Below are 55,470 nucleotides of genomic sequence, written 5' to 3' on the forward strand. Positions count from 1 at the left end.
ATCACCAGCGTAAAACTGACCCTCAACGTTGTCGTCGGCGCCGTACTGGTATTGCTGGGCATCACCTTTGTCAGTGCCGAACAATGGGTTCGCCGTCGTTTGCGCAAAGCCCTTGGGCAACACTGAACGGGCCCATCAGCCCGGCCCGCCTTGGATGCGGCCATGGGCGGGAGGTGCAAATGCAGGTCACGCAGGTTGATTTGGATCAATTCGGTAACAGATCTTTGCGTACTGAGGCGAGCATTGCGTAGGACTTCGGACTACTATCTGTATGAAGCGTCTACAGAACCCGGTCGCTCGGCATTACCCTGAAGGGGGGCACCATGAAAGAGAAATTGCAAAACTGGCTCCATGACCTCGGTGTCGCGCTTGGTTTGATCGAACCACCTCTGCAACCCGTGCCTATTCGCACTGACGACGAACAACGTCGCCGCCAACCGCGCCGCCGGTAAAGCGGCTGTTGTAGCAGCCGCCGTAATCACTATGCCGCAGATCCCCCATCTGCGGCCCCTCTACCGCCGCTCGAAAACCGCCACTGCCCTCTCTTGCACTTTCTCCCAGACGAAAAAAAACGGATGCAGCAACCGACGCTGCACCCGCCGAAGAAAGGTGTAGGGCGTCTGACCTGAGGTCAGATCGCGTTGGCCAGGGTGGCCGGGCGACGGGACGCCAGGCTGACCACGATGAAGCTCACCAGGCCGACCGCCAGGCTGTAGTAGATCGGCGTGTTGGCATCCAGGCCATCCTTGAACATGAACACCAGGGCAGTGACGAAGCCCAGGCCCATGCTGGCGATGGCGCCGGCGGTGGTGGCGCGTTTCCAGAAGATCGCCCCGATCAGTGGGATCAGCATGCCGCCCACCAACAGGTTGTAGGCCAGGGTCAGGGCGCTGATCACGTCATTCACCACCAGGGCGATGCCCAGTACGGCAACCCCAGTCAGCGCGGTGAACAGGCGGTTGATCTTCAGGCTCGACGGTTTGCCGCCCCGCAGTTTCGGCAGCAGGTCTTCGGTCAGGGTGGTGGCGGCGGCCAGCAGGCCGGCGCTGGCGGTGGACATCATGGCGGCCAGGGCCGCGGCAATCACCAGGCCACGGATACCGTCAGGCAACGACAGTTTGACGATGGCGGCGAAGGCGTTGTTGACGTTGTCCAGGTCCGGAATCAGCACGTGTGCCGCCATGCCGATCAGGGCGCAGGCCAGGCCGTAGAGAACGCAGTAGAACCCGGCGAAGGTACCGGCGTACTGGGCCACTTTGGCGGTGCGCACGGTGAACACCCGTTGCCAGATATCCTGGCCGATCAGGATGCCGAAGAAGTAGATCATGAAGTAGGTGAGGATGGTGTCCCAACCGATGGTCGTGAAGCTGAAGTTCGACGCCGGCAGTTTCAACACCAGTTCGTCCCAGCCGCCAACACGGTACAGGCAGATCGGCAGCAGGATGAACATCAGGCCCACGGTCTTGATCACGAATTGGACGATGTCGGTCAGGGTCAGCGACCACATGCCACCGATGGTCGAGTAGATCACCACCACGCCACCGCCCAGCAGTACCGAGATCCAGAATGGCAGGCCGAACAGCACTTGCAGCACGGTGCCGATCGCCAGGATCGAGGTCACGCCGATCATCAGCGCATACGCCAGCATGATGATCGCACTCGCGGAGCGGGCCATCGGGTTGTAGCGTTTTTCCAGGACCTGGGTCACGGTGTAGATCTTCAGCTTGAGCAGCGGTTTGGCGAGGAACAGGTTCAGCGCCACGATCCCGCAGCCCAGTGCGGCGCACAGCCAGAAACCGGAGATGCCATGCACATAACCCAGGCGCACGGTGCCCACGGTGGACGCGCCGCCCAGGACGGTGGCGGCCATGGTGCCCATATACAGGCTCGGACCGAGGTTGCGCCCGGCGACCAGGAAGTCTTCGTTGGTCTTGGCTTTGCGCATGCCGTAGTAGCCGAGTATCAGCATCGCGGCGGCGTAGATGAGTACGACGAATAAATCTAAAGCCATGATGGCGTGTCTCCGATTGTCTTTTTTATGGTGAGGCAATAATCAATCTGTAGGCGCAAGGTAGTGCGTGAGTCAGGCGACTTGCCGCATGACCGGTGTAACCCGCAACGCCATGCCCTTGCGGCATAGCGGATAAATGTTCGTGGCAGGCCAGCCAATGGCCTTCTGGTTAATGCGTTGCTCCAGGTGCCCCTGTTCCACAGGGTCGAGTGATCGGTTCAGAAAAAGGCAGCCACCCAGTCGGCGGCAGCCTTGAAAACCTGATCCTGTGGGTTCTTGGTCCGACCCTCAGCGATGGGCCACGCCCGGCAGTACGCAGAGCATTTCGTACAGCAGGTTGGCACCCAGCAGCGAGGTGTTGCCGGTGGTGTCGTACGGCGGCGAGACTTCTACCAGATCGCAGCCAATCAGGTCGAGGCCCTGGCAGCCACGGACGATTTCAATCGCCTGGATGGTGGTCAGGCCACCGATTTCCGGGGTGCCGGTGCCAGGGGCCCAGGCCGGATCGATGCCGTCGATGTCGAAGCTCAGGTACACCGGACCACCGCCAACCTTTTCCCGGACTTCGGCCATCAGCGGCGCCAGGGATTGGTGCCAGCACTCTTCGGCCTGGACCACACGGAACCCTTGTTTGCGGCTCCAGTTGAAGTCTTCCGCGGTATAGCCCTGGGCGCGCAGGCCGATCTGCACCACACGGTCGCAATCCAGCAGGCCTTCTTCGACGGCGCGGCGGAAGGTGGTGCCGTGGGCGATTTTCTCGCCGAACATGTGATCGTTGACATCGGCGTGGGCGTCGATGTGCACCAGGCCGACCTTGCCGTGCTTCTTGTGGATGGCCCGCAGGATGGGCAGGGTGATGGTGTGGTCGCCACCGAGGGTCAGCGGGATCACGTCGTGTTCGAGGATCTCGTCGTAGGACTCTTCGATGATGCGTACGGCATCCAGCAGGTTGAAGGTGTTGATCGCCACGTCACCGATGTCGGCCACCGACAGCGAGTCGAACGGTGCGGCACCGGTGGCCATGTTGTACGGGCGGATCATCACCGATTCGGCGCGGATTTCCCGTGGCCCGAAGCGGGTGCCGGCGCGCAGCGAGGTGCCGATGTCCAGCGGGATGCCAATGAAGGCAGCGTCCAGGCCGGCAGCGGTTTGCAAGTGGGGGAGTCGCATCATGGTGGCGATGCCGCCGAAGCGCGGCATTTCGTTGCCGCCCAGTGGTTGGTGAAGAATTTTGTCCACGGGTAGGGCCTCATCGTCTTTGTTTTATTTATGGGGTTGCTCAGCACATCGGGAATGCGCGGGCACCTGTTGGGCGGATTCTGCGAAAGGTAGTGGCGCAGAAGAATCGCTGCCGACAAATACTTAGTTCAGATTTTTCTAAACTAATGCCGAACGTGGCGATAGACTTCGCACCTAATGCAAACCGGAATACGCCTGTAGCAGCTGCCGAGCCCGCAAGGCTGCGTTCGGCTGCGAAGCAGTCGCCCATGGGGTAATTCATTGTCCAGGATAAAACGGTTGCCCCGGATGGCGGCCGCTTCGCAGCCGAACGCAGGGTGCGCCAGCTGCTACAGAGACTGTGTCGCGATGTCATTCGGAGCTCCCTCATGGCCAACGCTTTACCCGACCTGAAACTACTGCGCATCTTCGTCAGCGTGGTCCGTCATCAGGGGTTCGCCAATGCCCAGCACGAACTCAACCTGTCGACCTCGGCCATCAGCACTTACATGAGCCAACTCGAGGCCGCGTTGGGCCTGGTGCTTTGCCATCGCGGCCGAGGCGGGTTCAGCCTGACCAGCAAGGGCGAGCTGTTTCATCAGGAGACCCTGCGCCTGCTCGGCGAGCTCGAAGGCTTCGAGCAATATGCCGCCGCGCTCAAGGGCGAATTGCGTGGCACGCTCAACCTGGGGGTGATCGACTCCACGGTCAGCGACAAGGCCTTGCCGTTCGCCGAAGCCATCGGCGCCTACACCCTGGAGCACCCGGCGGTGCATCTGCACCTGTCGGTGATGAGCCCCTACGAACTGCAACTCGGGGTGCAGGACAACCGCCTGGACCTGGCCATCGGCGCGTTCTCGACCCGCATGAGCGGCCTGGTCTACATGCCGCTCTATCGTGAGCAGCACTGGTTGTATTGCAGCAACCGCCACCCGTTGTTCACCGAGCGGCGCATCCCCGAGCAGTTGATTACCCAGCAACGCATGGTCGGACGTGGCTACTGGAGCCAGGCCGAGCTGGCCCGCCACGGCTTCAAGCACAGCGCCGCGACGGTGGACAGTATGGAAGCGCAGTTGATTCTGGTGCTGTCGGGGGCCTACATCGGCTACCTGCCGGAGCACTACGCCCAGGCTTGGGCAGACAAAGGCGATCTGCGGGTGCTGCTGCCGGCCACCTTCGGCTACCAGGCACCGTTTTCGATGATCGTGCGGCGTGGCCGCAGTCGAGAGCCCTTGATCCAGACCTTTCGTGACTTGCTCAAAGCCCAACTCAATCAGGCCTGATGGAGAGAATTTCATGTCCAGAAGCCAATGCCCGCGCTGCCTGCGGCCCGACAGCCACTGCCTGTGTCCGCTGATTCCCAGCCTCGACAGCCGCACCCGGGTGTTGCTGTTGCAGCACCCCAGCGAGGTCAACCACGCCTTGAACACCGCGCGTCTGGCGGCGTTGGGCTTGAACAACGCGCAGTTGGTGGTCGGCGAGGTGTTCGAGGATTTGCCCGGGTTACTCCATCAGCCGGGCTACCAGGCCTGCCTGTTGTTTCCCGGCGAGGGGGCGCCAACGCTGCAGGCCTACACGCCCGCCGGGCAACCCCTGCTGCTGGTGGTGCCCGACGGCACCTGGCGCAAGGCGCGCAAAATGCTCCACCTCAATCCGCTGCTGGCGGCCTTGCCGCGCGTGACCCTGGCCGAGTGTGGGGTGTCGCGCTATCGCTTGCGCAAAGCCCCGGGGCCGGGGGCCTTGTCGACGGTGGAGGCGATTGTCCAGGCGTTGCAGGTACTGGAGGCGCCAACCTCGTTCGAGCCATTGCTAAAACCCTTCGACGCGCTGATCGAGGGGCAGATTGCGGCGATGGGGGAGGCCGTTTACCAGAGGAATCATGGTTCGAGGTAGGGGAGTTTTTATGGTCGCGTTCGGTCAGGCGAGACGCGTTATCGTTGACGTCCATCGCGAGCAGGCTCGCTCCCACAGAAGATGTGCGGCCAGCGCAGCATTTAGCGTTCGCGCATGGCCTCGGTCCGCGCTTTCAAGACCGGTTTGAGCAAGTAGTCCAGCACGCTCTTCTCGCCGGTAATGATGTCCACGGTCGCCACCATCCCCGGGATGATCAGCAGCGGCTTGACGTCGCCCCCCAGGTGATTTTTGTCGGTGCGTACCTGGATCAGGTAGAAGCTGTTGCCCTTGTCATCGGTGATGGTGTCGGCGCCGATCAGTTCAAGCTTGGCGCTCAAGCCGCCGTAGATGGTGTAGTCATAGGCGCTGAACTTGACCATGGCTTTCTGTCCGGGATGCAGGAAGGCCACGTCCTGCGGGCGGACCTTGGCCTCGATCAGTAGGTTGTCTTCCAGGGGCACGATCTCCAGCATATCGCTGCCGGGCTGGACCACGCCGCCGATGGTGTTGATCTTGAGCACCTTGATGATCCCATGCACCGGCGAGACCACCGTGGTGCGGGTGACCCGATCGTCGATGGCGATGCTGGTGGCGGTGATTTTTGACAGCTCGGTGCGCTTCTCGTTGAGCTCCTTGGCCGCGTCCGAACGAAACCCCTGCACCGATTCGTCGAGCTTGCTCTTGATCTCGTCGATGGCTGACTCGGCGCGCGGAATGGCCAGGGTGGTCGCGTTCAGCGAGCCACGAACTTCCACCGCACTGCGTTTGAGCCGCAGGATTTCCACCGGCGACACCGCGCCGGTGCCCACCAGCGGCGCAGACATGTTCATTTCCTGGTTGAGCAGGGCCAGGCTTGAGCTGTATTGCCCCTGTTTCGAGCGAAACTCCGCCAGTTCCTGGGTTTTCTGCCGAAGTTGTTCGCTGAGGGTTCGCTGTTCGCTGGCCAGTCGACGCTGCCGTTGTTCAAACAGCGAGCGCTCGTCTTCGGCGACTTGCGGGGCCTTGGCGATCACCTCGGGGGAGAGTTTGAACGGCCGCCCCTCGGCTTCGGCGGACAGACGTTCGACCTGGGCGGTCAAGGCATACCGATCGGCCTCGCTCTCGCCCTTGTTTGACAGGAATCGCGTGTCATCGAGGCGCAGCAAGGTGTCGCCCTTGTTCACCATCTGTCCTTCGCGCACGAAGATCTCGGTAACGATCCCGCCTTCAAGGTTCTGGATCACCTGCACCTTGCTTGAAGGAATCGCCTTGCCTTCACCCATGGTGACTTCCTGCAGCACCGCAAACCTGGCCCAGACCACGGCGCTGATGATCAGCGCGGCGGCAAGCCACACGGTGACCCGCGACCAGCACGGCGAATCCTGCAGCGAGGCGCTGGCGGTTTCCGGCATGAACTCACTTTCGGCACTTTTGCCGAAACTGCCAAAGTAGCCGCGATCACCTGTAGGCCCGGACATGTGCCACTCCTAGACGGCCGCAGAGCCGACACGGCCCTTGCGCAGTGCATCGATAACCGCTTCTTTCGGACCGTCGGCGACGATGCGTCCGTTGTCCAGCACCAGCAGCCGGTCCACCAGGCTGAGCATCGAGGTGCGGTGGGTGATCAGCAGCAAGGTCTTGCCCAGGACCTGGGCCTGCAGTTTCTGGCGCAGGACGTCTTCGCTGCTGTTGTCCATGGCGCTGGTGGGTTCGTCGAGCACCAGGATCGGCGGGTCGAGCAGCAGGGCCCGGGCCAGCAGCACCGCCTGGCGCTGGCCGCCGGACAGCAGTTGGCCACGTTCGCCCACGGGGCGGTCAAAGCCCTGGGGATGCTGGCGGGCCAGTTCAGTAACGCCGGTCAGTTCGGCGACTTCGAGCATGCGCGCATCACTGATGTAGCGTGCGCCGAGGGTCAGGTTGTCGCGCAGGCTGCCGGCCAGCAGCGGCAGGTCGTGCGCGACGTAGCCGATCTGTTGGCGCAGGTCGGCGACATCCAGTTGCCGCAGGTCCAGGCCATCGAGCAGCAACTGGCCTTCGTCCGGGGCATAGAAGCCCATCACCAGGCGCGCCAGGGTGCTTTTGCCCGATCCGCTGCGGCCGATGATGCCGATCCGCTCACCAGGCTTGAGGCTGAAACTGACCGTGGCCAGCGCCGAGGCGCTTTGCCCCTGGTAGTGGAAGGTCACGCCGCTGACGTCCAGCGCCCCTTGCAGTTGCGTCCGTTCCAGGGGCCGCTGCCCGGCGTCGCGTTCCTGGGGCAGGGACATCAGCGCATCGGTGCTTTTCATGGTCAGTTGGGCTTGCTGGTAGCGGGTGATCAACCCGGCAATCTGCCCCAGCGGCGCGAGCACCCGGCTGCCGAGCATGTAGGTCGCCACCAGTGCGCCGACGCTGAGGTTGCCGGCGATGATGCTATAGACCCCGGCGACGATGGTCGCCATGCCGGAGAATTGCTGGATGAACAGGGTGCCGTTGGTGGCCAGCGCCGCGAGGTTGCGCGCGTGGCTGTCGAGGCGGGTCAGGGCGCCGTGGGTGCTTTCCCAACGGTGCTGGCGTTCGCTCTCGGCGCTGCAGGCCTTGAGGGTTTCCAGGCCGCCGAGGGTTTCGATCAGCAGCGCCTGGCGTTCGGCGCCCAGGGCCAGGCTCTTGTGCACGGTGTCGCGCAGGCGGGACTGGATCAGCAGGGCGAAGAGGATGGTGATGGGGAAGGCGAGCAGGGGGATCACCACCAGCCAACCACCGAGCAGGCCGATGACTACCAGCATCAGCACGGCAAACGGCAGGTCGATCAGGCTGGTCAGGGTCACCGCCGTGAGAAATTCACGCAGGCCCTGGAAGTCGTGGATGCTTTGGGCAAACCCGCCGATGGTCGCCGGCCGGGCTTTCATCGCCATGCCGGTGATGCGCTCGAACAGGGTCGCGGACAGGATCACGTCGGTCTTGCGCCCGGCGGTATCGAGCAAGTGCGCGCGCACCACCCGCAGCACCAGTTCGAAGCCGGTACCGATCAGCAGGCCGATGGACAGTACCCACAGGGTCGAGGTGGCCTGGTTCGGCACCACCCGGTCGTAGGTCTGCATGACGAACAACGGCACCATCAAGCCCAGCAGGTTGATCAGGAAACTCGCCAGGATCGCATCGCTGTACAGCCAGCGGGACAACTTGAGGGTGTCGCGAAACCAGGCGTCGACCCGCGGCACCAGGGGGGAGCGCAGCTCTTCGAGCTCATGCCGGGGGCGGGCGAACAGCGCCTGGCCACTGTAGGCTTCGGCCAATTCTTCGCGGCTGACCCATTGTTCGCCACCTTCGGCCTCGCTGGGCAGGATCAGCGCCTGGCCGTCCTCGCCCCAGCGGCGCAGGACCGCGCAGCGGCGGTCCTTGAGAATCAGCAGGACCGGCAGGTTGAGCGCCGACAGTGACCCCAGTTCACGGCGCAGCAAGCGCGCCTGCAGGCTGGCCCGGGCGGCGGCGCGAGGCAGCAGGTCGAGGCTCAGGCGTTGCTTGTCCAGCGGCAGTCCGGCGCTCAGGCTGGCCCGGCTGACATTGCAGCCGTGCAGCTTGCACAGGATCAGCAAGCCATCAAGCAACGGATCATCAAAGCTCAGGCGTGGGTCGGCGCCAGTGTTGCCGGGTTGCATGCTGGTCAATTCGGGTACCCCGGTTCGCTAGCGCATCTCTGGCAGACGGGCCTGGCTTTTCACGTCGCTTTGCGCAATCGCTTCGGCCGGCACCACCACCTTGGCTTTGCTCAGCAGCTCGCCCATGTTCGCCAGGATCCGGTACATGGAGAATTCCTCGGTGTAGCGCACTTCGGTGTAGCGGCGATTGGCGTTGTACAGCTCGTTTTCACTGTCCAGCAGGTCGAGCAGGGTGCGTTGGCCGAGGCCGAACTGATCCTGGTAGGCGGCGCGCACGCGCATCGTGGTGTCGGCGTACTCGCGTGCGGTGGGGGTTTGTTTCTTGGCGTTGACCATGGCGTTCCAGGCCAGGGTGATGTTCTCGTTGAGCATGCGCAGGGCGTTGTTGCGGATGTCCATGGCCTGGTTGATCTTGTGCGCATTCGATTGCAGGCGGGCCTTGTCGCTGCCGCCGCGCAACAAGTTGTAGTTCATGACCACGCCGACGCGCCACTGGTTGTCGTGGCCCTGGTCCCCCTGGATATTGTTGTTGGCGCCCACGGCCGCCTCCGCATCGAAGCGCGGGTAGAACGGCGACTTGGCGACTTCGTACTGGCTCTCGGCGGAGTTCACGTCGGCCTCGGCCGATTTCAGGTAGGGGTTGTTTTCCATCATTGCCTGGCGGGCATCCGGCAGGCTTTGCGGGACCTCGCCGCGAATCGAGGGCAGGCTTTCCAGCTCGTCGGGCATGCGCCCCACGGCGCTGAAGAAGTTGGCCTCGGCATCGGCAAGGTCGACCTGGGCGGTGTCCAGGTTGTTTTCCGCCAGGGCGCGACGGGCCCTGGACTGATCGAGGTCGGCATTGCTGCCCACGCCGCGCTCGGTGCGCAGGCCGATCTGGTCGTTGACCCGCAAGTGCGCCTGCAGGTTGTTGGTGGCCAGGGTCACCAGTTCGCGGCGCTTGAGCACTTCCAGATACACCTCGATGGTGCGCAGGGCCAGGCTCTCGGCGGTGCCGCGGGTGTAGTAGGCCCGGGAGTTGACGATGGCCTGGGTGCGCCCGACTTCATTGGCGGTGTTGAACCCGTCAAACAGCATTTGCCGCAGGCGCAGTTCCGACTGGGTGTACCAATTGGTTTCGGTGTGGTGATTACCCTGGGCGCGGGAGTTGGTGTTGTCGCTGTAACCACGGCCGTAGCCGGCGTTCAGGTCGAGGGAGGGATAAAAACCGCCCTTGGCGACTTTGACATCCTCATCCGCAGACAGGCGATTGTTCTCACTGGCGTGCAGCTCCGGGTGATTGTCCAGGGTGCTTTGAATCGCCTCGGTCAGCGACATGGCCTGGGCCTGTTGTGCGCAGGCCATGGCGATGAGAATCGCGCTGCAGAGCGGGGTGAATACGCGCATGGGGTGCCTCTCCCTGTGACTAATGGTGCTGGGATGTCGCCAATTATTTGGCGTTATTTGCGGCTGAAACCGTATCAAGCTTGTAACAACAGAGCTAAGAACATCCTAGGCAGAAGCTAAGAAGGATTTCTCATAACGCATATGCCGAAAAAAACTTATGCGCCTTGAAAAAACCGGCACATTGTTCCCTGCACAAGCCTTGTATTTATGAGCTCTAGGGAGCTTGGCGAGGCTGAGTAAGGTTCCAACACTTTTGCAACATAGGGTGGAGAAGCGCTGGAGGGGATGGAGGTTGAACGGTTTTCTGGCGACAAAATATTGTCACTTTCCCGGAAAATCACCGTCAGCCACCCTCGTAGAACGGCTAGGCGGCGCTGAGTGAATGATTTCACTCGGTTTTGTTCCGCAAACACCAGCCCGCCTGCGTAGGCACGCGAGGCCAGATCAACGTCAGGCAAGGGCTTGTACCTTGAAGTGCAAGTGCTGCCAGGCAGAAGGTCCGTCCCGCAACCCGGCAAGGCCCCGCATGCTTTCTCTGCATAACCCAGATGCCGATGGATGTCGGCAGCGGAGGAAGGCTCATGGCAACGCTCATCGCAATCGTCAGCAAGGTCGTAGGTCAGGTGTTCGCTGTGGCGGGTGATGGAACCCGACGCGCCCTGGTTGAAGGGGATCGACTGTTCGCCGGGGAGCAGTTGGTGACCGGGGCCGAGGGCGCCGTGGCGGCGCGTCTGCAAAACGGTCAGGAGCTGACATTGGGGCGCGGCAGCAGCCTGCCGATGAGTGCGCAACTGCTGGCCCATCAACCGGCGCATGTCGACGCCAGCGAAGCGGTGACGCCCAGCCAGGCGCAACTGAGCGATGTCGAGCAAGTGCAGCAGGCCATCGCTGCCGGTGCCGACCCGACCCAGGTCGCTGAAGCCACCGCCGCCGGGCCGGGCAGCACTGGGGCCCCCGGGGCGGCCGGTGGCGGTCACTCGTTTGTCTTGCTTGAAGAAGTGGCGGGGCGGGTCGATCCGGTGATCGGCTTCCCGACGGCCGGTTTCAACGGCATTCCCGAGTTTGTCCCGCAACGCCTGGCGGGTTCACCTGAGGATGGCGGTGACGACACGGGCACTGGGCCCTCGGTCAACCCTCTCGCCCCCGTCACGCCCGTCAACCCTGAATTACCGGTGACCCCGCAGTTGCCGGAGAACGAACCGGTGACCCTGTCCGGCCTGTCGGTGGTGGGCGGTGAGTTGACCCTCAATGAAGCCAATCTGACCCAGGGCTCGGCCAGCAATCCGGGGGCCTTGACCCAGAACGGTACCTTCAGTATTTCTGCGCCGGATGGCTTGCACAGCCTGAACATAGGCGGCATCAGCATCATCAGTGGCGGCGTGGCGGTGGGTTTGCCGCAGTCGATCACCTCGGCCCTGGGCAACACCCTGACCATTATCGGTTATGACCCGGCAACCGGCGTGGTCAGCTACAGCTACACCCTGGTGGGCAATGAAACCCACTCGGCAGGGGACGGCAGCAACAACCTCAGTGAGCATTTCACCGTGGTCGCCAGCGACGTCAATGGCGATACGGCCACCAACACCCTGGACATCAACATCACCGACGATGTGCCCCACGCGTTTGACGACGGCAATGGCGTTGCCGCCTCCGAAGCGCATTTGATCCTGACCGGCAACGTGCTGGACAACGATGTGCAAGGGGCCGACCGGGTCGTCACCGGGCCCATCACCCCCGGAACCTTCACCGGTACTTACGGCACCCTGGTGCTGGCCGCCGACGGCAGCTACCGCTACACCCTGCACAGCAGCGATCCAGCGTTTCTCGCGCTCGAGGGCGATGTCACCGAAACGTTCACCTACACCCTGACCGACGCTGACGGCGACAGCAGCAGCGCCAACCTGGTGCTCAACGTTCACAACAACGACGACCCGGTCCTGATCGACGGCCTCAAGGCCCAGGGCGGTGAACTGACGGTCTACGAAAGAGCCCTCAGCGACGGCTCGACCCCCGGCACGCCTGCGCTGACCCAAAGCGGCACCTTCACCGTCACTGCACTGGATGGTGTGCAAAGCCTGACTGTGGGCGGGATCAATGTGGTGACCGCAGGCGTCACCGCCGGCTTCCCACAAACCTTCACCACCGCGCTGGGCAACACCCTGACTATCACTGGCTATGACGCGGCGAGCGGGGTGGTGAGCTACAGCTACAGCCTCAACGACAACGAAAACCATCCCACCGCCAACGGCATCAACAGCCTCAGTGAGTCGTTCACGGTGACGGTCACCGACAGCAACGGCAGCACTGCCAGCGACTCGCTGGACGTGAACATCGTCGATGACGTGCCGCAGGCCGAGGACGACGGCAATGCCGTGAGCGCCACGGAACTGCACACGGTCCTCACGGGCAATGTGCTGGACAACGATGTGCAGGGCGCCGACCGGGTCATCAGCGGCCCGGTGACGGCCGGTACCCTGGCGGGCGCTTATGGCCAACTGGTACTGGCAGCGGGCGGCTCTTACACCTACACCGTCGACCCGACCAGCCCGGCCTTTCTGGCGCTCACGGCCGATGCCCAGGAAACCTTCACCTACACCCTGACAGACGCCGATGGCGACACCAGCACCGCGACCCTGACCCTGACCGTGCACAACAACGACGACCCGGTCCTGATCGACGGCCTCAAGGCCCAGGGCGGTGAACTGACGGTCTACGAAAGAGCCCTCAGCGACGGCTCGACCCCCGGCACGCCGGCACTGACCCAAAGCGCCACCTTCACCGTCACTGCACTGGATGGCGTGCAAAGCCTGACTGTGGGCGGGATCAATGTGGTGACCGCGGGTGTCACCGCCGGCTTCCCACAAACCTTCACCACCGCGCTGGGCAACACCCTGACTATCACCGGCTATGACGCGGCGAGCGGGGTGGTGAGCTACAGCTACACCCTCAACGACAATGAGGACCACCCGACGGCCAACGGTGCCAACAGCCTCAGCGAACACTTCACGGTCACCGTGACCGACAGCAATGGCAGCAACTCCAGCGATACGCTGGATGTGAATATCGTCGATGACCTGCCAACCGCCAGCCCCGATAGCGCCACGGTGGGCGAGGGCGCGACAGTGAACATTTCGGTGCTCGGCAACGACGTCAATGGCGCCGACGGGGCGGCCACGGGCGGTGCGGTGGTCGGCGTGCGGGCGGGTGGCAATACGGCGACCTCGGCCCTCGGTGGCCTGGGCGATCAGATCCAGGGCACCTACGGCTACCTGACGCTGGATGCCGCCGGCAATGCGGTCTACCACAGCACCGCCAACGGGGTCTGCCCACCCGGGGCAACGGACGTGTTCACCTACACCATCCGCGATGGCGATGGCGACGAAAGCACCACCACCCTCACGATCAATGTCACCGACAGCGGCCTGATCGCCTGCGTCGACGCCTGCCTGACGGTCTACGAAAAAGCCCTGGACCTGAGCCAGGATGGCCAGGACCTGGCCCCGGGCATGGTCATCGGCAGCGACCCGACATCCACCGGCGAAACAGCCCACGGTTCGTTGGTCGGCTCGGTCAGCGGTGGCAGCGGGGCGCTCACCTACACCCTGGTGGGCAGCGCCACCGGCACCTACGGGCAAATCCTGCTCAACCCCGACGGCACCTACACCTACACCCTGACCTCGGCACCGAAAACCGCAGGGGGCAACGACGGGCCGAACATCCTCACCGAGAGCTTCACCTACAAGGTCACCGACGCCCTGGGCAATACCGCCACCAGCAGCGTGGTGGTCAACATCGTCGATGACGTGCCCCGGGCCCAGCACTCCGAGCGTTCGGTAACGGCGGTGGGGATCGACTCCAACCTGCTGCTGGTGATTGATGTGTCCGGCAGCATGGCCGACCACTCCGGTGTCTCGGGGCTGTCGCGCATGGACTTGGCCAAACAGGCCATCAGCGCCTTGCTCGACAAGTACGATGCCTTGGGTGACGTGAAAGTGCAGATCGTCACCTTCAACAGCAGCGCCACCGAGCAGACCTCGATCTGGGTCGACGTGGCCACCGCCAAGTGGATCATTTCCACTCTCCACGCAGACGGTGGGACCAACTACGACGACGCCCTGGCGGCGGCCAAGTTGGCGTTCGTCACGGAAGGCAAGCTGGCGGGAGCACAAAACGTCGGCTACTTCTTCTCCGACGGCAAACCCAATGATGGCTGGGGAACCGGCCCGTCGGACGAGGTGGCCTGGAAGGCTTTCCTCGACGCCAACGGGATCAAGAACTATGCGATCGGCCTGGGCGACGGCGTCAGCAGTGGCAACCTCAACCCGCTGGCTTATGACGGCAGCAACCATGTCAACACCAATGCGCACGTGGTCACTGACCTCAACCAGCTCAACGCGGTGCTGTCCGGCACCGTCGGTGGCGCACCGATCAGCGGGTTGCTGATGGGCGAGGGCGGTTCATTCGGCGCCGATGGCGGCTTTATCAAGACCATCATCATCGAGGGCACCACCTACAGCTTTGATCCCGACGGCGACAACCACAAGGGCGCGCTGACGGTGCTCGAAGGCTTCAATCGGGGCACCTTCAACACCCTGGACAACAGCCTGACCATCGCCACCACCAAGGGCGGCACGTTGGTGATCAACCTCGACACGGGCGAGTTCACCTACACCTCGCAGACCACCACTTCGGTGGTGCTCACCGAGCAGATCGCCTTCACCGCCAGTGACTACGAAGGCGACCTGGCCAGCCGCACTCTGACCATCAACATCCTGCCGAACGCGGCACCGCTGGCGGTGGATGACCAGGTGATCACCAACGTGCTGTCGAAACACATTGCGGTGCCGGTCGAAGGCTTGCTGGGCAATGACACGGACGCCAATGGCGACCACCTGAGCGCCACGCCCACCACCTTCAACACTGGCTGGATTGCCAAGGGCGAGGACTTTACCGGCAGCGGCGCGATCAACTTCACTGGCACCCAGAACAACTTCGGCAACCGTAACCTGGCGGATGTGCGCAGTGCCTTTGCCGCGGACACCGCTGCCATGACCGCGCTGCTGGTGATCAGTGGTTACCTGGGCCAGGTCAGCAACGCCAATGCCAACGATGAGGACTTCATCACCGTCACCCTGAAAAAGGGCGAGACCCTCAATCTGGACCACAACCTGGCGGCGGGGCACATCAGCCTGGAGTACTCGCTCAACGGTGGCGGGTTCCTCGGCATCGACAATCACAGCACCCTCAGCGCCGCCGAGGACGGCACCTACCGTATTCACGTGAGCAACCTGAGCAATAGCAGCGGTAGCCACGTCAATGCCGCGCAGAACTACCAGTTGAACCTGACCGTCAACTACGCCGGCGCCCATGAAAGTTCGCCAGATTTTGTAGGCAGCTATACCGCCAGCGACCACCACGGCGGCAGCGACTCGGCTGCCGTGAGTATCAGCTACCAGGCCGGGCATACCCTGACCGGGACCGCGGGCGACGACGTGCTGTTGGCCGGTGGCGGTGACAATCTGCTCAATGCTGGCGACGGCAACGATGTGCTCAGCGCCGGCAACGGCAATAACCAGTTGCACGGCGGGGCCGGCAACGACCTGTTGTTCAGCGGCCTGGGCAACGATCTGCTGGACGGTGGCGACGGCATCGACACCGCCAGCTACGCCCATGCCAGCGCCGGGGTGGTGGTCAACCTTGGCTTGGCCGGTGCGCAGAATACGGGCGGGGCGGGGCTCGATACTCTGACGGGGATCGAGAACCTGATCGGTTCGACGTTCGACGACACGCTGATCGGTAATAACAACGCCAATACCCTGACCGGCGGTCTGGGCAATAACACCCTGACCGGCGGCGGTGGGGGCGATACCTTCCAGTGGTTGCACGGCAACAGCGGGCACGACCTGGTCACCGACTTCACCCCGAGCACCGACAAGCTCGACCTGTCGCAACTGTTGCAAGGTGAAGCCGCGACGGCGTCTTCGCTGGATGACTACCTGCACTTCAGTGTCACCGGCAGCGGTGCGTCTGTGGTCACCAGCATCGACGTCAAGGCCGCGCTCGGTGCGCCATCGACCCAGACCATCGACCTGGCGGGTGTCAACCTGGCCGACCACTATGGCGTCACGCCGGGGGCCGGCGGGGTGATCGCCAGCGGGCACGACACGGCGACCCTCATCAACGGCATGCTCAACGACCATTCGTTGAAGGTCGATACGGTCTGAGCGCAAACGAGGGCCCAGGAGCGAGGGCTCCGGGGCTCTCGCTCCCCCTCGATGGGTAGCCGTTGCGGCCGCCCGGTCGTGGTTTTTGTTTGTCCGCTAACCATTGAACCTTGCACGCCAGGCTGCCTCTACGGTCATCGGGGCTGGCAAGGCGTGGGGGGGCTGATCTCCGACGAACGGTAGCAAAACCTGTTATTTCTGACAGTAGCCAGGGGGGGGGGCGTGGGCATTAAATGACTGCAGCCGTTCAGGTCATGTCCAGGGTGGGCATGGTCAGCGACGGCCAGGTATTCACCTTCAGTGAGGAAGGTCAGTCATGTCCGCGCCCCTGACACCGAACGATTCGCAGTCACCCCAGAGCGCTCCTGATGCTGATCTGGAAGCGCCGAAAGTACCCATGGTCCTCGATCCGGATGACCCGGCCGGCTTGCTGCCAATCAGGGCCTTGGGGCGCGACCTGGATGTCACCTTCATGGGCTGGGCCTTCACCACAGTGCCTGGCCGGTGGGACCTCGTCGAGCTGGGATTCACCCCGTTCGGCTCGATCTTTGTCAGTGTCAACCAGCGGCTTTATCCCAGTCTGGTGCCGGTCGATTTACCTCAAACCCTCACGGTCCCCAGGGAATTGTTGAAAGAAGGGGTGTACGAAGTCTCGATACGGGTCTCTCCCAGCCTACAAAACCCCCTGGAGTCCCCCAGGACAAAGATCACCATCGACACCACCAAACCCGACTTTGGTAACACCCCCGACCCGGTGGTGTTCCCGGCTGAGTTGAACGGCATCATCACCGAGGCGGATTTGCTCCCGGACGGGCAAATCATCGTCGATGTGCCGTTTTACACAGACGTCCAAAGGGGAGATCGCGCGGTCTATTTCTGGACCGATAAACCGATACCCCCCGATAGCGAAACCGAAATTCGTGAGCAGGAATTCAGTCAGGAAGACATCGACAATGGGCGTTTGGTTATCACGGTGTATGCCGACGAGATCCGAGCCAAGGGCTCTGGTATACGCTACATGTACTACCGGCTCAGGGATCGAGCCGGCAACATCGGGCCAAACTCCAGGTTGGCCGATATCTTCGTCGACTTGACGCCGCTACCGGGTGCGCTGCCTGCACCCAAGGTCCCCCTGTCGCCAAGGGACCGGGTTGATCGCCAGCAGGCACGGGATGGAGTGTGGGTCGAGTTTGAACGGTACGACTCTGCCGATGCTGCGCACTTTGTCGCGGCTACGTGGGATGGAACGCCACTGGCCGAGTTCCCGGTCGACCCCGCGGGTTTTCCCTTGTCGACCCCCGTGCCCTGGACGGTTCTCCAGGCCCAGGGGGATGGGCCATTACGTGCACGGGTGCAATACCGGATTCGGCATAGCGCAGGTTACAGCCTGCCTTCCCCGGATATCTCGGTGGCCGTCAACCTGACGATTGCCGGGCAAGACCATGGGGCTGCCCCCGCACTGGTCAATGGGACGCTGGCCAAGGTGGAAGTTCGGGGGCGCAAGTCCGATTCACCCAATACCTTGCTCGGGATCGACTTTGGCCTGTCGGCGAAGGCAACACTGGCGCTGTATGACGATCCCAATCCCTTTGAGGTGATTGAGCTCTACTGGGGGAGCATCGCCACGCCGGTGGCTCGTTATGAGGTCAAAGGGGGCGACTTTGCCGGCAAGCTCATTGAGCTGGAAGTGCCTTGGAGTGCCATTGAGCCTGACCTGCAGAACCCGAAACTACCGGTCTACTACACCACCAGCAATGGGGTGAATGAACAGCAATCGCTGGTGACTGAGGTCAACGTGTCCATTGTGGTCATTACTGATCTCAAGGCGCCGACCTTTCCCCATGGTGGAAAGGAGGGCAGGCTCGATTGTTGTGCCAAGCCCAGGTTATGGGAAGGCGTTACCGTGCACGTGGCCGCTCATCCGGCTTTTTCCGCTATGGACGAGGTGGTGCTGTATTGGCAGGGCTGCTGGGGGCTCAATGGTACCGATCCGATTGCGGGCGCAGATGAGGCGTTTTCAAAGGTACTCAGTGACTCGGAGGCGGCTAACGGATTTGATTTTGTTGTAGATGATTATGAAAGGTTGATTGCGCCTATGGTGAATGACGGTTCAGGACTGGCGTACTACGTTCTTAATAAACGTTCTGGTGGAGCGGGGAGGTCCAAGTCGGACTTTGTCGTCATCAACAGAACCATGCCCAGTAGTGAAGTTTGTTCGCCAACTAATGATATCTGTCCTGAGTCGATAAGGCCCAAAGGTAAATAGCTAGGCGGGCGATGGCTGACATTTTATTGCATGCGTTTTTATAGTCTTGGAACTATGTGTTTATGGGGTGCGGCTGTCCGTTAGTGTTGTATGTCGAGGTTGTTTTAAATGAATTGCCACCTAATGAGGAGGTCAGTGAAATGACCAGCATGGAAAAAGTAGATGCAATAAAAAAAGTAGATGCCGGTCGGGCGGCGATGAGTGCCGTGCGTCAAGCCAGATCACTAAGTCGTACCAAGCGGCCGATATTGGAGGGGCTTTTGCCAGATGTTGCGGGCGACGATAACAATAAATTGTTGAAGGCGCGGCAGGGAGTGGATAACAATGTTGTGATTTCAGAGGTCCTGGAGATCATACCGCCTCCGGCACCTGGTCGCCCTTTGATAATCAGGCTCTTGTGGCAGAACTCTCCAACTGGCGATCCGTTATCACTTGTAACCCCTGTCGGGGGTTCGCAGACACTCGTATTGCCGGCAAGTGCAACAGTGGCAGAGGGTGTTTTTCTCCTGAGTTACCGCTTGGAGTATGCAGGGAATATTTACAATTATGATCCTCCTGTGCCGATTTTCATCGACAAAGAGGCGCCTAACAAACACCTGCCTGGTCAGCCGTTGGTTCTCCCGCCGGAATATGCCGATGGACGTATTACCAAGGAACGCCTGGAAGCCAATCCGGTCATTGTGCTGACCATTCCATTGCACCCTGATCGTAGAACCGGTGATATTTGCAGGGTATACATGGGGGCCAGTGCACCTGGGACCTTTATTAACTCCTACACTACACCTGACGATTCAAGTTCTACGATGACGGTGGAGTTGACCAAGGCCCAGGTGGAAAATGGGCTTGAGGGCAACAGGATCCTTTATTACACATGGGAGGATCGCGTGGGAAATCTGGGGCCCGACAGCAATGAACTTGACGTCATCGTCGAACTCACGCCAGCCCCGAGCAACCTGAAACCGCTGACGGTTCCCGAAGCGCTTGCGCCAGAGCACCTCATCACGCTCAAAGATGCCTTTCCAGATGTCGGGGTGGTGGTCGAGGCATACGACAATTCTGCGGCTACAGACCAGATCGAGGTGACGTGGGATGGGATTGCCCAGGATATAAAGTTTGCCGGGGCGGGCTTCCCACTGATTTTTGATGTTCCCTATGAACATGTGAAGCGCAACGGACTTGGGCCAAGGCCTGTCACCGTGACCTATCTCGTGCGGCGGCGCACAAGTGAATATCGCGAAACGACGGTAGTCCCGGTGAATGTGGACTTGCGACGTGCCGGTACTATGCCGCCCGATCCGGAAGATCCGGATGTTGGTAACCCTAACCTGAGCCCGGTTACCGTGCAGGCCGCCAAAACCCCTACGCCTAACCAATTTGAATTAGTGGACGCCGGGGAGGACGGTACCGCCACCACTACAATTGATGCTAAGCGCGATGTCGGCGATGTTTATCAGTTGTACTGGGGGGGCGTCCCTGTTCCGGGGGCGAACTACGAGGTAGTGGGTGGTGAGGCCGATGACTTTGTTGTTGAGATGAAGGTGGCGCATGGATTTATCACCGCGCATGGCAACGATCCCGACATACCCGTTCATTACACAATTAGCAATCCGGGCTTACCAGACGATAATGAAAATCCATCGTTGCGCCAATCAGTCAGTGTGTATGTGGTGCCAGTCACACTGCCGGCTCCAAAAATCAACCATCTGAAGCTTATCGACGGTGTTGGGTATTTGAACTGTTCCTCGTTAAGGAGTATTTCAAACGTGGGTTGGGCCGCCGTGGTCGATGTTCCAGGCGGAGATCCTTTAGAATCGGGCATGGTTCTGGCCTTTACTTGGTCAGGTATCACTTATGATGATGGTGGGGTACCTCTACCCGTTCCAGACTATACGTTTACAAAACCATTAACGGGTAATGAGCATGTCGACGGATTTAGCGTGTATATACCGCATGACGCTGCCTTGTTGCCGATCAAGGATGGCGATGGAAAAATCCTGTATCAGACGATGGTCGGTGGCCGAATAGAAAGTTCTGCTGCGCATGAGGTACCGGTCGTTGTGCGTGACGCTGTCGGCGGCAACTGTCCGTTGCCCTGATGTTGGATAGACGCTGGAAGCGTTAAATAAGGGGAGATACTTATCTTCCCTTTTTTATAGGTGCTCTATTGTTTAATCGTTTTGTGAGTTTTCTTGGGTTGTTTGACGTGTAGGTATGTGCCTGTTGGCTACGGTGGAAACAGAGGTCTAGGGAAAAGCCCCTCATCACTATAGGACTAGTCCTACATAGGAAAAATACGAAGCACACTAAGATGCGCGCCATTCTTTACGGCTGTTTCCATTGGAAATAGTTCGGCCTCTATGCTCATGGAGTCGTTATCATGAAAAAATCCAGTTCGTTTACCCGTCTGTTTGCACCTGTGCGTTTACTGCCACTGTTGACGTTGTCACCTGCGATGTTGATCAGTCCTTCGATCATGGCCCTGACGATCGTTGGTCCGGGTGAAACCCGCACCATCGATGCATCCACCCCGGTAGATAATTATGTGGTGAATGGCGGTGGGGTCCTGAATACCAACGGTGCACAGACCTCGGAAGTGTCCGTCATGGCCGGTTCAACCATTAACGCGGTCGGCGGTGCATTTACCGGGAGCAATGGCAATAGCGGCATTTCCGTGACCAACAGCCAAGCCACCCTCTCCGGTGTAACGGTCACCAGCACTGGCATCGGCATGCAGTTCAATCGAGAGGGGGCCACTACCACTGGCTCTAACGGCGTGGTCAGCAACAGCACCGTCAGCGGTGGGACGACAGGCCTGCAGATCACCGGGCTGAGCACCCTGGAACTCAATGGCAGTCAAGTCACCGGCAACCTGGCAAACAGTGTCGGTATCAATTTTTTTGGTGGCGATGTTCGCGCGACGGGCAGCACCATCAGTGGCGGTGAAAATGGCGCACGGATGCTTGCCGACGGGGCGGGGCTGGAGGGGCATCAGTTGCTGCTGGATAGCTCCACCCTGCAGGGACGGACGGGTTCGAGCATCCTTGTCGATGAAGGCATCGATGCGAACATCACGGTGCGTAACAACTCCAACCTGCTCGCCGGGAACAAGATTCTGCTCGACGTACAGGGCGCTTCCACCGCGGCCATGACCGTCGCTACGAGTACACTGACCGGCAACATCAACGTCGTCGGCAACAGCACCGCCAACCTGACGTTCGACCAAGGCAACATGACCGGTGACATGCTGATCGAAACCGGCTCCATCGCCAATCTCACCCTGCAGAACGGCTCCCAGTTCAGCGGCCGCCTGGACAAGGTCAATGGCCTGACGATCAATAGCGGCTCGACCGTGACCCTGACCGGCAACGACAGCATCGGCACCCTGGCCATGGGCGGCGGCAATCTGAAGTTTGGCCGTGATGATCAGCCAGACACCTTCTACCGACTGAATGTCGGAACGCTGGCCGGTGCCGGCAGCGACAACCTGATCGTCATGAAGGGCGACTTTGCCAACGGCCAGCATGATTTTCTCAATGTGACCGGGGTGGCCACGGGGGACTTTGGCCTGGCGGTTCGCGCCTCCGGCCTGGATGCAGCTTCACCGCAGGAACTGGCCCTGGTGCGCACCGGCAGTGGCCCGGCGCAGTTTTCCCTGGTGGGCGGTCCCGTGGCGCTGGGCGCCTGGTCTTATCAACTGGCGAGCCGTAATGAAGGCGAAGCCACCGAGTGGTACCTGGACCCGACCACCAAGACGGTCAGCCCCGGCGCACGCTCGGTGCTGGCCCTGTTCAATGCCCCGGCCACCATCCTGTATGGCGAAAGCGCGACCTTGCGCAGCCGCATGGGTGAGTTGCGTTTCAACGGTGGTGATACGGGCTTGTGGATGCGCACCTATGGCAATAAATACAACATTGCCGACGGTTCAGGCATGGCCTATAAGCAGACCCAGCAGGGCTTGTCCCTCGGTGCGGACATGCGCCTGGGCGACAGCCAGTGGCTGGCAGGGGTGATGACCGGCTACAGTCACTCCGACCTGAACATCGAGCAGGGCACCTCCGGCACGATCAAGAGCTACTACCTGGGACCCTATGTGACCTGGCTGGATGACCAGAGCGGTTACTACTTCGATGCGCTGCTCAAGTTCAACCGCTTTCATAACGACGCCAAGGTCGGCATGAGCGACGGCACGCGGTCCAAGGGCGATTACACCAGCAACGGCGTCAGTGCCTCGGCGGAGTTCGGACGCCATATCAAGCTGGAGCAAGACTACTTCATCGAACCCTACGGCAAGTTGACGACGGCCGTCATTGAGGGCAAAAGCTACGAGCTGGACAACGGCATGCAAGCCGACGGTGATCGCACCCGCTCGGTACTCGCCGAAGCCGGCATGACCGCCGGCCGTAACTTTGCCCTGGGCAATGGCCGCGTGGCCCAGCCTTATGTGCGCGCCGCGGTGCTGCATGAGTTCATCAATAACAACCGGGTCACGGTCAACCAGGACAACGTCTTCAACAATGACCTGTCCGGTAGCCGTGCCCAGCTCGGCCTGGGGGTGGCGCTGGCGCTGTCCAAGGAGTTCCAGGTGCATGCCGATTTCGACTATGCCAAGGGTGAGCATATCGAGCAGCCGTATGGGGTGAACCTGGGGTTGCGGTATTCCTTTTGAGGCATTGATGCCGGGCTGAAGAGACCTGAAAAAACGCCTCGTGGTTACGAGGCGTTTTTTTACATTGGGAGTTGGGCAAAGTAACTGTTTATGCCTTCCCCGCGAAAGCCCTGGAGAGAGCGCTCGCTTGTCGGCCCCCGCTTGTCGGCTTAACCACCTCTTATTCCAAAGCCGTTTGCCGTATCACCTCCGAACCCGAGATCTTTCAGTGCCTTTGCTTGTCCTGATGCGGGATGGATCGCCCAGCGTTTGGCGAACCCGGCCGAGTCGGCTGCCCAGCACCATGCTGACTCGGTTGGACCCCCGAGAGCGATCAACGACCGCCACTCGGCCAAAGATGGTATCCGTCCACCCTGGTTCACCGCCGCATTATGGCATTGAGTATAAGTACTGAATGCACCGGTTCCGAAGATACGGTGCACATTCGAAACGGAAACAGGGTAAGAGGCGCTCTGGTTCGCGTTGTCGTACACGGTGATCTGGGCGCTGCCATTGCCTTTGGAAATGACCCGTCCGGTGCTGCTGTTGACTTCGGCGATCGCTGGATTGCTGGATGCGTAGCGATAGGGCGGAACACCGCCACTGGCGTGTCTATCGATAAACGCCCCCGAGGGTGGGTTGGTTGGCGTGGCATCGCTTCTGAAGATCCAGGCTGACAAGGAAACATGGCCAGTGTTGATCGCCAGTGGTGGGATCGGTGAGCGGACAGTAAAGCCGCGGCTGTTGGATTCCCGTCCGGTGGCAAGCGCGATGGCCGTGATCCGGTGGCCGCCCACTCCCACTGCAAGGGTGGTGCTCCAGTCAGTACCATTGGCCCGCACGGTATGTTTAGCGTTGCCGTTATCACGGATCTGCACTTCATGATTGGGCGTTACCTGGCCGCGCAGGGCGACCGATGTTGCAATGGTGCTACCGCCCTCCGGCAGTTCCGCCCCTGCGGCGATGACCGAGTCCAGCGTCGGTCCGACATGGGCGGCCACCGTAAAGGTTCGGGCCGGACTCGATATCGGGGTGACGTCATACAGGGCGTGGGCGGTAATGCTGTAGGCCTTGGTGACAACATTCAGAGGCAGCGTCCAGTTGCCATTATCTTCGACAGGCAGGGGGCTGATTCTCTGGCTGCCATCATAGATCTCAACTTGTTCGCGAGGAGTGGCTCGGCCCCGCACGGTGACTCGCGTGGTGTAAGTGGTCGCGCCGGCGTCCACCGGTGTACCGTCGGCATCGTGGACACTGCTGATAGTCGGTGAGATATGCGCAGCCACCGTAAATATCCGAGGAGGGCTCGAAATCGGCTCACTGCCATACAACCCTTTGACCGTCAGGCTGTAGGTTTTTAAGGTCAGGCTGTTAAACGGATAGTCCCAGTTACCGTCAGCCCTGACATCGATGGTCTGGATGGGGGTGTTGCCGTCCCGTAGCTCGATCTGTTCGTTTGGGCTGGCCTTGCCTCCCAATGTCACGGATCGGTAATAGGTGGTGCCATTATTGTTGACCGTGCCCCGAATGTCGGTGACCGAGGAAATAGTCGGTGTAACCGCTTGAGCGACAATGAAGGAACGGGGTGGGCTGGTGGTGGGCTCTACGTCATACAAGGCCTCGACGCGCAATGTATAGGTTCTCACACCGAGGTTGTTGAGTCGGTGGTTCCACTTGCCGTCATTGCCGACGTTCAGCGTGATAATGGGTGTTGTACCGTCCAGTAGCCGGACTTGTTCGTCGGGCGTTGCATCACCCTGGACAAATACACTGTTGTCATAGGTGGTGCCTCCCGGTTCGACTTCACCCTTGGAGTCCGTGATCGAGGTGATATCGGGTGTCACGGCAAAATCGACGGTGAACGTGCGGGGGGCACTGGAGACCGGATCCGCGTCATACAATGCCTTGGCGGTGATGCGCCAGGTTTTTTCTGTCAGGTTCCTGATCTCGTGCTGCCACATCCAATCGATACCTACCGTCGCGATCCCGAGTGATTGGGACGTTTCGTCGAATAGTTCGACCTTCTGCTCACGTGTCGCCCGACCGTGCAGCGTAACCTCCTTGTCGCGGGTGATGCCGCCCTCGACCACTTCACCACGGCTATCGCGCACTGTTTCAATGACGGGGGTCAGGTAGTCGTAGCGGGTCCTGATGGTCAGGGGCAGCACGGGCAAATCGATCGCCATGTTTTCGTCGGTACTGCCATCGAACGTCACCTTGCACACCACGGTGGCGGGCGAAGTGTGACCGAGTTTCAACAGTTCGGTCCTGGGCAGTATTTCGTTCAGACCGTTAATAAGGTGGGTCTGCGTGATCTCTTCACCCTTGAGGGGCTCGATGCGGTAGTCGCCACCGGCACTGGTCTTGCCTTCCAGTCTCAGCCACGCGCGCTGCTTGAGTGCAATGTGCGGCCAGGCCTTGACGGTGACATCGGCGTTGCCGGTAAAGGTGGTCAGGTCCAGGACATTGTCCAGTGCCTGTGGCACCTCTGGTGTGGGTAGCTCGTTCTCCGGATCCTCGAATGCCAGGACTCGCACGCTCAGGGTCTCTGAGCTTGTGATGTAGCCATAACGTTGCACGCCATAATTGACGCTCACCATTTTGTTGATGTTGGCGCCGACGAACGGGGCCGGTAGATGAAACAGCACGGTTTTGCTCGCGTGCCCTGGCAGTTCCAGATCTTCGGACGTGCCTGCTCCCGGAACACCCAGCCATTTCAAGCCGATGATGTCGAGTTCTGGATCCATGCTGGCATAGCCGGCCTGGATGTCGACGCCACCCAGTGCTTGCATCGGGTCCAGAGTGACGCTTGGCGCGTCACCCTGCGCCTGGATGACTTCGGGCGGGGGCAACTCGCCGACCAGGTACCCCACCATCAGGTTCAAGGTGCCCGAATAGCTGTACAGACCGGTCGCCGCGTGTTTCAGGGTGTAGCGTACTTTGACGTACTGTCCGATATTGGCGCTGACGTAGTCGGCGCTCACGCGAAAACGTACCGGTTTACCCGCCGTTACGGAGGTGATCGGCAACCAGTCACTGGTGCTGGCGAAAGGATTGGCGCTGGTCCAGTAGTAAGTGAGGATGTCGTCCTTGACTGTCCCCAGGTATTTGATCAGCACGTGCGCATTGTCGAAGACCTTCGAAGGGTCCAGGACATCGTCGTCGGCCTCTTCAACCTCGGGCGCCGGCAGCGTGACTCGGATGGCCCGAACGTCGACCAGCAAGTGTTCGGACTCACTCACCCCGTAGAGCGCCGCTTGATCGTTGGACACCACGTAGTACAGGTCGAGCGTGCCGTTGACCAATACGCTGATGTGCTCGCTCATCACGTAGATCGTGATGGTCTTGCGTTCGGCATCCCCTTCGCTGACGAGGTAGTGCTGCTCATGTACATACGGCGTGCCGTCGGAGCGCTTACCCATCCAGATCAGATTGATAAAGTCGCCGTCGGCCATCCCCGGGTAGTGGATGTCAATGGTTGCCATGGGGCAGTCGGGTTCGAGTAGTTGACCCACCAGTTCTCGAATGGTTGGCGCCGGGTGTGCGTACACATCGCCGATCACGTGGGTGAAAGCGTGTTTGGAGGAGAGTGTCGGCCCGCCATCGGCTTTGGTCAGGACATAGGCGGCATCGGCCTTGCCCATGGCGATGGCGCGAACTTCGGCGTAGGGCACTTTGAACTCGTGGACACTGGGGATGCTGTAGATGTCAAAGGTAGCGTTATAAATCAACGGTTTGCCGATTGGCGGAGTGCCGATCCATGTCAATGTGATCCGATCATTTTCCTCGAAATCACCCGCCAGGATGATCACTTGCACCGTGACGTCTTGCTGATTCAACTGCTTGAGGTCGATTACCCCGTTGACCGCCTCCTTGATGATTGGTGCATCCAGCTTCCAGGCCCCGGCATCGACCTTCACCGTGGTCGGCAGCGACCATCTTACGGAGTAGTTCCAGACCTCGTCGTGCAACTCATAATCGATGTTCAGCGCATCGCTGTCGCCAGCGGCCAGGATCGCGGCCAGGTCGGCAATGATGACAATGGGCTCGGTGCCGTCGAGCTGCGCCTGGGTGACCAGGTGGGGGGGGAGCCAGACGCTGCCCCATGCCACTTGAATGGTGTCGCGCAGGGCAATGTTGGGGTAGTGCAGAATCGTCATCGGCACGCCTTTGGCCGCCCACTCTGCATCCACGCCCTGCCTGATCACCTCTTCGGGCAACTGGACAATCTTCAGTTCCGAATGCCCGGGCCCTGGCGGCCATTTGTCGATCCCTCCGGGGAGATCCAGCTTGGTCAGTAGGCGCAGGGGGGCTGAAGGGTCATCCGGTGCCGGTTCACTCTTGCGCTGTAGCTCGTAATAGCACTCTTCGACCCAGCCAGGTGTGAACAGCTCCGCCGGTATGTAGAAGTACAGGCGTTGGTTGACATCCTGGGCCTGCACCTCAAGTCCGACCGCCGGATTCTTGTCGAGGAACACGTTGATCTTGTCACCCTCTGCCATCTCGCCATACGGATTGATGGAGCACAGCGCACCCTCTGGGTATTCCGTGACCACGGTAATGTTGATGCCACCATCGCCGTCCACGATCGGCCGGCTCATGTTCGATATCGACAGGGGGCGTAGCGCGAGCGGGGAGACGATGTCGTCGAGGGGGGGGAACAGAAATGGACGGTGCCTGGACATGGCCTGAGCTCCTGGTTCAATACCTGATGGGATGCATGGAGAAATGATGAGTCGATTGAGCCCCCAGGACGGTGCAGTTGGCTACTGTCAGAACTTACAGGTAGGGGAGGTTTTACGATGAATGGTAGGGGGGCTGGTTTGAATTCAGCAGTTTCAGGCACGCAGCAAGACCTGGCCGGGGCTGCGGTTGAAGGGTGGGACGGGCACTCTCACAACGGTTGCGGGTGCCCGATCAATCGCCCCATCGCGCCAAACAGCCCCAGCTCTTTGAGTGCTTGCAGTTCGCCTTGGGTCTCGACTCGTTCGGCGATCAGAGGCAAATCGATGCTGTGGGTGGCGCGGTAGATCGCTTCGATGAACAGGCGCTTGTCGCTTTGCTCATCGATGGCGCGGATGTAGCTGCCGTCGATCTTCAGGTAGGCCAGGCCCAGTTGAGTCAGGTTGCCGATCTGGCTGAAGCTGCCTCCGAAGTGTTGCAGGCCGATGCGATAGCCGGTGTCGCGCAGGCTCAGGCACAACTGGCGCAGGGTGTCGGGCGGTGGCAGTTGGTGTTCGTCGATTTCCAGGGTCAGCAGCGGCGCCAGGTCCGGCAAAGCATTGAGGGTGTCCTGGATGATGCGCAGCTGCTTGGGGTCGCGCAGGGTACTGCCCGACAGGCTCAGGGCCAGCGGTTGGCGATGTTCGGCCAAGTGTTCGAGGGTGTGCTCAAGCATGGCCAGGTCAAACCGTGGCGCCCAGCCCAGACGCTCGATCCAGGGCAGGAATTGCCCGGCGGCAATGGCTTCGCCCTGCGGGTCGAGCAGGCGTGCGAGGACTTTGTGGTGCAGTACATGGGCGGTGTCGGCGCATTGCACCACCGGCTGAAAGTACAGCTGCAGTTTGTCGTGGTTCAGGGCGTCGTCGATCCAGCTGCGCCAGTCATGCGGGGTCTGGTTCTGCGGGGTTCTGGACTGTGCCAGGTACACCCACGGCCGCTCCGGTTGCAGCTGGGCCTGGGTCAGCGCCTGGTCAAGGCGCATCAGCACGCTGGTGGAGGGCTCGCCCGGGACATAGGGCACCACGCCCACGTGCGCGACGGGCATGCAGTCGCTGGCCGAGGTCAATCGCAGGTTTTCCAGGGTGGCGCTGATTTCCCCGGCCAGGCGTGTCGCTTCCTGGCTGTCCAGGCCCGGGGTCAGCAGGCTGAATTCGCCGCCACGGTTGCGCGCGGCCAGCCAGGCGTGTCGTTCGGGTGATTGGGTCAGGCGCTTGAGCAGTTGGCCGATGGTCGTGATCAGTGCATCGGTGTGCTGGCCGCCCAAGCGTTGGTTGAGACCGGCCAGGTCGTTGACCCGGAACATCAGCAGGTGGCCGGCGCTGCTTTGCTCGGTGACCAGCAGGCGATCGGCCAGTTGCTCATCGAGCAGGCGCCGGTTGGCCAACTCGGTGAGGTTGTCCTGATAAGACTCGGCGCGCAGCTTTTCGCTGCGGGCCGCTTCTTCGGCAAACAGGCCCTTGAGTTTCTCGACCATCTGGTTCATCGCCAGCATGACCCGCTTGAGCTCCGGGGTCCTGGGCAACCGGGCGCTGCTGAGGAACTCCCGGTTGCTGATGGCCTGCGCCTGTTGGGCCAGGGTGTCGAGCGGGCGCAGTTGGCGGCGCAGCATCCAGCCGCCGACCACCGCGCTGAGCAAGCCACACAGCAGCAGCCATATCAGGCTACCGAGGCTGCTGTCCCAGAGTTTGGCCAGGGCAAACTGCGGGTTACTCTGCACTTCGACCCGGGCGACCTGTTCCCAGCCGCGCATGATCAGCGCGTCACCACCCTGGGGGCGCAGGTCGACCAGCCTGACGAACCAGCGGGGCACCCCTTCGGCTGTGGCCGCCGTGGCGCGCTCGACAAGCAGTTGTTCGTCCTCGATGTTGACCACCCGGATGCTGGCGAAGTAGCCGCTGTCAAAAATCGAGCTGACCATCAGCTCGATCATCGCCGGGTCGTCCACCTGGCTGGTCAGCGACAGCCCGAGCGCCGTGGCGGCATCCTGGGCGTGGGAGCGCAATTGACCGAGCATCTGCTCGCGCGAGCTCTCCAGGCTGACAAAAAAACTGCCACTGAAGGCCACCAGCAAGAACAGGCAGATGGCCAGGGACAATTGTGTGCGTAGCGACATAGCACGCTCCTTGTTGATCCGCGGTGTTAGCCGTCACCCACGGCAAAACCTTCGGCTTGCATCTTCTGCAGCACATCCTGCCAGCGCGACAGGCGCTTGGCATCGCCTTTGCGTTTGCCGCTGTCCGTCCCCGGCATGTACAGGCCTTCGGCATTGAAGGCGTACACCGGCAGCAGATCCTTGCGGTTCGAGGCGGGGCGGATGTCGCTGATCAGGTTGTCCAGCACCAGGGGATCGGCGCTGGGCCTGGCGTAGTAGGTCAGCACCATGTGCGCCTGGTTGCGGGTCAGGGACTTGACGTAGGTGATGCGCAGTTTTTCACTGGGCACTCCGAGCTTGCGCAGGCTGAAATACTTGGCCAGGGCGTAGTCTTCGCAGTCGCCGGCACCCTTGACCAGGGACTCGATGGGGGTCGCCCAGTAGTCGGTCTGCCGCCATATACGGCTGTCGTCGCGAAAGCTCAATTGCTGGTTGAAGAAGCGATTGACGGCGGTCAGTTGCTCGCGCTCGGGTTGCCGGGTTTCGCCTTGCAGCATCTGGTTCCATGCCTCGATCCGCCCCTGGGCGCTGCCCAGGGGGCCGTAGCGTTGCTCGGCCGTTTGCAGGATCTGGGCGAAATTCCAGTTCGCCCGGACGTTGCCTGGTCCTGTCAGCCAGAAAACGCTCAACAGCAGCCATCCGCCGAGCCAAAGTCGGAGCGTTGACCATCCTGGGCGACGCCGACTGCGGGACATGTCTGGCTGCTCAAATGCAGATGGGTGAAGTCTAGGCGAAATTTCCCGTGGGGCCGGCTCAGGTTTTGTGCAGGGTTTTCTGGCGCAGGATGTACACCGTCACCACCACCGCGCTGGTCAGCATGAAGCCGCGAGCCCAGGGCAGGGGGACCAGGTAGCACGAGAGGCCGATGCTCAGCCACATCAGGCCAATGGCGTAGACCTTGCCCTTGAGGGGAATGCCGTTGCCGTCCAGGTAGTCGCGAATCCAGGGGCCGAGGCGTGGGTGCTGCACCAGCCATTGGTAGAAACGCGGCGAACTGCGGGCAAAACAGGCGGCCGCCAGCAGCAGGAACGGGGTGGTGGGCAGGACGGGCAGGAAGATGCCGATCACTCCCAACGCTACGCTCAACCAGCCGATGGCCAGGAGCACGTAGCGCAGCATCAGGGAGCGGTTGCCTATGGGATCAGCCACAGGCAGGGACTCAGTGGTGACGAGGCTTGAGGATCGCCGGCTTTTCGTCGGGGGCGTTGCACAGCAGGTACAGCGCGGTCAGGGCTTCCGGGATCTGTACGATCATGTCGTCCATCAGGTTGGCGTCGGCGGCGATGTCGGAGAACTCCGGCTGCTCGTCGAACAGACCCGAACCGACCATGATCGGCAGGAGCATTTCGCTGACTTCGTCTTCGGCGGTTTCGAACCAGGCTTCTTCGCGCAGGAACACCCCTTCCATGAAACCGATGCACCAGCCGCGCAGGTCGGAGTCGTCCGGCTCTTCGCCGAGGTCGAGGTCGCACGGCAGTTCGAATTCTTCATCGGACGCCAGCTGGCGAGCGATGTGGGCCTTGAGGGCCAGCAGGGTTGCTTCGATTTCTTCGCGCTGGGCGTCGCTGCTGTAGTGCGGTTCTTCCGCAAACAGGGCGTCGATCCATTCGCGATCCGGCACGGTTTCCGAACAGATCGACAGGGCGGTCAGATAGCCGTGGGCGGCCACGTAGTCCAGCGCCTCGTCATGCAGCTCGTCGGCGTCGAGGAAGGCTTGCAGGCGGGTTAGTTGCTCAGCGAAGGACATTGGGAGGGCTACCTTGGGAATATACGATGCACAATTCTAGGCGTTCTTGAGCGCCCAGGCCAGCCGCGCAGCGGATTTGCCCACAATCGGCAGCTGCACAGGGATACGTGGCAATCGAAGGCGGCTATTCGTCAGTGGTGACCATAGCGGGGCAGGGCTCGGGTATACTCGCGTGTTTTGCATGCCCTGCAGCTGCCCGTGCACTGCGGACAAATCCGCTAATGGATCTGTCCGTGAAAGACTCGGTGTTTTGATCCAGCCTGCATCCAGGGATATTCAGCACCCAACGGAGTTCTCCATGCTCGATCAGGCTCAACGCGTCCTCAAGGACATCTTTGGCTACGACAGTTTCCGTGGCCGTCAGGGTGCCATTATTGAGCGCGTGGCCAGCGGCGGCGACGCCTTGGTCCTGATGCCTACCGGCGGCGGCAAGTCCTTGTGTTTCCAGGTTCCGGCCCTGTTGCGCGAAGGGTTGGCGGTGGTGGTTTCGCCGCTGATCGCCTTGATGGACGACCAGGTCGCTACCCTGGAGGAACTGGGGGTGGCCGCGGCGTCACTCAATTCCACTTTGAGCGCCGAGCAGCAGCGTGACCTGGCGGCGCGGATCAAGCGTGGCGAAGTGAAGATGCTGTACCTGGCGCCCGAACGCCTGGTCCAGCCGCGCATGCTGGCCTTCCTGCAGAGCCTGGAAATTGCCCTGTTCGCCATCGACGAAGCCCACTGTGTGTCGCAATGGGGCCACGACTTCCGCCGCGAGTACCTGCAACTGGGCCAGTTGGCGGAACTGTTCCCCAACGTCCCGCGTATCGCCCTGACCGCCACCGCCGACAAGCGCACCCGTGAAGAAATCGTCGAGCGCTTGCATCTGCAGGACGCCGAACGATTCCTGTCGAGCTTCGACCGGCCGAACATCTTCTACCGCATCGTCCCCAAGGAGCAGCCGCGCAAGCAATTGCTGGCGTTCCTCGCCGAGCGCCGTAGCGATGCCGGCATCGTCTACTGCCTGTCGCGCAAGAAAGTCGACGAAGTGGCAGTGTTTCTCAGTGAACAGGGCTTCCCGGCGCTGCCGTACCACGCCGGTCTGCCCAACGAAACCCGAGCCCACAACCAGAAACGCTTCCTCAACGAGGAAGGCCTGATCATGGTCGCGACCGTGGCGTTCGGCATGGGCATCGACAAGCCCAACGTGCGATTCGTCGCGCACTTGGACTTGCCCAAGTCCCTGGAGGCCTACTACCAGGAAACCGGTCGTGGCGGTCGTGATGGTTTGCCGGCAGACGCCTGGATGGCCTACGGCCTGCAGGACGTGGTGATGCTCAAGCAAATGCTGCAAAACTCCGAGGGCGACGAGCGTCACAAGCGCCTGGAGCAGCACAAGCTCGATGCCATGCTGTCGCTGTGTGAAGAGACCCGTTGCCGCCGGCAGACCCTGCTGGCCTACTTCGACGAAGACATGCCGCAACCCTGCGGTCATTGCGACAACTGCGTCGACGGCGTGCAAACCTGGGACGCCACCGAACCGGCTCGCCAGGCGCTGTCAGCCATCTACCGCACCGGCCAGCGTTATGGCGTCGGCCATCTGGTGGAAGTGCTGCTGGGCAAGGACAACGAGAAGGTCCGCGCTGCCGGGCATCAACACCTGTCGGTGTTCGGCGTCGGCAAGGGGCGGGCGGAAGGCGAGTGGCGTTCACTGTTCCGCCAACTGGTGGCCCGTGGCCTGGCCGACATCGACCTCGATGGCTACGGTGGCCTGCGCCTGAGCGACAGTTGCCGACCGCTGCTCAAGGGCGAAGTGACCCTGGAACTGCGCCGCGACCTGAAACCGCAAACCACCGCCAAGAGCAGCACCAGCCAGGCCAGCCAACTGGTCCGTGGCGAAGAGCGTGAACAGTGGGAAGCCTTGCGCGCCCTGCGGCGCAAACTCGCCGAAGAGCATGGCGTGCCGCCCTACGTCATCTTCCCCGACTCGACTCTGCTGGAAATGCTCCGCAGCCAGCCCGGCACCCTGGCGCAAATGGCCCGGGTCAGCGGGGTCGGCGCCCGCAAACTGGAGCGCTATGGCGAGGCGTTCCTCGAAGTGCTGGGCGGCCAGGCCGAGGCGCCGAAAGTGGTGGCCGACCTGCGTCACGAGCTGATCACCCTGGCCCGCGCGGGCATGACCCCGCTGCAGATTGCCGGCCAACTGCAATGCTCGGAGAAAAACGTCTATACCCTGCTGGCGGAAGCCATTGGCAAACAGCAGTTGTCCCTGGAGCAGGCACTGGATCTACCGGAAGATCTGTTGGGCGAAGTCCAGGATGCGTTCCTCGACGGCGAAGGCGAATTGCCGTCGGTGGCAGAGATCGCACCGTTGTTTGCCGGTCGTGTTCCCGAGGGTGTCCTGTACTGCGTCCGTGCGGCCTTGCAGTCGGAATTCGAGATCTGAGCGGCACTTCGCAAGATGTAACGATTCAGTACAGAGTCACCCTTGCTTCGTATCAAGGGTCATGCTTAGCTGACTAATAATTAGTTTCACTCTATTTCAGTCTAATCATGAGTTCTTTATGTCGTTAACCGAACAACACCGTTTTGGCATGCAGTTGGCGCAAATGTCTCGTGGCTGGCGCGCCGAACTGGATCGTCGCCTCGCCGGACTCGGTCTATCCCAGGCGCGCTGGTTGGTGCTGTTGCACCTGGCTCGTTTCGAAGAAGCACCGACCCAACGGGAATTGGCGCAAAGCGTGGGTGTTGAAGGTCCTACCCTGGCCCGACTGCTTGACAGCCTGGAAAGCCAGGGCTTGGTGCAGCGCCAGGCGGTGGTAGAAGACCGTCGGGCGAAAAAAATCGTCCTGTGTGACACGGCCCGCCCGTTGATCGAACAAATCGAAACCATCGCCAACGCACTGCGCCAGGAACTGTTCGAGGGCGTGGACGAAGCCGATCTGGCATTGTGCATGCGTGTCCACGGGCACATCCTGGCAAACTTGGAAAAACCCTGAGGCGCGGGGCTCCCGTACCTAGAAGGTCTGCCCCAGGTTCATGTAGATCGCCTGTTCGTCATCGTCGTTGAACCCGTAGCTGAAGTTCAGCGGCCCCAGTGGCGTATCAAACCCCAGGAATATGCTGACGGCGTTGATGTAGCCGCTGTCGAACTCGTTGTCGTTGTTCCACGCCCGGCCGCGTTCCAGCGAGCCGCCGGCGTACAGCGGGAAGTCCAGTGGCAGGTAGGCGCGCGGGGTCAGGCGCCGGTAATAGACAGCCCGGGCCAGGCTGACGTTCTGGCCGGAGATCGCATCCTGGCGAAAGCCCGAGAGCTGTCGCGCACCCCCCAGCAGGAAGCTGGAGGTCACCACATTGGCCTGGTCCAGGGTGCGGCCGTAGCGACCGCCGAGGATGTAGGTGTCGGGACCGAAGCTCAAGGCTTTGTCCAGTTTGAACTCCCACTGGCGATAGCGCTGGTCCGAACCCAGTTCCGGCTCGAACTCACGGAACGACAGGCCGATGTCTTCACCCGCGTGGGGGAAGTAGACGTTATCCAGCGAGTCGAACGAGTACTTGAGCTCATAAAACCCTTCATTGAAGCTTTCGCTGGGCAAGTCCTGGTCGCCGATGCGCACGTCTGCCTTGCCCCAGGCTTCGCCAACCCCCAGGCGGATCTCGCCACTGTTGCCGATCTGCCGCCCCACGTTCAGGCCAAAGCCGTAGCGCTCCAGGCGGTACTCGGCCACCGGGTCGTTGTCGAGGATGGCATCGACGTTCTGCGATTCGATCGCCGCATATGGCGCAATGAAGTAGCGCGAACCCACATCCAGAGGCTGGTAGAACTCGCTGTACAACTCCTGCTGGTCGCCGATCTGGACCCGGGTCAGCCACTCGGCGCCGAGGCGGTTGATGCCGTTCATGCGGTAACTGGCGCCGATGTTGAAGGCGCTGTCGCCTTCCATGTCGTCGGACAGGTTCAACCCCAGGCGCAGGTAATCGGTGCCGGTGCGCTTGCCCCGCGCGCGGATCACCAGGGTGTTGTTCGCACCCTTGTGGACCACCCGGTACTGCACCTGCTCGAAGTAGTCCAGGCCGTACAGGGTGCCCATGTCGGCCTGCAGCCGGCCCATGTCCAGCGGTTCGCCGATGTGCTGGCGGATGTAGTAGCGGATCACGTCGTCACCGACTTTCGAATCGTTCTCGACCTTGATCGCGGTGATGATCGGGGTGCGCTGGCCGGGCGCGCGGGCGGCCGTCAGTTCGGCATCCACGGGCTCGGCGGGGCGCAGACGGGCCAGGCGGGCATCAAGGATGCGCGTGGCGCGGTAACCGGCGTCGATCATTTCCTGGGCCTTGCCGAAGTCGGTCACGCCGAAGCTGGCCAGGGCCGGCTGGACCAGCACGTCATCGGGGTGCAGGGTCGCCAGTTGTTCTTCGGAGTTGCTGCGGGTCATCAGGGTGATCGACTGGTTCAACACATCGACCACGCTCGCCAGCTGTTTGCGGGTGCGCAGGGGCGTGCCGATGTCGACCACGATGGCGATATCCACGCCCATCTCGCGGGCCACGTCCAGCGGGATGTTGTCGGTCATGCCGCCGTCCACCAGCAGGCGGCCGTCGAGTTCGACCGGGGCGAACACCGCCGGGATCGACATGCTGGCGCGGATCACCTGGGGCAGGTGGCCCTTGCGAAATACCACCTTTTCGCCATTGGCGATGTCGGTGGCCACGGCGCGGAACGGGATCGGTAGCTTGTCGAAGTCACGGGTATCACTGGCGTGGGCCAACAGGCTTTCCAGCAGCAATGCCAGGTTCTGTCCCTGGATCACCCCCAGAGGCAAGCCGAGGCTGCCGTCGTCGCGAAAACTCAGTTTCTGTTTGACCAGGAAATCGCGGTCGTCCTGTTTGCGCCGAAACGGTACGTCCGCCCGCGGCGGGGCGTCCGACAGTGCCTGTTGCCAGTCGATGCCCAGGGCCAGTTTTTCCAGCTCGTCGACTTTGTACCCCGAGGCGTACAGCCCGCCAATCACCGCACCCATGCTGGTACCGGCGATGGCATCGATCTGGATGCCTTGTTCTTCCAGTGCCTTGAGCACACCAATGTGCGCCAGCCCGCGGGCAGCGCCGCCGGACAGTACCAGGCCGATTTTCGGTCGTGGGGTTTCCGCCGCCACGACACACAAGGGCAGTAAACACAGGAGCAGGCAGGAGAGCAGGCGGCGCATCGGGTATCTCGGCTGAGCGGTAAAGGCGGCTATTATAGCGACGCCATCGAACCCAGGAGTCTCGCACACCATGTCTGCCCGTAAACCGGAAGTGGTCATCACCTATTGCACGCAATGCCAATGGCTGCTGCGCGCCGCCTGGCTGGCCCAGGAACTGCTCAGCACCTTCAGTGACGACCTGGGCAAAGTATCGTTGGTGCCCGGCACCGGCGGGGTGTTTCAGATCACCTGTGACGACGTGCAGATCTGGGAACGCAAGGCTGACGGTGGTTTCCCCGAAGCCAAGGCGCTCAAGCAGCGGCTGCGCGACCAGATCGATCCGCAGCGCGACCTGGGTCACAACGACCGCAGTTGAGTGCGCCCCTCACTGGGCACTCACCGCCTGGCGGGGCTTGGGCTCGGGGCTGCGGCTGCTCAGGAGGCTGGAGGCGACTATGGCGATAATGATCAGCGCCCCTCCCAACAGCATGTGCAAGCTGGGGTTTTCGTTGAACAGCAGCCAGGCCACGCTGATCCCGTAGACCGGCTCCAGGGTAAACACCACCGCGGCTGTGCGCGCCTTGATCACCACCAGGCTGGCGACGAACAGGCTATGGGCCAGGCCGGTGCAGAACACGCCGAGCAGGCCGATCCACAGCCAGTCGAGGGCGCGCACCTCACTCAGTCCTGGCGCGGCCACCGGCAATAGGCACAACGCGACCACCACGTTCTGGCACAGGGCCGCCTGCACTGGCGGGATGCGCCCGGCGCTGGCGCGGTTGGTCAGCGACAGCAAGGAGAACAGCAGGCCGGACGCCATGGACCAGAGCAGGCCGCTGGTGGCTTGGCTGGCCAGGTCGAAATCCGGGGTCACCAACACCAGGCCGATGCTCACCAGCAGCACCAGGAGGATTTCGTTGATCCGAATCCGCTCGCGGAAAACCAGCCCTTCGAGGATCACGGTGAACGCCGGAAAGCTGGCAAAACCCAGGGTGGCGATCGCCACGCCAGCGACCTTGACCGCAATGAAGAAACTCACCCAGTGCCCGGCCAGCAACAAGCCGCTGAGCAAGAGGCGGCGCAGATCCCGGGCTTGCAGCTGGCGCCAACCGGTGCTGCTGGCGAACCGGGCGAAAAACGCCAGGGCGAGCACGGCAAAGGTCGCGCGGCCGAAGACGATGATAGCGGGGGAGGCGGCGGCGAGTTTGCCGAGCACACCGGTCAGGCCAAACATCAGTGCACCGATGTGCAGGGCGCCAAGGGCGGAACGGGGAGTCATTTCAATCCTTAAACAGAAGAACGCAGTCGCACTATTGAAGCGCGTCAGGCACGGAGCTGTCTGTCGCCAGACTCGCGTTTTCTAGCGCCAGCCTAGCGTTCGTTTATCGTGCGTCGCAGCGCGCCGGGGGAGGCGCCGAATTCGCGCAGCACCGCAGCGGCGAACGCGCTTTGCGAGGCATAGCCGACCCGACAGGCCACTTCACCGATGGGCAGAGCGGTTTCGCGCAGCAACTTGACCGCGATATGCAGGCGCCGGCTGCGGATGTAGTCCATCGGGGTCTGCCCGCACTCGGCGACGAACCGGGCATGCAGGCGGGCACTGGACAATCCCGCGACACGGGCCAGGTCAGCGACTTGCAGCGGGTAGGCGGCGTACTGGTCGATGTGCGCATTGAGGGCGGCGTAGGGCAAGCGTTTGCCGGCGGTCTGGTGTGGCGCGGCGTTGTTGAGGCTGGCCAACAGCAAGACCGCACCTTGCTGGGCAATCAATGGGTCCTGCACCGGACTGCTGGCCAGCCAGCTCACCAGTTGACTCTGTCCGGCATCGAGTGGCAGCCGGCCCGGGGTGTCGAGCAGGCGCCGGCTGGCCTCGGCGTGTTCGCCCAGCGATTGCGCCAGCCATTGCTCGCTCGGCACATCGAGCACCAGGCAGCGGCTGCCTTTCGGGCTGCCGCAGGCATGGTGGGCGCCCTGGGGGATCACCACAAAACTCTGCTGCACCACTTGGCTGCCCTGGCCGCCGACCTCGAAATCCAGCGCTCCCGACAGGCCGAACACCAGTTGTGCGTGGTCGTGGCTGTGGACGATCAGGTCGTGGCTGTAGTGGCGTAGCGTGAGGATCGGTCTCATCGCGGTCTCCTGGGCAGGACCGCAGTTTACACCGGCTGGGCCCTGATCCGGGCTGTCATCGGATTGCCGTATTTTTGTCATGGGCCATTAATCGCTACGGCGCAAGCTTACGAAAACTCTCGCAGAGGTTGCTCATGACCCGTGCCGAACTCGCCAGGCCCAGCCGTAAACAACGCGTGCGCACCTTATGGATCTCCGATGTGCACCTGGGCACCCGGGATTGTCAGGCCGAGCATCTGTCGCAGTTTCTCAAGGGCTATCACGCCGACAAGGTGTACCTGGTCGGTGACATCATCGATGGCTGGAAGCTGCGCAGCGGCATGTACTGGCCCCAGGCACACACCAACGTGATCCGCCGCCTGCTGACCATGAGCAAGCGGGGTACCGAGGTGATCTATGTCACCGGCAACCACGACGAATTCCTGCGGCGCTACTCCCGGCTGATCCTGGGCAATATCCAACTGGTGGACGAGGCGATTCACGTCACGGCCGATGGGCGGCACTTGCTGGTGATCCACGGCGATCAGTTCGACGTCATCACCCGTTACCACCGCTGGCTGGCGTTCCTCGGGGACTGGGCCTACGAACTTACCCTGACCCTCAACCGTTGGCTCAATCACTGGCGTGCCCGGTATGGCTACGGCTACTGGTCGTTGTCGGCGTACCTCAAGCACAAGGTCAAGACGGCGGTCAGCTTCATCAGCGATTTTGAACAGGCCATCGCCCACGAGTGCGTCAAGCGCGGGTTGCACGGGGTGGTGTGCGGGCACATCCACCACGCCGAAATCCGCAAGGTGGGCGAGGTGGATTACCTCAACTGCGGTGATTGGGTGGAGTCCTGCACCGCGCTGATCGAACACTGGGACGGCACGATCGAACTGTACCGCCTGGCCGACGCCCAGGCGCGCGAGGCACAACTCAATGCCGTGAAGGTCGCGGAGCCGGCCTGATCCTGAACGGTTACCCATACCGCCAGGCTCGTCGTCTACACCATCGCCGCGCTGTAGATGGAGTTTTTCGGCCGTGCGAACAGGCGCTCCATCATCGGTTCGAAGAAGCTCAGGGGCAGGGTGTCATAGCTGGGATCAAACGCCGCGGCGTCGTACTTGGCGCAGAACTCGATGGTCTGGCGGTACTGGGGGTGCTCGCTGAACTGCTCGCGCAGGTGCCGGTCCATGCCCAGGTGATGGAAGAAGTAATAGCCCTGGAAGATCCCGTGCTGTTCCACCATCCACAGGTTTTCGGCACTGACAAACGGCTTGAGGATGGCCGCGGCAATGTCCGGGTGGTTATAGCTGCCGAGGGTGTCGCCAATGTCGTGCAGCAGCGCGCACAGCACGTACTCCTCGTCCCGCCCGTCACGCCAGGCCCGGCTGGCGGTTTGCAGGGAATGGGTCAAGCGGTCCACGGGAAAACCGCCAAAATCACCCTCGAGTAACTTCAGGTGCGCCACGATCCGGCCTGGCAACTGCTTGGCGTAGGCGCTGAAGTCGGCCGCGATGATGCTCCAATCCTCCTGCGTGCCGTCTTTCATGTGGGTGAAACGGGCGTGGGCATTCATCGGCTATCCTCTTGTTCTCTTGGCGGGATGAGTCTGAGTGTAAGGCCTGGCTGTGGGCGCACAGTGGCCGCGCAGGACGGCTTGATGGCCCGGTGAGCCTAGAATGGCACCTTGCCGACGATCATGTCGCGGTACATGACAAAATCACCGAGCAGGCTGTAGAGCGGGTGCTGGAAGGTCGCCGGACGGTTCTTTTCAAAGAAGAAATGCCCCACCCAGGCGAAGCTGTAACCGGCCAGTGGCAAGGCCAGCAGTAACAGCAAAGCGCCCTTGGCGATGGCCAGGGCGAAGATGAAGATCACCAGCGTGGTCCCGATAAAGTGCAGTCGTCGGCAAGTGCTGTTGCTGTGCTCGTCGAGGTAGTAGGGGTAAAACTCGGCGAAGCTATTGAATCGTCTGATGTTTTCCACGACTGCAATCTCTGTGAGGGACTGTTTGGCTAAGCGGATGTTCAACGGGCAGCTTATTTGAGTCTAGAGTGATCATTGGCGACGGCCAGTGACAATAGGCGCCACTTTAGTATCCTTGGGAAATCGGCCGTGAAACGCGACTTATCAAGTAAGAAAACGCCATGAGCGAACGAACGACTTCTGCAAGCTGGGCGATGGGGATTGTCAAGGCGCTGGAAATGGATGGCCTGGATTGCCGGGCGCTGTTCCAGCAGTTGGGGCTGGATTTTGCGGCGCTGGAAGATCCCGATGCACGTTTTCCACAGGACTCCATGACCCGGCTCTGGCAGCTGGCGGTCGAGCTGTCCGGCAATCCGGCGATTGGCCTGAACATGGGCAAGGTGGTGCGCCCGGCGTCTTTTCATGTCGCCGGCTATGCATTGATGTCCAGCCAGACCCTGGCAGAAGGTTTTCAGCGCCTGGTGCGTTATCAGCGGATCATTGCCGAAAGCGCCGACCTGAGCTTTCGCCTGTTACCCGAAGGTTACGCACTGATTCTGACGGTGCATGGCGACCATCTGCCACCGACCCGACAAAGCGCCGAAGCCTCCCTGGCCTGTGCCCTGGCCCTATGCGGCTGGTTGACCGGACGCATCCTGCAACCGCGCAAGGTGTTGTTTCAGGGTGCTCTGCCACTCAACCTTGCGCCTTACAAGGAAGCCTTCCACGCCCCTCTGGAATTTGATGCGCCCTACGATGCGTTGATCTTCGAACGGGCAGACATGGAGGCGCCGCTGCCCACCGCCAACGAGGCCATGGCGTTGCTGCATGACCGGTTTGCCGGCGAATACCTGGCGCGCTTTTCCGAAAGTCGGGTGACCCACATGGCCCGGCAGGTGCTCTGCCGGCTGCTGCCCCAGGGCGAACCCAAGCGCGACACCGTGGCGCAAACCCTGCATCTGTCCCAGCGCACCTTGCAGCGGCGCCTGCAGGAAGAGGGCACGAGCTTCCAGACGCTGCTCGACGACACCCGCCGCGAACTGGCCGAGCAGTACCTGGCGCAACCGAGCATGACCTTGCTGGAAATTGCCTACCTGCTGGGGTTCGCCGATCCGAGTAACTTCTTCCGCGCCTTCCGTCGCTGGTTCGACAGCACACCCGGTGAGTACCGGTTGCGCCTGGTCGACTCGCCGAAAGCCGTCAGTGACGCCAGAACGCCGGAATACACAACACAAACACGGTGATGATCTCCAGCCGTCCGAGCAGCATGCCCACCGAGAGAATCCACTTGGCGGCGTCGGGCAGGGTGGCGAAGTTGCCGGCCGGGCCAATGGTTTCACCCAGTCCAGGGCCCACCCCGGAAACGGTGCTGGCGGCGCCGGTCAGGGCGGTCATCCAGTCCACGCCGAGCAGCGACAGCAGCAGGGCGATGACGCAGATGGTGATCGCGAAAAAGAACGAGAAGGTCAGGATCGAGCGCACGATCTCTTCGTCAAGGCGGTGGCCGTTGTACTTCTGTTTGATCACCGCGCGTGGGTGAATCAATTGGTTAAGGTTGGCCTTGAGCAGGATGTAGGCGACCTGGAAGCGGAAGATCTTGATCCCGCCAGCGGTTGAACCCGAGCAACCGCCGACAAAGCCCAGGTAGAAGAACAGCATCAGCGAGAAGTTGCCCCACAGGCTGTAGTCCCCCAGTGCAAAGCCGGTGGTGGTGATCACGGACGTGACGTTCAGCGCCACGTGACGCAAGGCCTCCAGCCAATGCAGGTTGGTGGTCCACCAGTACCAGGTCCCCAGTACCAGCCAGGTGACCAGCAGCATGCCCAGCAAGCCCTGGACCTGTTGGTCCTTGATCAGCGCCCGGCGATTGCCGCGCAAGGTCGCCACATACAGGGTGAACGGCAGGCTGCCGAGAATCATGATCACCACCGCGACCCAGTGCACCGCCGGTGCGGTCCATTTCGCCAGGGACTGGTCGGAGGTGGAGAAACCGCCGGTGGAAATCGCCGACATCGCGTGGTTGATGGCATCGAACGGCGTCATGCCAGCCCACCAGAACGCCAGGCTGCCGAGGATGGTGATGCCGACATAGGCGGCAACGATCAGGCGAGCCACCATGTGCGAGCGCGGCATGACCTTTTCCGAGCGGTCCGAGGATTCGGTCTGGAACAGCCGCATGCCACCAATGCGCAGCAGCGGCAGAATCGCCACCGCCATGCCGATAAAGCCGATCCCGCCCAGCCAGTGCAACAGCGAGCGCCACATCAGGATGCCCGGAGACATGGTGTCCAGGCCGCTGAGCACGGTGGCGCCGGTGGCGGTGATGCCCGACATGCTTTCGAAAAACGAGTCGGTGTAGCTGATGTGCTGGGTCAACAGGAACGGCAGCGCCGCAAAGATGCACACCACCACCCAGCTGGAGACGGTCAGCAGGTACATGTCGCGCGGGCGCAGGTGCACATGCTCGGGGCGTCCGGGGATGACCAGGGCCAGGCCGGCGAGAAAAGTGATCATGCTCGACCAGAGAAACGAGGGCAGGTCGCCGGTGCGTTCGTAAATCACCAGGGTCGCCATCGGCACAACCATGCTGATAGACAGAGTGATCAGGAAGATGCCGATGATGAAACCAATGATCCGTAAGGTCGGCAACGCCATGAAGTCCGCTCGGCTGATGTGGGGAGGGCGCCATTCTACCTGCGGGGCGGGGCATGTAAACCGGCATCCGGTGGGCAGTTACCGCTAGAATAGCCAAACTTTTTTTCAGGAGGTGGCCGATGCAGGCTCTCGACGCTTTGCTCAACCGTGTTTCCGTTCCGCGTTTGCTTGACCCGGCACCGACTGCCGAACAACGCGACGTGCTGTTTGGCGCCGCCATGCGCGCACCGGATCACGGGCATCTGCAGCCGTGGCGTTTCTTGACGGTCGAAGGTCAGGCGCGGGAGCAATTGGGCGAGGTCCTGGCCCAGGCCGCACTGTTGCAGGATGCCGAGGCCCCGCAGGCGGTGGTGGACAAGGCCCGCAACGGGCCGCTGCGAGCGCCGCTGGTGGTGGTGGTGATCGCGCGCTTGCAGGATCACGTCAAGTACCCGAAATCCGAACAATTGCTGGCCGCGGGCTGCGCGGCCCACGGGATTTTGCTGGCAGCTTATGCCCAGGGCATCGGCGCGGTATGGCGCACCGGCGAGCTGGCGTATTCGGCCCACGTGGCCAAGGGCCTGGGTCTGGCGGACGGGGAGGAAGTGATTGCCTTCCTGTACCTGGGCACTCCGCAGAAAGAACCGCGGATTGCCGAGAAGGTGGACCTGACGCAGTTTGTCAGCGCCTGGTCGGCCCAGGGCTGAGTAACGCCCCCTGGCTCAAGTGATTGCTCCGGGCTCCAGTGGCAGCTCCAGGCTGGCGATGAACCCTCCCTCCGGGTGATTGGCCAGGGTCAGGCTGCCGCCGTGGCGCTCGGCGGCGCGGCGGGCGATGGCCAGGCCCAGGCCGTGGCCGGGGGCGCTCTGGCCGGGGGCGCGGTAGAAGGGCTCGCCCAACTGCACCAGATGCTCGGCGTCGACCCCGGGACCGTGGTCGCGCACGCTGAGCACGATGCGCTCACCCTGGTGTCGGGCCAGGACTTCGATCGGTCGCCCGCTCGGGTTGAAGCGCTGGGCATTACGCAACAGGTTGTCCAGGGCCCGCTCAATCATGGTCGGCCAGCCCTTGAGCTGTAGGTGCGGTTCGGCTTCGACACGGATCTGCTGGTCCGGCGAGGCGAGCTGGGCATCGCGCTGCACGCTGCCCAGCAGCAGGTTGAGGTCCACGGCCTCGGCGCTGGCGTTATCGGCATCAACCCGCGCCAATACCAGGATTTCACTGATCAAGGCCTCCAGGCGGTCGCATTCGCGAGTCAGGCGGGGCCAGAGTTTTTCCCGTTCTTCAGGGCTCGCCCGTTCGGCCAGGGCCAGGGCAATGCGCAAGCGCGCCAGGGGTGAGCGCAGTTCGTGGGACACATCGCGCAGCAATTGCCGCTGGCTGCCGATCAGGCTCTGCAGGCGTGCGCCCATGCGGTTGAAGTCATTGGCCAATACGCCGAACTCGTCGCGCCGGTTGGCCAGGCGCGCCAGGCTGTTCTGCTGGTAGGTGGTCTGGCCCAGGTCATGTACCGCGCCGCGCAGGCGGCTCAGGGGGCGGGTGATGGACAGCGTCACCAGCAGGCTGAACAGGGTTAGCACCACCAGCGCGATACCCAGCGCGCTCAAGGGCCACAGCAGGCTTTCGCGGTGCCAGGCATCGAGTTCCGGGTGGGGGATGCGGTAGATCAGCAGGTAGGTTTCGCCGGTTTTCGGGCTGGTGTACTCGTCGGTCAGGCGCCGCCACGGCAGGTGCCGATCGTTATTGTCACTCTGCCGGGCCTCGAAGGCCGCCGCGCGGCGCGGGAAGGTGCCACGCACCACCGGGTCACCGCTTTCGTTGAGCACCTGGACGTCGACGTGATAGCGCCGTTTACGTTTTTCCAGCAGCGTTTGTGCGGCGTCCTCGCCATTTTCCTCGTACAGCTGAGTCCACTGTTGCGCCAGGGTATTGAGGCCGGGATGCCGACTGAGAATCCAGGCGTCCTGGTTCAGCATGTGCCCGAGCAGTATCGACAGCCCTGCGACGAGGGCGATGGCCAGCCAGAAACTGGCGAGAATGCGCCAGAACAATGAACGCACGGGAAACCCTCAAACAAGGAAAGCCCAATGGCGGGGAGCCATTGGGCTGGGGGAGGAGCGCTAGAGCATTATTGCGCTTTTTGCGGTTGTTTCGCTTTCCATTCCTGGAACTGGGCCCATTCGGCCTTGCGTTCGGCCTGCTTTTTCTGGAAGGCGTCGAATTTCTGCTGCTGGTCAGGCTTGAGCAGCGCACGAACTTCGTCTTCGGCCTTCTGGTGCCGGGCGGCCATTTCGTCTTTCATGGCTTTCTGGTCGGCTGGCGACAGTTTTTCCAGGTACTTGTCGACGAGCTGCTTACGCTCGTGCATCTGCTCGCCCATGATCTTGCGGATCTGCTCGCGTTGTTCGCGGCTCAGGTCCAGCTGGCTGTACGGGCCTTTGCCGTGACCGTGCATCTGACCGCCGTGGCGTGGGCTGTCCATCGGGCCCATCGGCCCCTGGCCTTCTGGCATGGCCATGGCAACGGTGGGCAGGGCGGCAGCGAACAGCAGAGCGATTAGAGTCTTGCGCATGGTGTATCTCCTTGTCTCGTTCCCGGTGTGTTCCGGATGAGTGCAGATTACGCAGATCAAGGTCAGCGGCGGTCAGCGAAGCGTAAAGCTTGGGTAAAGACGGCCGTGCGCGCTCCTGACATTGGCGCCGGCCTTGAGTACTCAGAGGCTGTAGTAGTAACCGCGGCTGCGCAGGGCCACGATGCGCGGCCGGCCGTCGGGGTGGGGGCCGATCTTCTTGCGCAGGTTGCTGACGTGCATGTCCAGGCTACGGTCGTAGAGGGTGAGCTTGCGGCCCAGGGCGATCTGCGCCAGTTCCTGCTTGTCCAGCGGTTCGCCAGGTTGCTTGAGCAGGGCTTCGAGCAAGCGGCTTTCGGAGACGGTCAGGGTGTATTCCTGCTGGTCGATGCTGACCACGCCCCGCGCCGGGCTGAAGCACAGGTCGCCGAGTTCGACCTGGCTGGACACCGCCGTCGGGTGACTGCGGCGCAGCACGGCGCGCAGGCGGGCGGTCAATTCCCGGGGATCGCAGGGCTTGGCCAGGTAATCGTCGGCCCCCAGTTCCAGGCCGAGGATCCGGTCCAGCGGCTCGCCACGGGCCGAGAGCATGAGCACCGGCAGCTCGGGGTGGTCGTTGCGCAGTTGCTTGAGCAGCTCCAGGCCACTGCCGTCGGGTAGCATCACGTCCAGCACCACGGCCGCCGGCGCGGACTCGGCCAGGGCGCGGCGTGCGCTCAGGCCGTCGTGGCACGCGCGTACGACAAAGCCTTCCTGGCTCAGCCAACTAGCGAGGAGCTCACACAGCTCCTGGTCATCATCAATCAGTAACAGCTCGCTCATGACTCACTCAATTTAGCCATTGTCGATGTGGGGGGGCCATTCCTGGCAACGATATCGCAATGCAGGGCTGGGCGCGCGACTGGCATGCCACGACGAACCCGTGCGGCTGAGGGGTCAGCAGGGCAGGGGTTGGTGAAAAACCTGAGGCGGGTGGGTTGGAACAATCATTGCGAGCACTATGGAGTGCGCGATGAACACAAGGTTCACCGCGCCGCGAGGCTCAAGGCAGGACTTGCTTGAACGGCTTGACCAGGACGCTGGCGTAGACACCGGCCTCGATATACGGATCGGCATCGGCCCAGGCCTGGGCGGCTTTGAGGGAGGCAAATTCAGCGACGATCAGGCTGCCGGTGAAACCTGCGGCGCCTGGGTCATTGCTGTCCACTGCCGGGTGCGGACCGGCCAGGACCACGCGGCCTTCAGCCTTGAGCTGTTGCAGGCGCTCAAGGTGCGCAGGGCGGGCGGCCAGGCGCGCTTCCAGGGAGTTGGCGACGTCTGTGGCAATAATTGCGTAAAGCATGTCAGTCCTCGGTTTTTGGCGTAGTGGGGTCGGCGTCGTGCAGGTGGCGGGACAGGTAGATACCCTGGGCCACCAGGAACAGCAGGGTCATGCCCAGGCTGCCGAAGACCTTGAAGTCGACCCAGATGCTCTGGAAGGTAAACGCGACGAATAGGTTGGCGGCCCCGCAGAACAGGAAGAAACCAATCCAGGCGATGTTCAGGCGGGTCCATACCGCATCCGGCAGGGTCAGCGCGTGGCCCATGATGCGCTTGATCAGCAGTTGCTCGCCGATGAAGTGACTGCCGATAAACCCCAGGGCAAACAGCCAGTTGACCACCGGCGCCTTCCACTTGAGGAAGGTTTCGCTGTGGAAGGCCAGGGTCAGGCTACCGAACACCAGGCAGGCGACGAGGGTCAGCCATTGGCTTTTTTCCAGTTTGCGCTGGGTAATGAATAAGGTGCCATACACCACCAGGGAACTGACGATCAGCATCGCGGTGGCGCTGTAAATACCGCCTACAGTCAATGGATAGCCGGCGATGTCGACGACCTGGGGGTCGATTTTGAAGACGATGAAAAACAGCAGGAGCGGGATGAAGTCGATGAATTGTTTCACAGTGGCAGCCAGAAGCAGGATGTGGCGGCATAATAACAAACATATTGGGTCGCGATAGCGCCAGCTGATTTGAGGTTACACATCCTGTGAATGTTGATTTGCACTGCCATAGCACGGCCTCCGATGGCGCCCTGGCGCCTGCGGTACTGGTGGCGCGGGCGTTCGAGAAAGGCGTGCGAGTCCTGGCCCTGACCGACCACGACACCCTTGAAGGCCTCGACGAGGCCCGCGCCGCTGCGCAGGCATTGGGTATGCAACTGGTCAACGGTGTCGAGTTGTCCTGCACCTGGGGGGGCGCCACCATCCATGTGCTGGGCTACGGCTTCGACGTCAATGCCCCGGCACTGGTCGAGGCCATCGCCCGGTTGCGTGATGGGCGCTGGCTGCGCTCGGAAGAAATCAGCCGCAAGCTGGAGCTCAAGGGCATGCCCGGGGCGCTGGAAGGCGCGCGGGCCATCCAACAGGAACTCGGCGACAGCGGCAATGCCCCGGCCCGCCCGCATTTCGCCGATTATCTGGTGCGCGCCGGCTACGTCAAGGACCGTGCCGAAGCGTTCCGCAAATGGCTGGGCGCCGGCAAGCTGGGGGACGTCAAGCAACACTGGCCGACCCTCGAGGAAACCGTCGGCACCCTGCGCGCCGCCGGCGCCTGGGTCAGCCTGGCCCATCCGTGGCACTACGATTTCACCCGCAGCAAACGCCGACGCCTGATTGGCGACTATATTCAAGCAGGTGGTCACGCGATCGAAGTGGTCAACGGGCATCAACCGGCCGAGCAGGTCGGTAGCCTGGCCATTCTGGCGCGTGAGTTCGGTCTGCTGGTCAGTGCCGGCAGTGATTTCCATGGCCCCGGAGGCTGGTCCGAGATCGGCGAGTACCGCCCGCTCCCGGAGGATCTGCCACCGCTTTGGTGTCGATTCAAACATGACCCAATTATTGCCGCCGTCTGAACAGGTAGAAAATGTGAGTCAATTTTTCCAGATTCATCCGGAAAACCCGCAAGCGCGCCTGATTAAACAGGCTGTCGAAATCATCCGCGCCGGCGGGGTGGTGATCTATCCCACCGACTCGTCCTACGCCATTGGCTGCCAGATCGGTGACAAGAACGCCGTAGAACGCGTGCGGCGCCTGCGCCAACTGGACGACAAGCACAACTTTGCGCTGATCTGCAGCGACCTGTCGCAGTTGGGGGTGTTTGCCAAGATTGACACCGGCACCTTCCGCATCCTCAAGGCCCACCTGCCGGGCCCGTACACCTTCATTCTCAACGCCACCCGCGAGGTGCCGCGCCTGTTGCTGCACCCGAAAAAACGCACCATCGGCCTGCGGGTGCCGAGTCATCCGATTGCCCTGGCCTTGCTCGAACAGCTGGGCGAGCCGCTGATGAGCGTGACCCTGATCATGCCCGGCGACAGCGATCCCTTGACCGATCCCTACGAAATGCGCCAGTTGCTCGAGCATCAGGTCGACCTGATCATCGACGGCGGCTTTGGCGGTATCAAGGCCTCCACGGTGATCAACCTGGCCGATGGCGAGCCAGAAGTGATCCGCGTCGGCTGCGGTGACCCAGCCCCGTTCATGGCCGAGGCCTGAATGTCGGTGGTGGAAACCGTCGACAGCCAGGCGGGCGCGCAGCAGGAACTGCCGTTTGCCATGGTCTACGGCCAGGCGGTCATGGAAATGCCGCAGGACCTGTACATTCCTCCGGACGCCCTTGAGGTTTTCCTCGAGGCCTTCGAAGGTCCGCTCGACCTGTTGCTGTACCTGATCCGCAAACAGAACATCAACATCCTCGACATCCCGGTGGCGGAAATTACCCGTCAGTACATGGGCTACGTCGAGTTGATGCAGTCGGTGCGCCTGGAGCTGGCCGCCGAGTACCTGGTGATGGCGGCGATGCTGGCCGAGATCAAGTCGCGCATGCTGCTCCCGCGTTCGGCAGAGGTCGAAGCGGAAGAAGACGACCCGCGCGCCGAACTGATCCGCCGCCTGCAGGAGTACGAGCGCTTCAAGGCGGCGGCCGAAGGCATCGATGGCCTGAGTCGGGTCGGCCGCGACGTGGTGGTGCCCAAGCTGGACGCCCCCGAGGCGCGGGCGCGCAAACTGTTGCCGGAGGTCCGGCTCAGTGAGTTGCTGCTGTCCATGGCCGAGGTGCTGCGCCGTGGCGACATGTTTGAAAGCCATCAGGTCAGTCGCGAGGCCTTGTCGACCCGCGAGCGCATGAGTGATGTGCTGGAGCGGCTCAAGGGCGGCGGGTTTGTGCCCTTTGTCGAGCTGTTCACTGCCGAAGAAGGGCGCCTGGGTGTGGTCGTGACCTTTATGGCGATCCTCGAACTGGTCAAGGAATCCCTGGTCGAGCTGGTGCAGAATGAGCCCTATGCGGCTATCCATGTGCGGGCGCGAGCCGATTAACGAGCAAAATCCATGAATCTGAGTGAACCCCGCGAGCTGGCGCCACTGCTTGAAGCCTTTCTGTTGGCCTCGGGAAAACCGCAATCGATGGAGCGCCTGTTCGAGCTCTTCGAGGAAGGCGAGCGCCCGGAACCGCCGGTCTTCAAGAAGGCCCTGGCGATCCTGGGCAAGTCCTGTGAAGGCCGGGCCTTTGAGTTGAAGGAAGTCGCCTCGGGCTACCGCCTGCAAATTCGCGAAAAGTTCTCACCCTGGGTCGGGCGCCTCTGGGAGGAACGCCCGCAGCGCTACTCGCGGGCCATGCTGGAGACCATGGCACTGATTGCCTATCGCCAGCCGATCACCCGTGGCGAGATCGAGGATGTGCGGGGGGTGGCGGTCAACAGCAACATCGTCAAGACCCTGCTGGAGCGCGAGTGGATCAGGATCGTCGGCTACCGCGAGGTCCCCGGGCGACCGGCGATGTTTGCCACCACCAAGGCCTTTCTCGACCACTTCAACCTGCAGAACCTCGACGACCTGCCGCCCCTGGCCGAGCTACGCGAACTGGAGCCCGAGCCTATGCTCGAGTTCGACGACGCCCCGGTTCCGCCCAGCCTGCAGGCGCTGGCCGACGCCAGTGCCGAGCCGGAAGAACCGAAGGACGAAACCAGTTTCCATAGTCTGTTGCTGGAGCTGGACTCGATGGAGGAGGGAATCAAGACCGACTTCGACGACCTGCTGCGCGATGGCGAGCCCGGCGAGGGGCCGGTGACGGGCGAGGTCGCGCCTGCCGTTGAGGTAGAACCCGAGTCCGAGCCTGAGCCCGACATCCTCGGTGTCGCCGAGGCCCGGGAAAAACTCCTGGCCGCGGTTGCCGCCCTGGAGCCGCCGAAGCCCGAATTGAGCGACGAGGAAGCCGAAGCCCTGGCGCTGGCCCAAGCCATCGAGGCCGAACGCCGGCAGTTTGACGACTGACACCGATCAGCGGAAAAAACCGATAGTCGACCGTTTATCAGCTAGTCTCTGATGCGCGAGCCGCGTCATGAGCGTATGATTCGCGACCCTTTGGCGATCCCTTCGCCAGACGACCCGCTTTTACGACTTCAGGCCACGCCTGAACAGACCACACCGGGAGGTGCCCAGATGAGTATCAACGACCAGAAAGACGACCAGGAAATCGGCCCAGCAGGCGAAAAACTGCAGAAAGTCCTCGCCCGTATCGGCGTCGGCTCGCGCCGTGACGTAGAGGCCTGGATCAGCCACGGCCGAATCAAGGTCAATGGCAAAGACGCCACGCTCGGTCAGCGTGTCGACATGCACGACGCCATCACCATCGATGGCAAGGTGATCAAGCGTGAAGAAGCGGCCGAATCGGTCCGCCGCGTGATCATGTACAACAAACCCGACGGCGAAATCTGCACCCGTGTCGATCCGGAAGGCCGCCCAACCGTGTTCGACAAGATGCCGCGTCCCAAAGAAGGGCGCTGGATCAACATCGGCCGCTTGGACATCAACACCACTGGCTTGCTGATGTTCACCACCGACGGTGAGCTGGCCAACCGCCTGATGCACCCTTCCTACGAAATGGACCGTGAGTACGCGGTACGTGTGCGTGGCGAAGTCGACGACGAGATGATCGAGCGCCTCAAGGCGGGCGTGGTCCTGGAAGACGGCCCGGCCAAGTTCACCGACATCAAGCAGGCGCCAGGTGGCGAAGGTTTCAACCACTGGTACCACTGCGTGGTGATGGAAGGTCGCAACCGCGAAGTGCGTCGCCTGTGGGAATCCCAGGGCCTGGTGGTCAGCCGTCTGAAGCGCGTGCGTTTTGGTCCGGTGTTCCTCAACTCCGACTTGCCGATGGGCCGCTGGCGCGAAATGAGCCAGTACGAAGTCGACATCCTGAGTGCTGAAGTCGGCCTGACCCCAGTGGCCATGCCGCAGATGAATGCCAAGAGCAAAGACAAACTCGATCGTATGCAGCGTAAATCGTCGCGTCCGATGGGCAAGACCGAACGTGTGCGCACCTTGCGTCCAGCCGCCGGCGCCCCGGCGGCCGCTCCGCGTCCAGCACGTGAGCCGCATATCGAAGGCGAGCGTCCGAGCCGCAAGCCGGCAGCGCGTCAGGATGGTGAGCGCGGTCCGCGTTCGCCACGTCCGGCCAATGGTCGCACAGAGCGCGGTGAAGGCCGTGGCGCTCCGGCAGGTCGTGGTACGCCAGTGGCAGACCGTCCGGCCGACACCAACCGCCCGGCCAAGCCTGCGCCGAAAAAGCGCCCAGGCATTGTCCTGGTCGACCGTGACGCGCCATCGGGCAAGCGTCGCGGCGCCCCGGCCGGTTCCGGCCAGCGTCCTGGCTTTGGCCGTCGCAAGCCGGAGTGAGTTTGAGGCAGCGGTAAGCTTCAAGCGGTAAGTTGCAAGTGAAAGCGCCAACCTCAGGGTTGGCGCTTTTTTTTGCCTGCTTGAAACTGCTGTGCTGTGGGAGCGAGCTTGCTCGCGATGCTCTTCAATGCGCCACGCTGATTCAGGCAGCGCGCGCCCGGTTTGCTCCCACAGTCGAGCGTCCCGGCTGGAAAATCGGCGTTACGGCATGTAACGAAAACCTGACGAAAACCCCGGATCGCCCCTGTGGAATCGTCGTACTTGCCAAGCTGTAAGGAAAATTTTCCGTCCGCACTCGCCACAACCACCCTCCAAGGCTCTGGCCCGCTTGTTTCACAGGTCATTGCGCGGTGTCATGCGCCCCATGCCTGTCGTGCAGGTGCATAACAAGAAGGAGGCGCAATGTACGCCGTGAGTCATTTTCATCTCTCTTCGAGGGGCGATTTTTCCGTCACCCCCGCCACGGACCCGCAAAGGTCTGAACCTATTTTTGCAGTCGCCCGCGACCTTCGAGGCGGACACAGGCAATCCCGGCCAATGACACGCTGATCCAGCGAGGTCTGGCAGCAGGGGGTTAGCGGTGTACAATGCGCCGCGTTTTACCTGTGACCCTCTGCGTAATCACGCAATTCTCAAGGCTACCCGCCTTGTTCACTCCGCCGCGTCACGAGCGTGTCGGGTTCGATTTCGTCACAGATAAAAACAAACAGGTGACGCATGACCGTTGTAAATACGCTGAACTCCTGGTGCTTGCGCTGGGGTTTGATCGGCGCTGCCGGATCCTGATCCGGACGGCAACGTCTTAACGAACATCATCAAACCTTGCGTGAGACCCTTTCATGAGTGGACAAACCTCGCATTCAGGCGAGCTGAAACGCGGCCTGAAAAATCGCCATATTCAACTGATCGCCCTCGGTGGCGCGATTGGTACCGGATTGTTCCTGGGCTCTGCCGGCGTACTGAAGTCGGCCGGCCCGTCGATGATCCTCGGCTACGCCATCTGCGGCTTCATCGCCTTCATGATCATGCGCCAACTGGGCGAGATGATCGTCGAAGAGCCGGTGGCCGGCTCCTTCAGCCACTTCGCGCACAAATACTGGGGTGGGTTCGCCGGCTTCCTGTCGGGCTGGAACTGCTGGATCCTGTACATCCTGGTGGGTATGTCGGAGCTGACCGCGGTCGGTAAATACGTGCACTACTGGTGGCCTGAGATCCCGACCTGGGCCTCGGCGGCGGTGTTCTTCCTGATGATCAACGCGATCAACCTGGCCAACGTCAAAGTCTTTGGCGAGGCCGAGTTCTGGTTCGCGATCATCAAGGTGGTGGCGATTGTCGGCATGATTGCCCTGGGCAGCTACCTGCTGGTCAGCGGCAACGGCGGCCCGCAAGCCTCGGTAAGCAACCTGTGGGAACACGGTGGCTTCTTCCCCAATGGCGTCAGTGGCCTGGTCATGGCGATGGCGATCATCATGTTCTCCTTTGGCGGCCTGGAAATGCTCGGCTTCACCGCCGCAGAAGCCGACCAGCCAAAAACCGTGATCCCCAAGGCCATCAACCAGGTGATCTACCGGATCCTGATTTTCTACATCGGCGCCCTGGTGATCCTGTTGTCGTTGACCCCATGGGACAGCCTGCTGAGCACCCTGAACGCCTCGGGCGACTCCTACAGCGGTAGCCCGTTCGTCCAGGTGTTCTCGATGCTGGGCAGCAACACCGCCGCGCACATCCTCAACTTCGTGGTCCTGACCGCGGCCTTGTCGGTGTACAACAGCGGGACCTACTGCAACAGCCGCATGCTGCTGGGCATGGCCGAGCAGGGCGATGCGCCCAAAGGCCTGGCCAAGATCGACAAGCGCGGCGTGCCGGTACGCTCGATCCTCGCCTCGGCCGCGGTGACCCTGGTGGCGGTACTGCTCAACTACCTGATCCCGCAACATGCGCTGGAACTGCTGATGTCGCTGGTGGTTGCCACGCTGGTGATCAACTGGGCGATGATCAGCTTCTCCCACTTCAAGTTCCGCCAGCACATGAACCGCACCCGGCAGAGGCCGCTGTTCAAGGCCTTGTGGTACCCGTACGGTAACTACGTTTGCCTGGCGTTCGTGGTGTTTATCCTCGGCATCATGTTGATGATCCCGGGCATTCAGATCTCGGTGTACGCGATTCCGGTATGGCTCCTGTTCATGTGGGTCTGCTATGGCATCAAGAACAAGCGCAGTGCGCAACAGGCGTCGCATGGGGTTGCTCCTGTTGTGAAGTAAACATATCTGGCTTCAACGACCAACCCGGCCATGTGCCGGGTTTGTTGTTTTTGTGGTTCATACACTAAATTCAGAAGCGCCCTACAACCGAAGTTTTTCTTTTTGTCTTAGCCTGCCACTCCGAACACAAAGGAGTGGGACGTATGGCCAGTCACAGCTACATGAGTATT

The 55,470-nt window shown here is 61.8% G+C and carries 40 protein-coding genes; 19 read left to right on the forward strand and 21 right to left on the reverse strand.

What is annotated here, in order from left to right:
- The first annotated feature begins 323 nt into the window (after positions 1 to 323).
- The gene (locus tag AACY45_RS21540; RefSeq protein WP_256562504.1) at positions 324 to 452 is read left to right on the forward strand and encodes a PA1414 family protein; all 129 of its coding nucleotides are present in this window, start codon (positions 324 to 326) and stop codon (positions 450 to 452) included.
- Between the two features lie 179 nt (positions 453 to 631).
- Here the strand turns inward: AACY45_RS21540 and AACY45_RS21545 are convergent, their stop codons facing one another.
- Both AACY45_RS21545 and speB read right to left on the reverse strand, forming a co-directional pair.
- Positions 632 to 2,011 (reverse strand): sodium:solute symporter, encoded by a 1,380-nt coding sequence (locus tag AACY45_RS21545; protein WP_339547288.1) that lies wholly within the window; start codon positions 2,009 to 2,011, stop codon positions 632 to 634.
- 288 nt (positions 2,012 to 2,299) lie between these two features.
- On the reverse strand, positions 2,300 to 3,250 hold the full coding sequence (speB, locus tag AACY45_RS21550) for an agmatinase (protein WP_339547289.1): 951 nt from the start codon (positions 3,248 to 3,250) through the stop codon (positions 2,300 to 2,302).
- Between the two features lie 368 nt (positions 3,251 to 3,618).
- Between speB and AACY45_RS21555 the strand changes: the two genes are divergently transcribed.
- Positions 3,619 to 4,512, forward strand: a complete 894-nt coding sequence (locus tag AACY45_RS21555) for a LysR family transcriptional regulator (RefSeq protein ID WP_095170940.1) — start codon at positions 3,619 to 3,621, stop codon at positions 4,510 to 4,512.
- A 13-nt stretch (positions 4,513 to 4,525) separates the two neighbouring features.
- Entirely contained in the window at positions 4,526 to 5,122 is a 597-nt protein-coding gene (locus AACY45_RS21560; protein WP_339547290.1) for a tRNA-uridine aminocarboxypropyltransferase, read from the forward strand.
- A gap of 101 nt (positions 5,123 to 5,223) precedes the next feature.
- On the opposite strand, the gene AACY45_RS21565 is transcribed toward AACY45_RS21560, so the two are convergent.
- From AACY45_RS21565 to AACY45_RS21575, 3 genes are read right to left on the reverse strand one after another with little or no spacing between them, the layout of a single operon-like run.
- Positions 5,224 to 6,579: an HlyD family type I secretion periplasmic adaptor subunit gene (locus AACY45_RS21565; protein ID WP_339547291.1), complete on the reverse strand. Its 1,356-nt coding sequence runs from the start codon at positions 6,577 to 6,579 to the stop codon at positions 5,224 to 5,226.
- A 9-nt stretch (positions 6,580 to 6,588) separates the two neighbouring features.
- On the reverse strand, positions 6,589 to 8,748 hold the full coding sequence (locus AACY45_RS21570) for a type I secretion system permease/ATPase (protein WP_339547292.1): 2,160 nt from the start codon (positions 8,746 to 8,748) through the stop codon (positions 6,589 to 6,591).
- Between the two features lie 18 nt (positions 8,749 to 8,766).
- Positions 8,767 to 10,125 carry a TolC family outer membrane protein gene (locus AACY45_RS21575; protein ID WP_339547293.1) on the reverse strand — a complete coding sequence of 453 codons (1,359 nt, stop codon included), beginning with the start codon at positions 10,123 to 10,125 and terminating at the stop codon, positions 8,767 to 8,769.
- 581 nt (positions 10,126 to 10,706) lie between these two features.
- Between AACY45_RS21575 and AACY45_RS21580 the strand changes: the two genes are divergently transcribed.
- From AACY45_RS21580 to AACY45_RS21595, 4 genes are all read left to right on the forward strand, one after another.
- The gene (locus tag AACY45_RS21580; protein ID WP_339547294.1) at positions 10,707 to 16,349 is read left to right on the forward strand and encodes a retention module-containing protein; all 5,643 of its coding nucleotides are present in this window, start codon (positions 10,707 to 10,709) and stop codon (positions 16,347 to 16,349) included.
- 316 nt (positions 16,350 to 16,665) lie between these two features.
- Positions 16,666 to 18,615 (forward strand): hypothetical protein, encoded by a 1,950-nt coding sequence (locus AACY45_RS21585; protein WP_339547295.1) that lies wholly within the window; start codon positions 16,666 to 16,668, stop codon positions 18,613 to 18,615.
- 140 nt (positions 18,616 to 18,755) lie between these two features.
- Positions 18,756 to 20,711 carry a hypothetical protein gene (locus AACY45_RS21590; RefSeq protein ID WP_339547296.1) on the forward strand — a complete coding sequence of 652 codons (1,956 nt, stop codon included), beginning with the start codon at positions 18,756 to 18,758 and terminating at the stop codon, positions 20,709 to 20,711.
- 281 nt (positions 20,712 to 20,992) lie between these two features.
- Positions 20,993 to 23,281: an autotransporter outer membrane beta-barrel domain-containing protein gene (locus AACY45_RS21595; protein WP_339547297.1), complete on the forward strand. Its 2,289-nt coding sequence runs from the start codon at positions 20,993 to 20,995 to the stop codon at positions 23,279 to 23,281.
- Between the two features lie 149 nt (positions 23,282 to 23,430).
- Here AACY45_RS21595 and AACY45_RS21600 read toward each other — a convergent pair whose 3' ends face one another.
- The 5 genes from AACY45_RS21600 to AACY45_RS21620 form a co-directional block, all read right to left on the reverse strand.
- Entirely contained in the window at positions 23,431 to 27,945 is a 4,515-nt protein-coding gene (locus tag AACY45_RS21600) for an Ig-like domain repeat protein (protein ID WP_339547298.1), read from the reverse strand.
- 209 nt (positions 27,946 to 28,154) lie between these two features.
- Complete coding sequence (lapD, locus tag AACY45_RS21605) at positions 28,155 to 30,095, reverse strand: cyclic di-GMP receptor LapD (protein ID WP_339547299.1); 1,941 nt, start codon at positions 30,093 to 30,095, stop codon at positions 28,155 to 28,157.
- Positions 30,096 to 30,121: 26 nt separating this feature from the next.
- Positions 30,122 to 30,829, reverse strand: coding sequence for a cysteine protease LapG (lapG, locus tag AACY45_RS21610; protein ID WP_339547300.1), 708 nt, complete (start codon positions 30,827 to 30,829; stop codon positions 30,122 to 30,124).
- Between the two features lie 58 nt (positions 30,830 to 30,887).
- Complete coding sequence (locus AACY45_RS21615; RefSeq protein WP_166590559.1) at positions 30,888 to 31,253, reverse strand: YbaN family protein; 366 nt, start codon at positions 31,251 to 31,253, stop codon at positions 30,888 to 30,890.
- A 40-nt stretch (positions 31,254 to 31,293) separates the two neighbouring features.
- Complete coding sequence (locus AACY45_RS21620; protein ID WP_166590538.1) at positions 31,294 to 31,881, reverse strand: UPF0149 family protein; 588 nt, start codon at positions 31,879 to 31,881, stop codon at positions 31,294 to 31,296.
- 298 nt (positions 31,882 to 32,179) lie between these two features.
- Between AACY45_RS21620 and recQ the strand changes: the two genes are divergently transcribed.
- Both recQ and AACY45_RS21630 read left to right on the forward strand, forming a co-directional pair.
- Positions 32,180 to 34,306 (forward strand): DNA helicase RecQ, encoded by a 2,127-nt coding sequence (gene recQ, locus AACY45_RS21625; RefSeq protein ID WP_339547301.1) that lies wholly within the window; start codon positions 32,180 to 32,182, stop codon positions 34,304 to 34,306.
- Between the two features lie 118 nt (positions 34,307 to 34,424).
- On the forward strand, positions 34,425 to 34,859 hold the full coding sequence (locus tag AACY45_RS21630) for a MarR family transcriptional regulator (protein WP_339547302.1): 435 nt from the start codon (positions 34,425 to 34,427) through the stop codon (positions 34,857 to 34,859).
- Positions 34,860 to 34,877: 18 nt separating this feature from the next.
- Here AACY45_RS21630 and AACY45_RS21635 read toward each other — a convergent pair whose 3' ends face one another.
- Entirely contained in the window at positions 34,878 to 37,067 is a 2,190-nt protein-coding gene (locus AACY45_RS21635; RefSeq protein WP_339547303.1) for a patatin-like phospholipase family protein, read from the reverse strand.
- 70 nt (positions 37,068 to 37,137) lie between these two features.
- Here AACY45_RS21635 and AACY45_RS21640 point away from each other — a divergent pair, with 70 nt between their 5' ends.
- Positions 37,138 to 37,422 (forward strand): SelT/SelW/SelH family protein, encoded by a 285-nt coding sequence (locus AACY45_RS21640; RefSeq protein ID WP_339547304.1) that lies wholly within the window; start codon positions 37,138 to 37,140, stop codon positions 37,420 to 37,422.
- Between the two features lie 9 nt (positions 37,423 to 37,431).
- On the opposite strand, the gene AACY45_RS21645 is transcribed toward AACY45_RS21640, so the two are convergent.
- Together AACY45_RS21645 and AACY45_RS21650 are read right to left on the reverse strand one after the other, a co-directional pair.
- Positions 37,432 to 38,325 carry a DMT family transporter gene (locus AACY45_RS21645; RefSeq protein ID WP_339547305.1) on the reverse strand — a complete coding sequence of 298 codons (894 nt, stop codon included), beginning with the start codon at positions 38,323 to 38,325 and terminating at the stop codon, positions 37,432 to 37,434.
- A gap of 92 nt (positions 38,326 to 38,417) precedes the next feature.
- Positions 38,418 to 39,176, reverse strand: coding sequence for an AraC family transcriptional regulator (locus AACY45_RS21650; protein WP_339547306.1), 759 nt, complete (start codon positions 39,174 to 39,176; stop codon positions 38,418 to 38,420).
- 134 nt (positions 39,177 to 39,310) lie between these two features.
- Between AACY45_RS21650 and AACY45_RS21655 the strand changes: the two genes are divergently transcribed.
- Positions 39,311 to 40,126: a UDP-2,3-diacylglucosamine diphosphatase gene (locus AACY45_RS21655; protein ID WP_339547307.1), complete on the forward strand. Its 816-nt coding sequence runs from the start codon at positions 39,311 to 39,313 to the stop codon at positions 40,124 to 40,126.
- A gap of 35 nt (positions 40,127 to 40,161) precedes the next feature.
- On the opposite strand, the gene AACY45_RS21660 is transcribed toward AACY45_RS21655, so the two are convergent.
- Positions 40,162 to 40,737: an HD domain-containing protein gene (locus AACY45_RS21660; RefSeq protein WP_159994332.1), complete on the reverse strand. Its 576-nt coding sequence runs from the start codon at positions 40,735 to 40,737 to the stop codon at positions 40,162 to 40,164.
- Positions 40,738 to 40,835: 98 nt separating this feature from the next.
- Positions 40,836 to 41,147 carry a DUF962 domain-containing protein gene (locus tag AACY45_RS21665; protein ID WP_339547308.1) on the reverse strand — a complete coding sequence of 104 codons (312 nt, stop codon included), beginning with the start codon at positions 41,145 to 41,147 and terminating at the stop codon, positions 40,836 to 40,838.
- Positions 41,148 to 41,308: 161 nt separating this feature from the next.
- Between AACY45_RS21665 and AACY45_RS21670 the strand changes: the two genes are divergently transcribed.
- Complete coding sequence (locus tag AACY45_RS21670; protein WP_339547309.1) at positions 41,309 to 42,370, forward strand: AraC family transcriptional regulator; 1,062 nt, start codon at positions 41,309 to 41,311, stop codon at positions 42,368 to 42,370.
- On the opposite strand, the gene AACY45_RS21675 is transcribed toward AACY45_RS21670, so the two are convergent.
- A complete protein-coding gene (locus AACY45_RS21675) occupies positions 42,327 to 43,781 on the reverse strand; it encodes a TrkH family potassium uptake protein (RefSeq protein ID WP_339547310.1) in 1,455 nt (484 codons plus the stop codon). The genes AACY45_RS21670 and AACY45_RS21675 overlap by 44 nt on opposite strands.
- Positions 43,782 to 43,900: 119 nt before the next feature.
- Between AACY45_RS21675 and AACY45_RS21680 the strand changes: the two genes are divergently transcribed.
- The gene (locus AACY45_RS21680; RefSeq protein WP_339547311.1) at positions 43,901 to 44,467 is read left to right on the forward strand and encodes an NAD(P)H nitroreductase; all 567 of its coding nucleotides are present in this window, start codon (positions 43,901 to 43,903) and stop codon (positions 44,465 to 44,467) included.
- A 15-nt stretch (positions 44,468 to 44,482) separates the two neighbouring features.
- Here AACY45_RS21680 and AACY45_RS21685 read toward each other — a convergent pair whose 3' ends face one another.
- The 5 genes from AACY45_RS21685 to AACY45_RS21705 form a co-directional block, all read right to left on the reverse strand.
- Complete coding sequence (locus AACY45_RS21685; protein WP_339547312.1) at positions 44,483 to 45,820, reverse strand: sensor histidine kinase; 1,338 nt, start codon at positions 45,818 to 45,820, stop codon at positions 44,483 to 44,485.
- A 68-nt stretch (positions 45,821 to 45,888) separates the two neighbouring features.
- Positions 45,889 to 46,332 carry a Spy/CpxP family protein refolding chaperone gene (locus AACY45_RS21690; RefSeq protein ID WP_339547313.1) on the reverse strand — a complete coding sequence of 148 codons (444 nt, stop codon included), beginning with the start codon at positions 46,330 to 46,332 and terminating at the stop codon, positions 45,889 to 45,891.
- A 141-nt stretch (positions 46,333 to 46,473) separates the two neighbouring features.
- Positions 46,474 to 47,151, reverse strand: coding sequence for a response regulator transcription factor (locus AACY45_RS21695; RefSeq protein ID WP_339547314.1), 678 nt, complete (start codon positions 47,149 to 47,151; stop codon positions 46,474 to 46,476).
- A 220-nt stretch (positions 47,152 to 47,371) separates the two neighbouring features.
- Positions 47,372 to 47,671 (reverse strand): YciI family protein, encoded by a 300-nt coding sequence (locus AACY45_RS21700; protein ID WP_339547315.1) that lies wholly within the window; start codon positions 47,669 to 47,671, stop codon positions 47,372 to 47,374.
- Position 47,672: 1 nt separating this feature from the next.
- Positions 47,673 to 48,269: a septation protein A gene (locus AACY45_RS21705; RefSeq protein ID WP_339547316.1), complete on the reverse strand. Its 597-nt coding sequence runs from the start codon at positions 48,267 to 48,269 to the stop codon at positions 47,673 to 47,675.
- Between the two features lie 86 nt (positions 48,270 to 48,355).
- Between AACY45_RS21705 and AACY45_RS21710 the strand changes: the two genes are divergently transcribed.
- The 6 genes from AACY45_RS21710 to AACY45_RS21735 all read left to right on the forward strand — a co-directional run bounded on the left by AACY45_RS21710 (position 48,356) and on the right by AACY45_RS21735 (position 55,300).
- Entirely contained in the window at positions 48,356 to 49,219 is an 864-nt protein-coding gene (locus AACY45_RS21710; RefSeq protein WP_339547317.1) for a PHP domain-containing protein, read from the forward strand.
- 13 nt (positions 49,220 to 49,232) lie between these two features.
- Positions 49,233 to 49,862, forward strand: coding sequence for an L-threonylcarbamoyladenylate synthase (locus AACY45_RS21715; protein WP_339547318.1), 630 nt, complete (start codon positions 49,233 to 49,235; stop codon positions 49,860 to 49,862).
- Between the two features lie 60 nt (positions 49,863 to 49,922).
- A complete protein-coding gene (locus tag AACY45_RS21720; RefSeq protein ID WP_339547323.1) occupies positions 49,923 to 50,681 on the forward strand; it encodes a segregation and condensation protein A in 759 nt (252 codons plus the stop codon).
- Positions 50,682 to 50,693: 12 nt separating this feature from the next.
- The gene (gene scpB, locus AACY45_RS21725; protein WP_339547319.1) at positions 50,694 to 51,635 is read left to right on the forward strand and encodes an SMC-Scp complex subunit ScpB; all 942 of its coding nucleotides are present in this window, start codon (positions 50,694 to 50,696) and stop codon (positions 51,633 to 51,635) included.
- A gap of 168 nt (positions 51,636 to 51,803) precedes the next feature.
- On the forward strand, positions 51,804 to 53,039 hold the full coding sequence (gene rluB, locus AACY45_RS21730; RefSeq protein WP_339547320.1) for a 23S rRNA pseudouridine(2605) synthase RluB: 1,236 nt from the start codon (positions 51,804 to 51,806) through the stop codon (positions 53,037 to 53,039).
- A gap of 839 nt (positions 53,040 to 53,878) precedes the next feature.
- The gene (locus tag AACY45_RS21735) at positions 53,879 to 55,300 is read left to right on the forward strand and encodes an amino acid permease (protein WP_339547321.1); all 1,422 of its coding nucleotides are present in this window, start codon (positions 53,879 to 53,881) and stop codon (positions 55,298 to 55,300) included.
- Positions 55,301 to 55,470: the final 170 nt, after the last annotated feature.

Origin of the sequence: Pseudomonas sp. RA_35y_Pfl2_P32 (genome assembly GCF_963970735.1) — a bacterium.
Lineage (GTDB): Bacteria > Pseudomonadota > Gammaproteobacteria > Pseudomonadales > Pseudomonadaceae > Aquipseudomonas.

Excerpts from the sequence above, each read along its gene's own strand:
- AACY45_RS21690 (WP_339547313.1), bottom strand. The coding sequence starts at position 46,332 with ATGCGCAAGACTCTAATCGCTCTGCTGTTCGCTGCCGCCCTGCCCACC.
- AACY45_RS21645 (WP_339547305.1), bottom strand. The coding sequence starts at position 38,325 with ATGACTCCCCGTTCCGCCCTTGGCGCCCTGCACATCGGTGCACTGATG.
- AACY45_RS21680 (WP_339547311.1), top strand. The coding sequence starts at position 43,901 with ATGCAGGCTCTCGACGCTTTGCTCAACCGTGTTTCCGTTCCGCGTTTG.
- AACY45_RS21650 (WP_339547306.1), bottom strand. The coding sequence starts at position 39,176 with ATGAGACCGATCCTCACGCTACGCCACTACAGCCACGACCTGATCGTC.
- AACY45_RS21630 (WP_339547302.1), top strand. The coding sequence starts at position 34,425 with ATGTCGTTAACCGAACAACACCGTTTTGGCATGCAGTTGGCGCAAATG.
- AACY45_RS21620 (WP_166590538.1), bottom strand. The coding sequence starts at position 31,881 with ATGTCCTTCGCTGAGCAACTAACCCGCCTGCAAGCCTTCCTCGACGCC.
- AACY45_RS21565 (WP_339547291.1), bottom strand. The coding sequence starts at position 6,579 with ATGTCCGGGCCTACAGGTGATCGCGGCTACTTTGGCAGTTTCGGCAAA.
- AACY45_RS21575 (WP_339547293.1), bottom strand. The coding sequence starts at position 10,125 with ATGCGCGTATTCACCCCGCTCTGCAGCGCGATTCTCATCGCCATGGCC.
- AACY45_RS21655 (WP_339547307.1), top strand. The coding sequence starts at position 39,311 with ATGACCCGTGCCGAACTCGCCAGGCCCAGCCGTAAACAACGCGTGCGC.
- AACY45_RS21635 (WP_339547303.1), bottom strand. The coding sequence starts at position 37,067 with ATGCGCCGCCTGCTCTCCTGCCTGCTCCTGTGTTTACTGCCCTTGTGT.
- rluB (WP_339547320.1), top strand. The coding sequence starts at position 51,804 with ATGAGTATCAACGACCAGAAAGACGACCAGGAAATCGGCCCAGCAGGC.
- AACY45_RS21600 (WP_339547298.1), bottom strand. The coding sequence starts at position 27,945 with ATGTCCAGGCACCGTCCATTTCTGTTCCCCCCCCTCGACGACATCGTC.
- AACY45_RS21580 (WP_339547294.1), top strand. The coding sequence starts at position 10,707 with ATGGCAACGCTCATCGCAATCGTCAGCAAGGTCGTAGGTCAGGTGTTC.
- AACY45_RS21695 (WP_339547314.1), bottom strand. The coding sequence starts at position 47,151 with ATGAGCGAGCTGTTACTGATTGATGATGACCAGGAGCTGTGTGAGCTC.
- AACY45_RS21545 (WP_339547288.1), bottom strand. The coding sequence starts at position 2,011 with ATGGCTTTAGATTTATTCGTCGTACTCATCTACGCCGCCGCGATGCTG.
- scpB (WP_339547319.1), top strand. The coding sequence starts at position 50,694 with ATGAATCTGAGTGAACCCCGCGAGCTGGCGCCACTGCTTGAAGCCTTT.
- AACY45_RS21560 (WP_339547290.1), top strand. The coding sequence starts at position 4,526 with ATGTCCAGAAGCCAATGCCCGCGCTGCCTGCGGCCCGACAGCCACTGC.
- AACY45_RS21595 (WP_339547297.1), top strand. The coding sequence starts at position 20,993 with ATGAAAAAATCCAGTTCGTTTACCCGTCTGTTTGCACCTGTGCGTTTA.
- AACY45_RS21700 (WP_339547315.1), bottom strand. The coding sequence starts at position 47,671 with ATGCTTTACGCAATTATTGCCACAGACGTCGCCAACTCCCTGGAAGCG.
- AACY45_RS21735 (WP_339547321.1), top strand. The coding sequence starts at position 53,879 with ATGAGTGGACAAACCTCGCATTCAGGCGAGCTGAAACGCGGCCTGAAA.
- AACY45_RS21590 (WP_339547296.1), top strand. The coding sequence starts at position 18,756 with ATGACCAGCATGGAAAAAGTAGATGCAATAAAAAAAGTAGATGCCGGT.
- lapG (WP_339547300.1), bottom strand. The coding sequence starts at position 30,829 with ATGTCCCGCAGTCGGCGTCGCCCAGGATGGTCAACGCTCCGACTTTGG.
- AACY45_RS21670 (WP_339547309.1), top strand. The coding sequence starts at position 41,309 with ATGAGCGAACGAACGACTTCTGCAAGCTGGGCGATGGGGATTGTCAAG.
- AACY45_RS21540 (WP_256562504.1), top strand. The coding sequence starts at position 324 with ATGAAAGAGAAATTGCAAAACTGGCTCCATGACCTCGGTGTCGCGCTT.
- AACY45_RS21675 (WP_339547310.1), bottom strand. The coding sequence starts at position 43,781 with ATGGCGTTGCCGACCTTACGGATCATTGGTTTCATCATCGGCATCTTC.
- AACY45_RS21585 (WP_339547295.1), top strand. The coding sequence starts at position 16,666 with ATGTCCGCGCCCCTGACACCGAACGATTCGCAGTCACCCCAGAGCGCT.
- AACY45_RS21660 (WP_159994332.1), bottom strand. The coding sequence starts at position 40,737 with ATGAATGCCCACGCCCGTTTCACCCACATGAAAGACGGCACGCAGGAG.
- recQ (WP_339547301.1), top strand. The coding sequence starts at position 32,180 with ATGCTCGATCAGGCTCAACGCGTCCTCAAGGACATCTTTGGCTACGAC.
- AACY45_RS21720 (WP_339547323.1), top strand. The coding sequence starts at position 49,923 with ATGGTCTACGGCCAGGCGGTCATGGAAATGCCGCAGGACCTGTACATT.
- AACY45_RS21555 (WP_095170940.1), top strand. The coding sequence starts at position 3,619 with ATGGCCAACGCTTTACCCGACCTGAAACTACTGCGCATCTTCGTCAGC.
- lapD (WP_339547299.1), bottom strand. The coding sequence starts at position 30,095 with ATGTCGCTACGCACACAATTGTCCCTGGCCATCTGCCTGTTCTTGCTG.
- AACY45_RS21640 (WP_339547304.1), top strand. The coding sequence starts at position 37,138 with ATGTCTGCCCGTAAACCGGAAGTGGTCATCACCTATTGCACGCAATGC.
- AACY45_RS21615 (WP_166590559.1), bottom strand. The coding sequence starts at position 31,253 with ATGCTGCGCTACGTGCTCCTGGCCATCGGCTGGTTGAGCGTAGCGTTG.